The following is a 56256-nucleotide window of genomic DNA, read 5'->3' on the forward strand; positions in this document are numbered from 1 at the left end:
ATCATGTCGATGTCCGAATAGCCGCCGCCCGTATCGCGATCGCCGGCGCTGAAGCACAGGAACGTGCAGCGTTCCGTGCTGCGATTGACGAGATGATGGCCATTGGCGACACCCGCTGCCCAGGCCACGCAATCGCCGGGCCGCAGCACCGTCTCGCCCTCGTCCTCGATCAGCACGGCTTCGCCATCGAGCATCACGAGAAACTCGTCTTCCCCTTCGTGCCAGTGCCGCTGCGAGGACCATGCACCGGGTTCCAGGACCACATGGCTGACGCCCAGCGCGGTGAGGCCGGCATGGCGGCCGAGCCGCCTGTGCCAGCGGCCCTGCACGGCCGCGTCGAACGGCGCGGGATAGCCGGTGCTGTTGGCCTGCGGCACGGTGTCGATGTCGATGCGGGGCATGGTGCGTCCTTCAAGCGTTTTGCGCATCCTGCCAGCGCCGGGGACGCCGGACAAGCGACCACGATTCCCCACTCCCCTCTTCTCCCGGCCCTCTCTTCCCATGCGAACCGGCTTTGGCTAACGCGGGGGCAATGACACCCGCTCTCACCGATCCCGCCGCGCTGGCCGAAAAGCTGATCGCCTGTCCGTCCGTCACACCCGCGACTGGCGCGGTGTTCGACTGCCTCGAGGCAATGCTGCGGCCGCTGGGCTTCACGGTCGAGCGCTTCGTCGATGGCGACGAGGCGGAAGGCGGGCCGGTCGAGAATCTGCTGGCCCTGCGCCGATCCGGTGACGGGCCGCATTTCGCCTTCGCCGGTCATCTCGACGTGGTGCCGCCCGGCGAGGGCTGGACAAGCGACGCCTTCCTGCCCGAGCGGCGTGGCGAGCTGCTCTACGGGCGCGGCGCGGTGGACATGAAAGGCGCCATCGCCGCTTTCGTCGCCGCCGTGGCGCGCACGCCGGACGCTGGCGGCACGATCAGCCTGCTCATCACCGGCGACGAGGAAGGCGACGCCGTCCATGGCACCCGCGCACTCATGCGCCACATGGCCGCGCGGGCCGTGGTGCCGGAACTTTGTCTCGTCGGGGAGCCGACCAGCGTCCAGCGGCTGGGCGATACGATCAAGATCGGACGGCGCGGATCGGTCAACATGTGGATCACCGTGCCCGGCGTGCAGGGCCATGTCGCTTATCCGCATCTGGCCGACAATCCGATCCCGCGCCTGATCCGCGTCCTGTCGGCGATCGAGGCGATCGAGCTGGACGGGGGCACGGACTGGTTCCAGCCCAGCAACATCGAGATTACCGATCTGCATGTCGGCAATCCCGCCACGAATGTCATCCCCGCCCGGGCGGCTGCGCGCCTCTCCATCCGCTTCAATGATCTGCATCGCGGCGAGGCACTGGTGTCGCGGATCGCGGCGCTGGTCGAGGCAGAGGGCGGCACATTGCAGGCGAAGATCAGCGGCGAGGCATTCCTGACCCCGCCCGGCGCGCTCTCCACGCTGGTGAGCGACGCCATCACGGCCGAAACCGGCCTTGTCCCGGAGCTGTCCACCAGTGGCGGCACGTCCGACGCCCGCTTTCTCTCTGCACTGTGCCCGGTCGTCGAGTTCGGCCTCCTCAACGCGACGATGCACAAGCTGGACGAAGCGGTGGCCCTGCCGGACCTTGAAGGCCTCACCCGCATCTACATGCGCGTGCTCGCTGCCGCGCTCAGCCCGGCCGCCGCAGGATGACGTAAAGCGCGCCATCTCCGCCATGGCGGGGATGAGCCGCGCGGACGCTGGCGATGCGGTGCGCATGGGGACTGCGCGCCAGCCAGTCCCCGATTTCCGCCCGGATGGCGCCCCGGCGCCGCGTCTCGCCCGGTTCCGGTGCCGGGCGCGGCTTGCCCGTCACCACCAGCAGGACGCGCCAGCCCTGGCTCACCGCATCGCCCAATGCCCGGTCGAGGCGGACATGGGCCGCCGCCAGATTGTGCCCGTGCAGATCGATGCTGTGATCAGGCACGAGCCTTCCCGATCGGATGCGCCGCTCCCAGCTCGTGTCGAGCACGGGCACCGGCGCGGGGCGCGGCGGCGCCTTGGGCGGCTTTGCTGGTGTCGCCGGCGGCACGACGCTGGCCTTGGCAGCGGGGCCTTCGGCGGGAACGGGCGACATGGCTGCGGCATCATGCGCCCGGGCCGGGCTCCGGCGCAGCGGTGTCACCGTGCGGGCGAGCTTCTGCCAGAGCGCTCGTTCCTCAGGGGATAGGCGGCGGCGTGACATCTTGTCGGCTGCGCAGGCGCTGGTAAGTGCCGACGGGCAACAGCAGCAGCGCGCTGCCCCGTGCCGACATGCCGCCCGCGACGGCGCGCGCCCGCTCGCCCGCGCCCCAGAAGGTGTCGAAGCGATTGGCGCCCTTGATCGCGCCGCCGGTATCCTGAGCGATCCACAGGCCGCTGGCTTCCGCACGGTCCAGCGAGAGCAGCACCGGCGCCCCGAGCGGCACGAAGGTCGGGTCAGCCGCGACGCTCGCTCCCGGCGTCACCGGCAGGCCGAGCGCGCCGAGCGGCCCCGGCCCGGTCAGCTCGCGGAAGAAGATATAGCTCTTGTTCTCGTTCATGATCGCGCGCCCCTCGACGGGGTTGGCGCGCAGCCAGGCCATGATGTCCTGCATCGAGCCGGCCTGGATTAGCCCGCGATCCTTCATCAGCTTGCCGATGCCGGTATAGTCGCGGCCATTCTGCCCGTCATAGCCGACCCGCATCACGCCGCCGTCGGGCAGGCGCAGGCGGCCGCTGCCCTGGATCTCCAGAAAGAACAGCTCGATCGGATCATTGGCATAGGCGATTTCGAGGCCGCGTCCCGCCAGTGCGCCGCCGGTGATCGCTGCCCGGTCGTCATAGGGGACGAAGTTGGTGCCATCGACCTTGCCCCGGATGCGCCGGCCTTTCAGAGTGTCGCTGAACAGGCCCAGATCCACATCGATGAGGTCCTGGGGCCGCCGGTAGAGCGGCGTGTCGCAGCCCGCCATCCGCTGGCGGCAGCCGGTGATCTCGGGCTCGTAATAGCCGGTGGCGAAGGCCTTGCCGTCGCCGATCTGCACGGCTTCGAAATAGCGGCGGAAGAATTCGCGCGCATTGGCCTCGCTGAAGCTGGCGACTGCCGCGCAGGCCTGCTGCCAGTCGGAGGCGGATGTCAGGCCGCTCTGGTCCCGCCGTCTGGTGAGCGAGGGGCAGGAAATGCGAAAGGCGCGGAAGGCGAGGCGCAGGCGCTCCGTATCGGGCGGCAGCAGCGTCTCGATGTCCGGCGCCAGGGTCATCCCGGCAGCGACCGCCGGGCCGATCGCGGTCTCGCCCGGGGTCGGCAAAGGCGTCGGCGCGGGAGGGAGCGTGGGGCGTGGCTGGGCAGGCTGGGGCCGGACGCCCGGTTCAGGCGTAGCCCCCGGCGTCCCGGGCGGGATCATCCGCCCGCAGGCGGCGAGCGCAAGGCAGGCGGCCAGCAGCGCGAGCCACCGGCCAGGCCGGGCCGGGCGGGATTGAACGGAAGCAGGCATGAGGCAGCGCCGCATCCCTGGCCGTCAACCTTCGTCCGTCTCCGTCAATTGCCAGTTGGGGTCGCGGCTGCGCAGATCGCGGCTGAAGGTCCAGGTCTCGATCGTGGAAACGGCGTCGTCCAGCGAGCCGGCGACGACGGCGCCGCTGCTGTCGCGCGTCACGGCAGACAGGTCAGCCTCGAAATGAACCGCAACATGGGCGACGCCATCGTCCACGCGCGCGTCGACGATATTGGCCGTATCGATGCGCACCAGCTTGTTGTCCAGCGTCAGGCCGGCCGATTCGCGCTCGGTGATCGCGGCATCGAAGGCGGCATAGACGTCGGCATCGCACAAGCTCTTGAGCGTCTCGCGATCGCCTTTCCAGAATGCCTCGAGGATCATGCCATAGGCCGCGCGCGCGCCGGAGAGGAACTGCGCGACATCGAAGCTGCGATCGGCGGCGATCAGGGCGCGCAGTCCCGCCTGCGCCGGCACGGCGACGGCGCTTTCGGCAGCGCGCTGGGCGGGCGTGCGCCCGTCCTGCTGCTCACCGGCGGGCATGCGGGCGCCTGCCGGCCGATCATCCGCAGGCGCGGGGATCTGTTGCTGTTCATGGCCTGTCCGCCGCCCAAGCACGGAAAACAGCCGCAAGGCCAGCAGCGCAAAGATCATGGCCAGGACGACAATGACGGTCACGAGAACGAAACCCTTCCAAACAATCCGGAACCCACCAGACATAGGCGTCTTTGCGGCAAATTCAAACCTGCAACGTCCCGGGTAGCGTTCAGGTTACCCAGAGGCGGCAAAAAAAGCATCAACAATCTGGACTGGGCTCCGCGCCCGGCGGGCCGGGCCGCAGTGTCATGCGGGGACGTGGCCGGCGCGTGCGGGAGATTGCCCTGCCCCGGCCCGCCTGCTAAGCGGCCCGCCGACTGGGACGGCCGGGCGAGGACAAAGCCGGAACGCCACCCCCGCGACTTTTCAGCTATGGGTAGCGGCATGGTGGCCGGTGGCCCGGCAACAGCCTGAAGGACAGGAACGACATGACCGACGAAACCACTGCAAACGGCGCGGACAATCAGCCGCAGATCGGCCTCATCGCACAATATGTGAAGGATCTTTCCTTCGAGAATCCGAATTCGCCGGCGGTTTATCAGTGGCAGGAGCAGCCGCAGATCGACGTGAATTTCAACATCAGCAACAACAAGGTTGCCGATGACGTGTTCGAGGTCGCGCTCAAGGTGTCGGCCACCGCCGCGGGCGAAGCCGGCACGGCCTTTGCCGTTGAGCTGGTCTTCGCCGGCCTGTTCGGCATGCGCAACGTGCCGGACGAGCAGATGCGCCCCTTCCTCTATGCCGAGGCGCCGCGCCTGCTGTTCCCCTTCGCGCGCCGCATCCTCGCCGATGCCGTGCAGGATGGCGGCTTCCCGCCGCTGCTGCTCGATCCCATCGATTTCGGGGCGCTTTACATGCAGCAGCAGGCGCAGATGGCTGCCGGCGGCGAAGGCATGCCGATCGGCAACGCCTGACCACCTGCTGCTGAAGCAACGGGCGCCATGACCCGATGAGCCTGCTCCGCGCGACGGGAACCATCGGCGCCCTGACGCTCGTCAGCCGCGTGCTCGGCATGGTGCGCGACATGCTGATGGCGCGCTATGTCGGCGCGGGCTTCGCGTCCGACGCCTTTCTGATCGCCTGGCGCCTGCCCAACCTGTTCCGCGCCCTGTTTGCCGAGGGCGCCTTTTCCGCCGCCTTCGTGCCGATGTTCAATCGCATCATCGCGCAGGAAGGCGGGGAAGAGAGCGAGGCCGGGCGCCGGGCCGCGATCGCCTTTGCGGGGCAAGTGCTTTCCGTCCTGTTTCCCATGCTGGTCGTGCTCACCATCATCATGATGCTGGCGGCCGGCCCGGTTGTATGGGCGATGACCGGTGGATTTCCGGACGGCGGGCCGGAGAAGTTCGCGCTGGCCCGGCATCTCACCATCATCACATTCCCCTATCTGGGCCTCGTGTCGCTCGCCTCGCTGCTCGGCGGGATCCTCAACAGCTTTGATCGCTTCTGGGTGAACGCGGCCGCCCCCGCGCTGCTCAACATCTGCATGATCGTGGCGATCCTGTTCTTTCGTGGCGATACGGAAGTCGAGACGGCCATGACCCAGGCCATTGCGGTCACCGTCTCCGGAGCACTGCAACTGCTCTGGCTGATCTGGTCGTGCCGCAGGATCGGCGTCGTGCTGCGGCTCACTTTGCCGCGCCTGTCGCCACGGGTGAAGGCGCTGCTCGCCATCATCGGCCCCGCCGCCATCGGCCAGGGCGCCATCCAGTTCAATCTGCTCGTGTCCACGTCGCTTGCCGCGCGTTTCCTGCCGCAGGGCTCGGTGAGCTGGATCTATTATGCGGACCGGCTGAACCAGCTTCCACTGGGCCTTATCGGCATCGGCGTCGGCACGGCCATTCTTCCGATGCTCTCGCGCCAGATCGGCTCGGGCGACGGCAAGGCCGCGAACGACACGCAGAACCGCGCGCTGGAGCTGGCCCTGTTCCTGGCGCTGCCCGCTGCCGTCGCTTTGCTCGTCTCTGCCGTGCCGCTCATTCGCGGCGTGTTCCAGCATGGCGCGTTCACGGCGGAGGATACGCTGGGTTGCGCTGCGGTGCTCGCCGCCTTCGCCCCCGGTGTGCCGGCCTATGTGCTCATCAAGGTGCTTACCCCGGGTTTCTATGCGCGGGGCAACACCCGCACGCCGGTGCGCATCGCCTTCATGGCCATGCTCGTGAATCTCGTCGGCAATCTTGCGCTTATCTGGCCGCTGGGCGCCACCGGCATCGCGCTGTCGACGGCGGTCTCCGCCTGGGTGAACGTTGCCCTGCTCTACGCAGCGCTGCGGCGCGAGGACCATCTGACTCTCGACGCGCGTTTCCGGGCCAAGGCCCTGCGCATTCTCGCCGCAGGCCTGCTGATGGGCGGTGCCTTGCTGGCCGGCAATCGCGTACTCGATGCGTCCATGGCCGGCCCCTTCTGGGAGCGGATCGCGGCGCTGGCGCTGCTCTGCGGCGGGGGGGCGATCGTCTACGGGCTGGCGTCCATCGGCCTTGGCGCCTATCGCATTGCCGAACTCAAGGCGCAGTTGCGCCGCTCACCGAGACTTTGAGACCAATAGCAGAAAGCGGATCGATCCATGCGCGTGCTCTCCGGCATCCAGCCGACCGGCAATCTCCACCTCGGCAATTATCTCGGCGCGATCCGCAACTGGGTCGCCATGCAGGACAGCATGAGCGGTGATTCGCGCTGCTTTTTCTTCCTCGCGGACATGCACTCCATCACCGTGCACGAGACGCGCGAGCAGCGCCTCGCCAATGTGCGGGACATGACGGCCGCGCTGGTGGCTTGCGGCATCGATCCCGATCGCTCCGTGCTGTTCAATCAGGCCCGCGTGCCGGCCCATGCCGAGCTGTGCTGGCTGCTGTGCGGCACGGCGCGGATCGGCTGGCTCAACCGCATGACCCAGTTCAAGGACAAGGCAGGCAAGAACCGCGAAGGCGCGAGCGTGGGCCTGTATGTCTATCCGGTGCTGCAGGCGGCCGACGTGCTGCTCTACCAGGCGACGCATGTGCCTGTCGGGGAGGACCAGAAGCAGCATCTCGAGCTGACCCGCGACGTGGCGACCAAGTTCAATACCGATTTCGGCGTGGAGCTGTTCACGCTGCCCGATCCGATCATCCCGAAGGAAACTGCGCGCATCATGAGCTTGCGGGACGGCTCGGCGAAGATGTCCAAGTCCGATCCCAGCGACATGAGCCGGATCAATCTCACCGACGACAATGACATGATCGCCCAGAAAGTGCGCAAGGCGAAGACCGATCCGGAGCCGCTCCCCTCGGAAGTCGCCGGGCTGGCCGGCCGGCCGGAAGCGCTCAATCTCGTGGGAATCTACGCCACCATGATCGGCGCGACGCCCGACGCGGTCTGCGCGCAGTTTGCCGGGCAGGGCTTCGGCGCGTTCAAGCCTGCGCTGGCGGACCTGCTGATCGAGAAGCTGGCGCCGATCCGGCAGCGTTATACCGCGCTCAGGGCGGATCATGACGCGCTCGACGCCATTCTGGCCAGCGGTGCGGAGAAGGCATCGGCCGCGGCGGAGCCCACGCTGCGCGGCGCTTATGAAGCCATGGGCCTGATGCGCTGACCATCCGATCGAAAGTATTTTCGGGCCCGGGCCGGAACGCCGGCCGGATTGTCCGCCTGATCGCGCGCCGGGGCCTGCGGGTATCGGGGGCGGCGTTTCCAACGGCCCTCCGCTGCAACCGGAAAATCATTCGCGCATTCAAGTGGAGTTCATTTGCACCAAGGCAATCTGCTCCCTACTTCGTCTACAGGGCATCGGACGCCCGAGAAACGGACAAGATCATGACTTTCAAGCGCACTCTCCTGATCGCCGCGGCCTCTGCGCTGGCGCTGGGCGGCCTTTCGGCCTGCTCGACATCCTTCAAGGCAGACGTGGCGCGATTCCAGCAGCTTCCGCCTGCACAGGGCCAGAGCTTCACTGTCCAGCCGGCCGACCAGCGGCTCGCCGGCAGCCTGGAGTTCCAGCATTATGCCGATCTCGTCGCGCAGAGACTGACCGACCAGGGCTATACGCGCGCCACGGATCCCGCCGCGGCGCAGCTCGTGGTCCAGCTCGATTATGATGTCGACCGGGGCACCCAGCGCATCCGTTCGACCGGCTTCGGGCGCGATCCCTTCTTCTATGACCCGTTCTTCTATCCGGGCTATTATCGCGGCTGGCGCGGGCGCTACATGATGGGCTGGAATGATCCCTTCCTCTGGGGCCCCGGCTACAACGACATCGAGAGCTATCTTGTCTACCAGAGCCGGCTCAACATGCGGATCAACCGCGCGGCCGATGGCGAGCCGCTTTTCGAAGGCACGGCGCGCGCGCAATCGGTGAGCAACAAGCTCACTTATCTCGTGCCCAATCTGATCGACGCGCTGTTCACCGGCTTCCCCGGCCGGAACGGCGAGGAAATCAAGGTAACCGTGGCTCCCGAACCCCGCAAATAAGGACGGCGCGGGCTCGCCCGGCCGTCCACTTCGCCAGTCCGACGATGCGGCAACGCTGTCCGCGCCGGACGATCCGGCGCCGGGGGAATGCGCCGGTCAGGCGTTCGCCGGTCCCTGCAATCCCTTCTTGCGGAACAAGGTGCGATCAGGATCCTTGAAGGCGAGCCGCCAGACCAGCAGGCTGTAGACGCCCAGCATTGCCGGAATACCGATCACCAGTTCGACCCACTCGAAGCGCGCGGGCAGCAAAGTGAGGCTCATGCCGGCAATGGCGACGACGAGCCCGCAGATCACGAGACTGGCGCGCCAGATGCGGACCCGCTCATGCAGCAGGCGCCCCAGCAGCCAGGATTTGGCAAGCGCGCCGCAGGCCAGCGCCAGGGCCAGCGCCAGCGCCGGCATCGCGGCGATGTAGAGGTCCGGCAGGGCAAGGCGTCTTGCGGCCAGGATCAGGAGGACGGTCAGTCCGGCCTGCAAGGCGATGGCGAGCACCGAGATGGTGAGGTTGCGCATGCGGGCGAGATAGACCAGCGCCGCTTCGCTCACGACTGCGGGTGCGGCCAGCACCTCGGCCGCCAGCAGGCAGGCGAGCGCAATGGCGCCGCCCACGAAAGTCGGGCCCACCAGCCCCATCACTGCTTCGCCGGGAATGCCCAGGGCCAGTGCCACGCCCAGCTGCGCCGCGACGATCCAGAATCCCACCTGACTGACCTGCCGGGCAATCGCCGCATGATTACCGAGCCGGATGTTGCGCGTGATCACCGGGCCCAGAATCGGCTCGAAGCTCGTCTTGAGCTTCTGCGGCAGCGACGCGACCTGCTGCGCCACATAATAGATGCCCACGACATAGGGCGTCGCGAAAAGGCCGAGAATCGCCAGATCGAGCCTGCGGCTCCCCCATTCTATGGCATCGGCCGCGGCCAGCGGCAGGTTGCGGATCGCGATATGCCAGAGCCGTCCCGGGTGCGGCCGCCACTCGCGCGGCAGACCATAATGGCGCAGCAGTGGCCAGAGCGATGTCGCGAAGGCCGCGAGCATCGCGAGGACATAGGCAAGGATCAGTCCGTCCCGGGCCGAGTAGAAATAGAAGCCCAGCGCCGCGATGCTGATCGTCCAGGGCTCCACGATGGACCGGGCCCGGACGGATGCCGCGATGTTGAACTGATAGGCGCAGCCCGCCAGCGCGATGTCGGTCATCGCGATGGCGATCACGATGAGCGGCAGCAGCCGGTCCAGCCCGTTCAGGCCGCTGTTGGGGAACATCGCTTCCGGAAAGATCAGGAGCAGCCCCGCCGTCGCGCAGCTGCCGATGAAGCACAGCAGGAGCGCGTCCGCGACCACATGCGACTGGGGCCGCGCATCCTTCGCCAGTTGCTCGGCAAGCCCGCGCTTGAGGCCAAAGGTCGCAAGCTGCGCGGCGAACTCGATGACGAGCACGGCATAAGCGAAGCGGCCCAGCACGGAGGCGCCGTAGAGCCGGCCGGCAATGAACAGGAACGGCACGCGCGCCGCGAGGCGCAGCACGAAGCCGAACACATTGGCCCGCCCGCCCTTGGCGAGCGCTGCGATGTCGTCCCCCTCGGTCCGTTCGACCGGATCCCCCGCCTTCTGGCTCATGAAGGGCGCTCCCCGGCGCCATCCGCAGACGCGCGCATGGCCTTCATAGGGGGAACTGGACGCTGACGCAAAGTCTCCGCCCCCCTTATTCGGCGCGCAGGGGACGGGAGAGAAGCGTGCGGATGGCATCGTCCACGTCGAGCGTGCCGGCGATCAGGGCGCAAACCGCTGCCGTGATTGGCATGTCGATGCCGCGAAGCCGGGCGGCCTCGAGCAGCACGGGTGCCGTGAACGCCCCTTCTGCCACCGTGCGACGATCCACCAGCAGGTCACTGGCCTTGCGTCCCTCGCCCAGTTCCTTGCCGAGCGTATAGTTCCGCGAGCTCGTCGAGGAGCAGGTGAGCACGAGATCGCCCAGGCCGGAAAGCCCCGCAAGCGTCTCCAGTCGCGCGCCACAGGCGAGCCCGAAGCGCGTCATTTCCGCAAAACCACGGGCAATCAGCGCGGCGCGGGCATTCTGTCCGAGCGCCGCTCCCTCCACCACGCCACAGGCGATGGCGAGCACATTCTTGACCGCGCCGCCGATCTCGGCCCCCGCTACATCGTCCGTCACATAGGGGCGGAACGCCGGCTGGGCGATCCACTCCGCCAGCGTCCGGGCCAGCGCTTCGTCTTCCGCGGCGAGCGTGACGGCCGTCGGCAGGCCCGCCGCAACCTCATGCGCGAAGGTCGGGCCGGACAGCACGGCTACGGGGGAGCCGGGCATGGCCTCGCGCGCGACCTCGTGCATGAACTTGCGCGAATGCGCCTCGATACCCTTGGCGCACAGGAGGAGCGGCTGCCCCTGCGGTGCGAAGCCGGAGAGGATCATGCGCATATGCTGGGCGGGCGTCACCACCAGCAGCGCCGCCGCACCGTGCAGCGCGGCAGGATCGTCCGTCGCCCGGACGAGCGCCGACAGGGGACGGCCCGGCAGATAGACCGGATTTTCATGCAACGCGTTGATCGACTCCACGACCGAGCGGTTGCGTGCCCAGAGCGTGACCGGACGGCCGCCCGCCGCCAGCACCTGCGCGAGCGCCGTGCCCCAGGCCCCGCCGCCGATCACCCCGATGGGTGCTTCCATGCTCATGCTTTCACTCCGGCCCCGCGCACGGCTTCCGCCGCCGGATCCAGCGGCCAGCGGGGGCGGGCGGGGAAAGACAACGGATCGTTCGCACCCTGGGCGAACCGTTCGGCGCCCGCCCATGCGATCATCGCGGCATTGTCGGTACAGAGCCAGAGGGGCGGCGCCACGAAGGGCAGGCCATGGGCTTGCGCCAGCTGCTCCAGGCCGCTGCGCACGGCCCGGTTCGCCGCCACGCCGCCGGCCACGACCAGCGCGGTGGGCGCATCCGCGACGGCCAGCGCGCGCCGGGTCCGGTCCACGAGGCAGTCGACGACAGCCTTCTGGAAACTCGCGGCAATGTCCGCATCGCGCCATTGCCCGCTCTGCACTGCGCGCATCACGGCGCTCTTGAGCCCGGCGAAGGAGAAATGCGGCTCGGCCGTGCCCACCAGCGGGCGCGGGAGCGGGACGGCCGCGGCATCGCCCTCCGCAGCGAGCGCTTCCACTTTCGGCCCCCCCGGCATGCCGAGCCCGAGCAGCTTGGCGGTCTTGTCGAAAGCTTCTCCCGCGGCATCGTCGATGGTCGTCGCGCGCCGGCGATAATCGCCCGCGCCGCGCACTTCGAGAAGCTGGCAATGCCCACCCGAAACGAGAAGGAGGAGATAGGGAAAGCGCAAGGCGGGGTCGGCAAGGCGGGGGGAAAGAGCATGGCCTTCCAGATGATTGACCGCGATCAGGGGCTTGCCGGCGGCGTGGGCAAGCGCCTTTCCGGTCACCAGCCCCACCATGACGCCGCCGATGAGGCCGGGTCCGGCCGTGGCCGCGATGGCGTCGACATCGGCGAGGCTCATCCTGGCATCAGCCAGCGCCGCCTCGACAAGCGGGATCAGTGCCTCGACATGCGCGCGCGCCGCGATTTCCGGCACCACGCCGCCATAAGGACGGTGCGCGGCTTCCTGCCCCGCAAGGCGGTGGGCGATGATCGTCCTGTCGTCGGCCACCAGCGCCGCCGCCGTCTCGTCGCAGCTCGATTCCAGGCCAAGGATGATGGGCATGTATTTTCCTGTAGAGCCCCGAACGGCGAGAGCAACCCACACGGTCTGAATTGAACGGTTGCGTGTCCCGGAACCAACATGGGTGCTGGGTGCGCGCATGTCCATCGGGCGGACGGCGGGGCCATCACGCACGGCATCGAAAAGCGGTTCCCCCCGTTCCGGCGAATGGTCTAGGGCTGATCGACGTTCAGATGATGGTGTAGCGAAAATGGTGGTTTTTCGGGACCCGGCGCGCAGCGTACTTCAGGTACGTGAGCACCGGAAGCCCGGGAAAGCGCCATTTGCAGGCCGCTAGCGCTGAATGGCGATTAGCCCTAGAGGGTCGCAGCTATGACCAGCCTCTTCCCCGATCCCGACCGGCCCTTCCGCCTTGGCACGCGCGGCTCGCCCCTTGCGCTCGCCCAGGCGGAGCTGACCATCGCGGCCCTGATCGCCGCGCATGGCTGGCCGCGCGAGGCGATCCGCATCGTGCCTGTCTCCACCAGCGGCGACCGCATTCAGGACAGGCCGCTCGCCGAGCTTGGCGGCAAGGCGCTGTGGACGAAGGAGCTCGATCGCGCCTTGCTGGCAGGCGAGATCGATTGCGCCGTGCACTCGATGAAGGATGTGGAGACGATCCGGCCGGAGACCATTGCCATCGCCGCCATGCTGCCGCGGGCAGCCACGCAGGATCGCCTCATCGGCGCCTCGTCCATCGCGGCGATTCCTGAGGGCGCGGTGATCGGCACGAGCTCGCCACGCCGGGCGGCGCAGATGAAGGCGCTGCGGCCGGATCTCCGCACGAGCCTGCTGCGCGGCAATGTGGCGACGCGCCTTGCCCGGGTGGACAGTGGCGACATCGATGCCACGCTGCTTGCCGCGGCGGGGCTGGACCGGCTCGGCCTTGGCGACGTGGGCACGACGATTCCGCCGGAAACGCTCCTGCCGGCTGTGGCGCAAGGCGCGGTCGGCATTGAATGCCGCGCGGACGATGCCGTGGCCCGCGCCCTCCTTCAGGCGATCGGCGATGCGGCCACCGAGGCCTGCGTGCGTGCCGAGCGGGCGCTGCTGCTGGCGCTCGGCGGAAGCTGCCACAGCCCCATCGCGGCACTCGCGCAACTCGAGGGCGGAGGGATCCGCCTGCGTGCGCAGATCCTGAGCGAGGATGGATCCGAACAGGTGAGCCGCGAGGCAATGCTGCCGCCCGACGCTCCGGAAGCCGGTGCCATGGCGCTGGGCAAAGAACTGCTCGACGAAGCCAGCCCCGCGCTGCGGGCGCTCTTCCATCCATGAAGCGCCCGCTCGTGCTGTTGCGCCCGCAGCCGGGCAACGATGCCTCGGCCGAACGCGCGCGGGCGCTTGGCATGGACGTCATACAGATCCCTCTGTTCGAGATTGTGCCCACGCCCGCCACCGCGTTGCCGGACGGGCCTTTCGATGCGCTGCTGGTCACGAGCATCAATGGCGCGCGTCACGGGGACGCCGTGCTGCGCCAGTTCCCGCACCTGCCCGTCTTCACCGTCGGTGACGCAAGCGCGCAGGCCGTGCGGGATGCGGGCGGGCAGATCGTCATCACCGGCCAGGGCGATGCCGCCTCGACAATCCCTCTCATCCGGGAGGCGGGGCATGGCCGGGTTCTGCATCTGTGCGGGGAGCATGTCCGGCCGTTCGATGCCATGGGCATCGATGTCGTTCGCCATGTCGTCTATTGCAGCGAGGCGCGCGACATGCGCCCCTTCGCGAAGCTGCTCGCGACGCTGCCGCCCAGCGTGATGGCTGTGCATTCGCCGCGCGCGGGGCGGCGGCTCAATGCCCTGATGCCGCCGTCCTGTCGCAACCATCTTCTGCTCGCCATCAGCGAGGCGGCGGCGAAGGACAGCGGGGCGGGCTGGCGACGGGTCCATGTCAGCCCGGCTCCGGACGATACGGCCTTGCTGCGCCTCGCAACCTCGCTATGTATGGGCGCTTCTTGAGCGATCTGGCAGGACGCATGGCAAGCAATCCACCGGACGGCAGCGACAACATCCCGAGCGCAGAGCCGCCGAAACCTGGCCGGACCCGGCTGGTCATCGCGCTGACGCTGCTGGCGTTCGTCGGCGGACTGGCGGCCATGGCCTGGGTGATGGTGCATTGGGGTGGCGGTCTCGGCTTCGGTGACGAGGCGAGCGGACCGCCCGCTGCTGCCGCGCCGGGCGCCGCGCAGACCGGCGTTGCACCCAGCGACCCGGCGATCGACATCACGGCCGCCATGCGCGCCATCCGGTCCCCGCGCGAAGTGCTCACGGCGGATCAGCAAAGCGCGCGCGTCCTGGATCTGGAGCAGCGGCTGGCACGAATCACGATCGCGGCTCAGGCTGCCTCCGGTTATGCAAATCGGGCCGAAGCAATGATGGTCGCCTTTGCGGCCCGACGCGCGCTCGATGCGGGCAAGCCTTTGGGCTATGTGGAGGGCCAGTTGCGGCTGCTCTTCGGGGATGCCCAGCCCCGAGCTGTGGCGACGATCGTCAATGCCGCCGAGGAGCCGGTCACGCTGCCGGCATTGCGGGCCGGCCTCGAGGCGATCGGGGGCGCTGTCGAACGCGGCAGTCCCGGCGAGAGCTGGTGGGCGGTCACGATGCGTGAGCTCCGCGGGCTCGCCGTCATCCGTCATGCGGAAGACCCGTCCCCGCAGCCCCGTCAGCGGATCGAGAGGGCCCGCCTCAATGTCGAATCCGGTCAGATGGAAGCCGCGATCATGGAAATCGAGGCGCTGCCCCCTCAGCCGGAAATGGCGCGATGGCTGGAACAGGCGCGCCGCTACAATGAGGCGCATCGCGCCCTCGATGTGATCGAGGCCGCTGCCATTCTCGAGCCACGCGCTGCACCCATGGTCGCGCCGACCTCGCAACCGCCGGCCCAGACGCCCGCGCCTTCCGCCACACCGGCGCCGACGCAGTCCCCGGGCTGATCGGGCAGCAAAGAGTCAGGCCAGGAAGATCTCGGCGAGATCGGCCGGCACGCGCATCAGCCGGCCGGACGCCAGATCGATCATCGCCCAGGTCGTGCGGGCCGTCACGCGAAGCTTCCCGTCCGTGCCGAAGAACTCCGTCACCCGGTCAAAACGCGCGCCGCGGGGCGGGCCGTCGATTTGCGTGACGGCTTCGACCGTTTCGCCCTGCCGCACATTGCCGCGATAATCGATCTCGTGCCGGGTCACGACCCAGGCGACGCGCTGCTGCACGTCCATCGGGGCGAGGGCTTCCCAGTGGTGCGTCGCGACGATCTCCATCCACCGGACCCAGACGGCATTGTTGACGTGCCCCATCACATCGATGTCTTCGGGCTGCGCAACGAACGTCATTCTGAAAGCCGTGCTCATGGACTGTTCCTAAAGCTTCGCGGCCGACAGACATACACAAAAGGCCACTGCATGGCTGCGTGACTGTCGCTGGCGCTGCCCGGCTCCGGCGCGTAAGGAAGCGCTCATGCCCGAACTGCCTGAAGTCGAGACAACGGTTGCCGGCCTGCGGGCCGTGCTCCAGGACGCGGAACTCATCGAGGTCGAAACGCGCCGGGCGGACATGCGGTTTCCCTTCCCGGAGGACCTGCGCCAGCGGCTCACCGGCGCCCGGGTGACCGCGCTCGGCCGCCGCGCTAAATATGGGCTGATCGACACCGATCGGGGTGACACGATGATCTTTCACCTCGGCATGTCCGGCCGCTGGCGGATCGATCCGCCGGAGATCGGCAAGCATGATCATCTCCTCCTCGGGACCGCCCGGCACCGGCTGGCCCTGCACGATCCGCGCCGGTTCGGCTTCGTCCAGCTCACGGAGCGCTCGGCCCTGGCAACCTTCCCGGCCTTCGTCGCGCTCGGGCCGGAACCCCTCGGCGAGGCCTTCGACGCCGATTATCTGGCGGCGGCCTTGATGGGCCGCGCCGCGCCGATCAAGGCGATGCTGCTCGATCAGCGGATCGTTGCGGGACTCGGCAACATCTATGTGTGCGAGGCGCTCAACATGGCGGGCATCGCGCCGACCCGGGCGGCCGGGCGCATCGGCAAGGCGCGGCTGGCACGATTGGTCGACGCCATTCGCGACGTGCTCCAGGCAGCCATCGCCGCCGGCGGCTCCACCCTGCGCGATTATGCGCGACCGGATGGCGAGCTGGGCTATTTCGCTAAGGACTGGCGCGTCTACGGGCGAGAGGGCCTTGCCTGCGTCTGTGGCGGCATCGTGAGACGACGACTCGATTCCGGCCGGTCGACCTTCTATTGTGCGGCTTGCCAGCGATAGGCCGGCTACGGCAGATCGACAAAATGGTTATGGGGCAGGGAGAGGGAACAGCCATGATGAGATGGCCTGCAACAGCGCGGCTGGCTGCAATGCTGGTGGCACTCGTCGCCCTGTCCGGCCTGTGGATACAGTTCACCGTCTCGCTCGCGAAGACGGGGTCGCCGCAGGCGGCTTTGTGGACCATGGCGGGCTTCTTCACGATCATCGGAAACAGCATCGCGGCTCTGCTCTTCCTGGCCGTAGCGCTGCTGGGCGCCAGCGCGGCGCGGCCCGGCGCGCTTGGCGGCATCACGCTGATCACTGGCCTGATCGGCGTCGTCTACACCCTGATGCTGCGCCGCACGGAGCATCTGGTCGGTGCGGGGCAGTTGGCGAATGCGCTCCTGCATTATGTGATGCCGCTGCTTGTCGCGGCTTACTGGCTGGCCTTTGCGCCCAAGGGAGAGCTCAACCGGATGCATCCGCTGGTCTGGATGATCATCCCTCTGGCTTATTTTCCTTATGCGCTCGTCCGGGCGACAAGCGATGGTCGCTATGCCTATCCGTTCATCGACGTGACCAGTCTCGGCTGGCCGCATGTCATCGTGAACGCGCTCGTCATCGCGGTCGCCTATCTGCTGGCCGGCCTCCTGCTCGTCTGGCTGGACCGGATGATGGCCCCCCGGCCGCCATCCGCCTGACGGTCTCTCGCGGGTTTTTGCGCGGCCGGGCATTCCCGGCGACCGATCACAGCGGCGCGCACGCCCTTTCCAGCCAGGCCTTCGCCTCTCCTTCGAGCTGCGGACCGATGATCGCGAGCGTGCGGGCGTGATAATCGTCGACCCATTGCCGTTCCGCGGGTGTCAGCATCTCGGTGACGATGAGGCTGCGGTCGATCGGCGTGTGGCTCAGCGTTTCAAAGCCGTAGAAGGGCTTTTCCGCGCCGGGGATGTCCGCATCCACCACCAGCACGAGATTCTCGATGCGGATGCCGTAGGCGCCGGTGACATAATAGCCGGGCTCGTTGGAGAAGATCATGCCGGGAAGGATCGGCTCGTCGGTGCCTGCGCCGAACGTGCCGATGCGCTGGGGGCCTTCGTGGACTGAAAGGAAGCTGCCCACGCCATGGCCGGTGCCGTGCGCATAATCGAGCCCTTCCGCCCACAGGAACTGGCGGGCCAGCACGTCGAGCTGGTTGCCGCGCGTGCCAGCCGGGAACTTGACGCTCGCCAGCGCGATGTGCCCCTTGAGCACCAGCGTGAAGTTGTGCCGCATCTCCTCGGTGGGCGTGCCGATGGCCATGGTGCGGGTGATGTCCGTCGTGCCTTCGCGATACTGGCCGCCGGAATCGACGAGAAAGAGCGTGCCCGGTTCGACCGGACGATTGGTCGCCTCGCTGGCCTTGTAATGGACGATCGCGCCATTGGGGCCGGAGCCCGAGATGGTGTCGAAGCTGAGGTCGACCGCGCCCATCTCCTCGCGATAGCGCTGGAGCTGGTCGGACGCGCTGATCTCCGTCTGCCGCCCGGTCGGCCCCTCGATCGAGAGCCAGTGCAGGAACTTCGCCATCGCCGCGCCGTCCAGCGCCTGCGCTTTCTTCTGCCCGGCGATCTCGACCTCGTTCTTGATCGCTTTCGGCAGGATCGAGGGGTCCCGCACGGCACGGACGCTGGCACCCGCCTTGTCCAGCGTTTCGAAGATGGCGGCCACGGCCCGGTCGGGGTCCACCGCGACGGTCCTGCCGCCCAGGGCCATCAGCGCCTGCGTGAATTCGCTCCTGTCGCGCAGCGTGACCGCGTTGCCGAGATGCGCCTGCACATCGGCATCGATCTTCTCCGGCGCCACGAACAGTTCTGCCCGTCCGTCCGCATGCACCAGGGCATAAGCGAGCGCGACCGGTGTCCGCGCGACATCGGTGCCACGGATATTGAAGGTCCATGCAATGGAATCGAGCGCGGTGAGCACCGTCGCGTCGACATCCTCGTCCTTCATCCAGTCGATCATCTCGGCACGCTTCGCGGCGCTGCTCTTGCCGGTATAGGCATCTGCCTGCGCGATCAGGCGCGCCTTGCTCGGCTCCGGCTGGTCATCCCAGACAGCGTCCACGGGGTTGGCGGAGACCGGCACCAGCGTGGCGCCCCTCTTCGCCAGCGCCTTCCCGGCGTCCTGCACCCAGCGGCGCGTATGGAGCCAGGGATCATAACCGATGCGTGCGCCAGCCGGCGCATGTTCGGAAAGCCAGGCGGCGATGCTGGTCTGCGGCACGCTCTGATATTGCCATTGCCGTCCATCGACCTGGTCGCGCACTTGCAGCGTATAACGGCCATCGACGAAGATGGCGGCATCCTCGGGCAGCACGACGGCGCTGCCCGCGGAACCCAGGAAGCCGGTCAGCCAGGCCAGTCGCTGCGCATAGGCGCCGACATATTCCGAGAGATACTCGTCCGTGAGCGGCACGACGAAGCCATCGAGCGACTGTCGCGCGAGCTGATCCCGCAGGGCTTTCAACCGGTCTTCATGAGTGGACATCGCAGCTATCCTGTCTTCAATTCGGTCCCCGAAAAAGGGCCATTCGACGCGGTTTCTTGTCGAGACTCGGGGGTCGGGCGGGCGCCCTATCAGGCAACGAGCCCTAACCGCTTGTTAAGCTGCTGATCAATAGGCTAGGGCTGATCGACCTTCAGATGATGGCGTGACGAAAATGCTGGTTTTCCGGGACCCGGCGCGCGGCGTACTCAGGTACGTGAGCACCGCAAGCCCGGGAAAGCGCCATTTGCAGCCCGCCCGCGCTGAACGTCGATTAGCCCTAGGCCAGCATCGAATGACCGCAGTCAGTTCTCCGCCCCATCCGCTCACGCATAGCTGGCCTCTCTTCGAGGCACCGCGTCGCCTGCCGCCCTGCGCTCTGGGCGCGCCGGTTCGGTCCGGGCGGCACCGGCAGCGGGAGGAAACCGTGGGCCTGTGGAGTTGCCGGCTGAGCGACGACAGTCTGTGCTGGTCGCCCGCCGTTCACGATCTCTTCGGTCTGCCTCGGGACGAGATCATCCCCCGGCCGCTCGCGGTCTCGCTGTATCTGCCCGACTCGCGCCGCGCGATGGAAGGGCTGCGGCGTCATGCGATTGACCATCAGCGGGGCTTCACGGCCGATTGCCGCATCCGCCGCCCGAATGGCGATGTTCGCTGGATGCGCCTCACCGCCATCCCTGTCCTTTGCCAGGGCCGGGTGGTGCGCCTCGCCGGGACGAAACAGGATGTGACGGTCGATTATGACGGGCCAGGTTGAACGGCAGATGCCTCATCGAAACAGCGGGACGGAACGGCCATGACTCCTGATGCCCTGTTCGCCGTCCTGGAGCCCTACAAGCCGTGGATCGGCATCGTCATCCTTGTCGGGCTGTTCGCTGCCTTCATTCGTGAACGTTATCCTCCCACGGTGATCGTGGTGCTGGGCGTCTGCGCCTTCCTCGCCACCGGCCTTCTGGACAGCGCTTCACTGCTGCAGTCCTTCGCCAATCCCGCTCCGATCACCATCGCATCGATGTTCGTGCTGTCGGCGGCCCTGATGCGCACCGGCACGCTCGATCTCATCGGCAACTGGATCGTCGCGCGCGCGCGGCAGCATCCCATCAGGGCGATCGTGGAGCTGATTCTGGGCCTGTTTGCCGCAGCGGCCTTCATGAACAACACGCCCGTCGTGGTCATCATGATCCCGATCGTGCTGCGCCTTGCCGCCGCCATCGATGTCTCGGCCAAGAAGCTGCTCATTCCCCTCTCCTATCTCGCTATGCTGAGCGGCACGCTCACCCTTGTCGGAACATCGACCAATCTTCTGGTCGACGGCGTGGCGCGTGATCTCGGGATGGCGCCCTTCGGGATATTCGAGATCACGCCGGTGGGCATCGTGGTCGCGCTGGTCGGCACGCTCGCCTTGTTCGTGCTGGGGCAGTTCCTGCTCCCCGGCGGGGACGTGGCGCCCTATCACAGCGATGGCGACCGGATGTTTCTGAGCGAAGTGCGCATCCCGCGCGACAGTCCGCTGATCGGGAAGGCCGCAGGGCAGATCGGCGCCCTCAAGCGCGCGCGGGTGATCGCGATCCATCGGGGCGGGCAGCGCGAGGAAGATCCCGATCGGCCCCTGATGGCGGGTGATCGCATCACCATCCGCGCCAAGCTGGCCGACCTGATGACCTTGCGGAGCGAGAAGGACATCGAGTTGGGCTTCTCGATCGTCGGCGGCGCGCAGGCCGATGCGCCGGTGGTGGTCGAGGCCATCATCGCGCCGGGGCATCCGAGCATCGGCGCCCTGATGCGGGATATTCCGTTTCTCAGCGCACAGCCTGTCCGCTTGCTTGGAATCACGCGGCATCGCCACGATCCGGGGCCAAGCCTGACGGAAAGCCGCATTCGCGCCGCCGACACCGTGCTCGTCACCGGCTCAGCGGAAGCCATGAACGCCCTGCGCGAGAACCCCAATCTCATCGGGGTCGAGGAAACGGAAGGGGTCGCTTTCCGGCCCACCAAGGCGCCTGTCGCCATCGGCGCGCTCGCTGCCGCCGTCGTGCTATCCGCGCTCGGGCTGGTGCCCATCATGATCGCGGGATTAATGGCTGTCGGCGTCGTTCTTGCCGCGCGCTGCATCGATGGCGACGAGGCCTGGGCTTCGATCAACGGCGACGTCCTCGTCCTGATCTACGGCATGTTGTGCGTGGGCACTGCGCTCGAGCGGGCCGGGAGCATCCGTCTGCTGGTGGACCAGCTGACGCCTTTCCTGAAGGATCTCAGCCCCGTCATGCTGCTGTTCGTCATCTATACCTGCACGAGCCTGTTGACCGAGGCGATCAGCAACAATGCCGTCGCCGTCATCATGACGCCACTCGTCATAGGGCTCGGGACCGGGCTGGGGGTGGATCCGAGACCTCTTGTCGTCGCGGTGATGTTCGCGGCGTCGGCCAGCTTCGCGACGCCGATCAGCTACCAGACCAACACGATGGTCTATGCCGCGGGCGGCTATCGCTTCGCCGATTTCATCAGGATCGGCCTGCCCATGAATTTTGTGGTTGGCCTGACCACCTGCCTGGCGCTGACATTCTTCTATTGAACGGCGGCGGCCATGTGTCCCGCCGGACCGATCCCCGCCCAAGGGGCCCCGGCAAACACCATTGAGCCCGCGGGACGGGACGCCTATCTGCGTTTCATGAACGACATCCCCCGGCCGCCGATCGCGGCGCAACACCCCCATCAGACCATCCATCATGGCCGCACCCTTGAGGACCCCTGGGCATGGCTGCGCGATCCCGGCTATCCGGACGTCACCGACCCGGCGGTGCTCGACTATCTCAAGGCCGAGAACGCCTATTTCGAGAGCCATATGGCCGCGAAGAAGCCGATGGTCGACGCGCTGTTCGCGGAGATGAAGGCGCGCATCAAGGAAGAGGATCGCTCGGTCCCGCAGAAGGATGGCGCCTATGTCTACTGGAGCAGTTTCGAGACTGGCGAGCAGTATCGCCGGCACTGGCGCCGCCGGGTGGGCGCGCCCGAGGATGGTTCAGCCGACGAACTGATCGTGGATGAGCCCGCGATGGCCGCCGGCAAGGATTATTTTCGGCTGGGCGGCGTGGCGATTTCCAACGATGACCGGCTCCTGGCTTATGCCGTCGATGACAGCGGCGCGGAACGCTACACCGTGCGCATCAAGGATCTTGCGACCGGCGAGATCCTGCCGGACGTCATTCCGGACGTGCTGTCCGCGCTGGTCTGGACGCAGGATGATAGTGGCCTCGTCTATGCCCCGGCCAATGCCCAGTGGCGCACGGATCGCGCGATGCTCCATCGCCTCGGCACGGGCGCGCAGGAGGATGTGCTTCTCTATCACGAAAAGGACGAGGGCTTCCGGGTCTCGGTCGGCCTTTCGGCTGCGGAGGACTGGATCATCATCGCCACCGGCGATCATGTGACCAGCGAAGTGCGGCTCCTGCCCGCAGCGGACCCGCAGGCGGCACCCGTCCTCGTCTCGGCGCGGGTGCCGGAGCGGGAATATGATGTCGATGTGCACGGGGAGTGGCTCTACATCCGCACCAATGACACGCATCCCAACTTCCGGCTGGTACGCGCGCCTCTCGCTGCGCCGGATCGCTGGGAAGAAGTGCTGCCGCCTTCCGACCATTTCTATCTGACGGACGTCAGCCTCTTTCGTGACTTCTACGTGACGGAAGGCCGGAAGAACGGCCTCGACCAGATCGAGATCCGCGATTACGCGACGCATGCCGCGCGCCGCATCGACTTTCCCGAGGCGAGCTATGTCGCCGGGCTCGATGACAATCCGGAATATCATGTCACCAAGCTGCGCATCAGCTATGAGTCCATGGTCACGCCGGACACGGTCCTCGATTACAGCCTGGCGGACGGACATCGCGAGATCCTGAAGGTCCAGGAGATTCCCTCGGGCTTCGATCCCGCGCTTTATACGACGGACCGCCTGCTCATCCCGGCCCGCGATGGAACGTCGATCCCCGTCTCCATCCTCCATCGCCGGGATTTCCCGATGGATGGCTCGCGCCCCCTCTATCTCTACGGATATGGCGCTTATGGCATCGCCATCGAGCCGGGGTTCGGAACCACGCGCCTGAGCCTTGTCGATCGCGGCTTCGCCTTTGCGATCGCGCATATTCGCGGCGGCGATGACCTCGGCCAGCAATGGTACAAGGACGGCAAGCTCGAGAAGCGCACCAACACGTTCAACGATTTCGTTGATGTGGCAAAGGGCCTCATCGCACAGGGCTACACGTCAGCCGGGCGCATCGCGACGTCGGGCGGGTCGGCGGGCGGTGAGCTCATGGGCGCGATCGTGAACAGCGATCCCGAGCTGTGGGGCGCCGTCGTCGCGCATGTGCCCTTCGTGGACGTGCTCAACACCATGCTGGACGAAACGCTGCCGTTGACGCCGGGCGAATGGCCCGAATGGGGCAATCCCATCGAGGACGCCGCTGCTTATGACCTGATCGCCAGCTATTCGCCCTATGACAATGTGAAACCGCAGGCCTATCCGCCGATGCTGGTGACGGCCGGCCTGAACGATCCGCGCGTAACTTATTGGGAGCCCGCGAAATGGGTGGCGAGGCTGCGCGCGACCAAGACGGACGACCATCTGCTGCTGCTCAAGACCAACATGGAAGCCGGCCATGGCGGCAAGTCCGGCCGGTGGGAATCGCTGCGCGAGACCGCGGAGGAGTTTGCCTTCATTCTCTGGCAGTTGGGTGTGGACGCCTGAGTCCCGCGACGCGCCCTCTCAGAGCCAGGAGGGCCAGGGGAGAAGGAGCGGCGTCGCCAGGATCAGTGCGAGCGCGAGCAGAAAGCGTCGCTTGCCGGGGATGTCCAGAATGCCCGCGAGGAGGCCGTTCTGCGGTGCCCACAGAAAGGGGCAGGCGAGAACGGCGAGAGCGGCAAGGCCCGGCGCCAGCACCTCTGCCCCCGCGAGGCGCTTGTCGGCGCCCAGCGCAAGGCTGGAAAGCGTGAAGATGATCGTCAGCAGCCATGACAGCTGGCGCATAGGAATTCCCCGGGTCTGCTCAGGCGAAGAACGGATACGCGGGGGCGAGCTTTAGGCAGATCAGGCTGGAACCGGGATGCATAGGGCATGGCCTCGCAGCCCGAATCGGGCTAGGCGCAGGCCATGTCCCTCACCGATGACCTCGCTCTCGCCCAGGCCCTGGCTGACGCCGCCGGTGCCGCCATCCGCCCCTTCTTCCGCGCGCCATACGAAATCGAGGCGAAAACGGATGCCTCGCCCGTCACCGAGGCGGATCGGGCCGCGGAACAGGCGATGCGGCGGCTGATCGAGGCGGAACGCCCGCGCGACGGCATCATCGGGGAGGAGTTCGGCGCCGTCCGTGAAGCCGCCAGCCGGCAATGGGTGCTTGATCCGATCGACGGCACGCGCAGCTTCATCGCGGGCCGGCCGATCTTCGGCACGCTCATCGCGCTCATGCAGGACGGCTGGCCCGTGCTTGGCATCATCGACCAGCCGATCAGCGGCGAACGCTGGGTTGGCGCCGTCGGGCATGGCACACGCCTCAATGGCGAGCCGGTCACCACGCGCTCATGCCGCGCGCTCGACCAGGCAATTCTCGCCACCACCGGCCCGCAATATTTCCCGGGACACAGCGCCGAGCATTTCTCTGTTCTCGGCGGCCAGTGCCGGGACACCATCTGGGGCGGCGATTGCTATAATTACGCGCTTCTTGCCACCGGCCATGTGGACATCGTGGTTGAGGCGGGGCTGAAGCTCCATGATATCGCCGCGCTCATTCCCGTGGTGGAAGGGGCTGGCGGACAGATGTGCGACTGGCGCGGGGAACCCCTCACCCAGGATTGCGAAGGCGACGTGATCGCTCTCGGCGACCCGGCGCGCCTCGATGATGTCATCGAGGCGCTTTCGCACCACCCATCCCACTGATCGCCCCACCAGCCCGGGGAGTCGTCGACCGGGCCAACCAATGGCGGTTCAGTGCAAGCAGCAGTGCCCGGGCCGCTGGCGCACAGCGCCGTGCCTTGTTGCGGAGCGACCGATCCTGTCATGCTCGGGCAGGAACCGGTGATTCGCCCGCGTAATCCATCCGGCATCATTGCCCAAAGCCCGCAGGTTGGGCGAGTCCATTCGGATATGGAAGGTCCAGGAACAGGACGGCAAGATCTCAAGGCTTCATCCGTGAATCGTCTCGCCTTGAGTCATCAATCGTCGATGACGGTGCCTACGACGGCGCCCGCCGCGCCGCCGACAGCAGCGCCCTTGCCGACATTATTGCCGGTCACGGCAGCGGTACCCGCGCCGGCCGCCGCACCGATGCCCGCGCCCCGCAGGGTCGAGCAACCGCTCACGACGAGTGCGCCAGCCATGGTCAGCAGGATGCAGACCTGTTTCATCACGTCCTCCATCAGATAAACTGTTGATTGGAGAACGCATTGTCCCTGTTCACGTTCCCGCATGGGGGCGTCGGGGAGGCTGGCCTCAGCGTTCGTCCAACGCCTTGAGCGTCGCTGTGGCCGGCGGGTCATTCGCCATGGAGGCGGCCACTTTCTCGGCCTGCGCCATCACGCGGAGCATGTTGCCCCCGACGAGCTTCGCGATGTTCTCGTCGCTCCATCCGCGCTTCATCAATTCCAGCAGCAGGGGCGGGTAGCTTTCCACGCCATCCATGCCCTCCGGCAGCGCGGGCAAGCCGTCATAGTCGCCCCCGAGGCCGACATGATCGTGGCCGGCCACCTTGGCGATATGATCGATATGGTCGGCGACCATCTGGACGGTCACCTTGGGTTCCGGATTGGCCCTGAGCCAGTCATCCATGGCCGCCTTGGCCCGATCCGGCTGGCCGATATAGAGGCCCCCGAAGGGCGGCTGGTTGTAGAGCGCCTGTTGGGCCCCCTGTTCCGCACCCCACACGCGGCGCGGCTCGGAAATATAGTTGGGCGCGAAGGCCACCATCACGATGCCGCCGTTTTCCGCCACTTTCCTGAGCACGGTGTCGGAGACGTTGCGCGGATGGTCGCAAAGGGCTCGCGCGCTCGAATGGGAGAAGATGACCGGCGCCTTGCTGGCCGCGATCGCGTCCAGCATGGTCGCCTCGCTCACATGGGAGAGGTCCACCAGCATGTTCAGCCTGTTCATCTCGCGGACCAGCGCGATGCCGAATGGTGTCAGTCCGTCATGCTGCGGGTTGTCGGTCGCGCTGTCGGCCCAGCTGATGGTCCGGCTATGCGTCAGCGTGAGATAGCCCACGCCCAGTTCTGCATAAGCGCGCAGCACGGAGAAGCTCTCGTCGATCTGGCCGCCGCCTTCCGCGCCCATCAGCGAAGCGACCTTGCCCGCCTTGTGGGCCGCGCGCACCTCCGCCGCCGTCCGCGCAAGCGCGAAGTCCTGCGGGTAGCGGCGCACGATCGCTTTCACCAGGTCGATCTGCTCGAGCGTCTTCTTGACCTGTTCCAGCGGCGGAAGATTGGCCGAGACATAGACCGACCAGAACTGGCCGCCGACCATCCCCTGCCGCAGCCTGCCGATGTCGGTATCGTAGGCGACCGGATCGAGCTGCCGGAGATCTAGCGTCCAGCGCTTGTCTCCCGCCTCGCTCACCAGCGTCCCGGGCCAGTCATTATGGCCGTCGATCAGCGGCGTTGCCTTCAATATCTTCTGCAGGCGGGGCCAGTTGGGATCGCTCGGGTCGGCCGGCGCCGCCATCGCGGCAGAAGAGGCGACGAGCGCACCGGCGGTGGCCAGCAGGGCGGCGGCGAGGGAAAGAGGGTTCCTGAACATGGCGGCATTAGAGCAGGACCGCCGAAAGCTGGAAAGCCAAAAGCGCGGCAGGCGGAGAATGGCTTTCGTCCCGATAACCATTGCCGGCAGCATTTCGTTCGCCAGCATCGGGCGAGAGATGTCACCCGATGGGAAACTCAATCTGATGCACCAGATCGCAAGCCTGATCGAAGACCATGACCTCATGGAGGCGCTGGCCGACCGGCTGATCGCCATGGCGCGCCCCGGTCAGGGCGAGGCGGCGCTGTGCCATGCCTTGCTGACCGATCTGGCCCAACGGCATGCCTCCCACCAGGCGGTGGAGATGGAATTCCTCCGGGTCGACCGCTGCCGCCCGGCCTCCCCCTTCGACCGGGAAGTCGCCTTGTTCGAAGCCCAGTTCAGCACGCTGGACGAAAGCTGGAGCGATTATCTTAAGCGCTGGAGTGTGAAGGCGATCGGGTCGGATCGACTGGCGTTCTGCAGCGAGACCATGGACATGATGACGGCTCTCAAGCTGCGCTTTGCCTGCGAGAACGAGCTGCTCTATCCGCTTGCGCTGGAGGCCGGTCGCATTGCCTGCACGCCGGCGCCGCTACATTCGTCACTGCCGCGCCGCCTGGAACTCTGAAGGCCCAGGGCTCTTTCCGTTCAGCGCCAGGCGTGCCGCCCAAGGATGGAATGGAAGCGGACGGATGATTGCTCGCAGGCGAGGTCCAGCGGAACGGGCGCCTTGTCCTGTTCCCCGTCCACCAGCAGATCGAGATGCTCGCTCGATGAGACCAGCTTCAGTGCGGGCGCGACGTCGACGATCTCGGCGGGGCCATCGCGAAAGTCGCCCTTGAGCCAGGCGAGGCCGTGGCGAAGCAAGTCGCCGGCATCCCCGACCATGACGCCATAGGCATGGAGGCCATCGCCCCACGGCTCCACATAGATGGCGGGATAGCGTTCTTCCCGCCCGTCCACATTGACGCCCGGTGCCTCGAATGTCGCGTTAAGCGCGCGTGGCACCGTCTCGCTGAGCGAAGCGAGATCGCGATTGCGCAGATCCTCGCGGACTTCCCCCCAGAGCGCGGTCGGGCCGGCAATGATGCCGCAATAAGCGGTGAGGGTGCCGGCGCGGATCATGGGCACGGTCATCGCCTTGCCTTTGCCGGCGAGCCAGGCCTCGACGATCTCCCGGGGCGTATGATGCCCGTGCAGCGCATGGGCGAGGAGATTCATCGTCCCGCCGGGCAGGATGAGCAACGTGCCTTCCCAGCCCGCGAGCCTGTCCGCCGCCGTGCTGACGGTCCCGTCACCGGTGAGCATGACGATGAGGTCGAGCGCCTGCGCCGTCGCTTCCGCCGCGTCGGGCAGGTCCTCTTTCCCCAGCAGGACTGTCCGGTCGATCGGCTTTCCGGCCTTCTCGAACAAGGCCAGCAATTCGGTCACCAGCGCGGGGTTGAAGCTGCCGCTGCGCTCGTTGGCGACGAAGAGGCTGCGAATCATGACGTCGGATACCACATGCAGGCATGAGGTGGCCCGCGCGAAACCACAAATCAATGGCTTCTGCGGCGCAACGCCTTCCTCGGCCCTTGAGCCCCGCGGACCGACGCGCTAGGACGCGCCCACGTCCGCGCCGCGGCCCGCCGCGCGCCCTGCCAGGGATTCATCGAGCAATGGCCGAATTCTCACTTCCCGCCAACAGCGTCGTGCGCAAGAGCGGTAAGGTTCACAAGGCACCGGAAGGCGCTTCGAACGTCAAGACTTTCAAGGTCTATCGCTACGATCCGGACAGCGGCGAGAATCCCCGTTACGATCGCTTCGAGATCGATCTGGACGATTGCGGCCCGATGGTGCTGGACGCGCTCATCAAGATGAAGGGCGAGCAGGACAGCTCCCTCACCTTCCGCCGCTCCTGCCGGGAAGGCATTTGCGGGTCCTGTTCGATGAACATCAACGGCCGGAACGGCCTCGCCTGCACGACCGCGATCGAGGACTGCAAGGGCGAGGTGCAGATCACGCCCCTTCCGCACATGGACGTCATCAAGGACCTCGTCCCGGATTTCACGCACTTCTACGCGCAATATGCCTCGATCCAGCCCTGGCTGAAGACGGTGACGCCGCCGCCGAGCGGCAAGGAGCGGCTGCAGAGCCCCGAGGATCGCGAGAAGCTGGACGGGCTTTACGAATGCATCCTGTGTGCATGCTGTTCCACGAGCTGCCCCAGCTACTGGTGGAATTCCGACCGGTTCCTGGGGCCCGCCATCCTGCTGCAGGCCTATCGCTGGCTTGCGGACAGCCGGGACGAATATACCGGTGAGCGCCTGGACGATCTGGAAGATCCCTTCCGGCTCTATCGGTGCCATACCATCATGAATTGCGCGAATGTGTGTCCCAAGGGGCTCAACCCGGCGCGCGCCATCGCCGAGACCAAGAAGATGCTCGTCGAGCGCGCTGTCTGACGTCGCATTCCTTCGCGGCTGGCTCTGCCGGTCGTGTATTTGGGGCCCTTGGGCGCGGAATGGGGCTCTAAGCTGCTGTAAAAATATGCATATGGGGGCGGGTCGCACCTGCCCCCGTTTACAATCTGGTTAACCCACGTTAACCATCCGCCCCGGGTCGCCGACGGGGAAAAAACCCCGCACTTCCAACCATTCTGAACATCAGAATTTCGAAGGGAATCGACCATGTGGGATTCGAAAATTCTATTCATTGCGCCTGTGGCCTTGGCTGCGGCGCTGGCGACGCCGGCGTCGGCCTCCAGTATGGGAAACTGGGGTACGCTCGGAGCGAACGGCGTTGTCACGGCGTCGCCGGACGGCGGCACCTATGGCTATGTGTCGACCGATGGTGGCATTGAGGGCGCGGGCGCGCTGCCGGGCGTGGGTGGGACCACGGGCTCGGTCTACGAGAGCAGCAGCTTCTTCGCCAACGCCGGGTCCATGCTGCAATATTATTTCAATTACGTCACGTCCGACGGCGCCGGCTATGCCGACTATGCCTGGGCTGCGCTGCGTCCGGAAACGGGTGACGACATCATCCTCTTCACCGCCCGCACCACGACGTCCGGCGACACCGTGCCCGGCTTCGACCTGCCCGGGCTCGCGCCCGGTGTCGTCCTCGATCCGGGTAGCACGCCGATCATCGGCGGTGCGCCGACATGGAGCGCGCTGGGTGGTTCGTCGGGTAGCTGCTGGTCGGCTGGCTGCGGCTATACCGGCTGGATCCAGGCCAATTACAGCATCGTGGACGAAGGCAATTATACGCTGGTGTTCGGCGTCACCAACTGGAGCGATTCCGGCTATCAGTCCGGCCTCGCCTTCGACGGGCTGACGATCGACGATGAGCCCATTGACCCGACCCCGCCGGTTCCCGAGCCCGCGACCTGGGCGATGATGATCGGTGGCTTCGCGCTGGTCGGCTCGACCATGCGTCGTCGCAAGCTCCGGGTGGCCTTCGCCTGAAGGCAGTTGCCTTCGACGGCCAGATGATTCGGCGGCGCGGCAGGAAACTCTGCCGCGCCGCTTTTCCTTATGCGCCGCCTGCGCTAGGCGCGCGGGATGACTCGGCTGATCGATCGCTATGACATTCTCGTCGCCGCCGGCGAGCTGAGGCCCGATCCCGATCAGCGCGCCGCCGCGGTGCGGCTCACCCGCCTGCAGGCCGAACTCGAGGCCGCGCCCAAACGGGGGTCGGTCCTGTGGCGGATGCTGCGCAAGGCGCCGGAGCCGGTGCGCGGGGTCTATCTCTGGGGCGGGGTGGGGCGCGGCAAGTCGATGCTGATGGACCTGCTGCGCGACTGCCTGGACGGTCCGGCCAAGCGTCGTATCCATTTCCACGAATTCATGCTCGATGTGCACGCCCGGTTGCGCGCGGCAAGGGAAAGCGAGACCGGCGACCCCATCCCGCCGGTCGCGGCCGCGCTGGCCAGCGAAGTGCGCGTGCTGCTGTTCGACGAGATGGTGGTGAACAACATGGCCGACGCGGCGATCATGTCGCGGCTGTTCACGGCGTTGCTCGACGCCGGCGTCACGCTCGTCGCGACATCCAATCGCCGGCCGGACGACCTCTACAAGGATGGCCTCAATCGCGAGCTTTTCCTTCCCTTCATCGACTTGCTGAAGGACCGGCTGGACGTGCTGCCGCTCAATGGCCCGACCGACTATCGGCTGGACCGGCTGGGCGGGATGAACACCTGGCATGTCCCCAATGGCGACGAGACGACGGCCCGGCTGCGCGAGATCTTCTTTCGCCTGACCGATTATCCGCCCGAGGACAGCGCGCATGTGCCGAGCGAGGAACTGGCGATCGATGGCGGGCGCAGCCTTCATGTGCCCAAGTCCCTGAAGGGCGTCGCGGTCTTTTCTTTCAAGCGCCTCTGCGGCGAGGCACGCGGCGCGAGCGACTATCTCGCCGTCGCGCGGCGTTTCCATACGGTCATCATCGTCGGGATTCCCCTGCTCGGGCCGGAGAACCGGAACGAAGCGGCGCGCTTCGTGACGCTGATCGACGCGCTCTACGAGCACAAGGTCAAGCTGATCGCGGGCGCCGCCGCGGAACCGGCGGCGCTTTACCCGCACGGCGACGGCAGCTTCGAGTTCGAGCGCACGGTGTCGAGGCTGATGGAAATGCAGTCCGACGCCTATCTCGCGCTCGGTCACGGCGCCCACGCGGCATGAACGGGCCGCAGGGCATCGGCGCACCGACCGCCCTGCTTCCTGCCGCGCTCGCCATCATCGTGCCGACCTTCAACGAGGCGGCGAATGTGCGCCTGCTGATCACGCTGGTCGACAGGGCGCTTGCGGGGATCGCCTGGGAACTCGTGTTCGTCGACGACAATTCCCCGGACGGAACCGCCAGCGCCGTCCGCGAGATCGCGCGTGCCGATCCGCGCGTGCGCATTCTCCATCGCTTCGGCCGGCGCGGCCTGTCGAGCGCCTGCGTGGAAGGCATTCTCGCGACCGCCGCGCCAATCGTGGCGATCATGGACGGTGACCTGCAGCATGACGAGAGCGCCTTGCGGCCGATGTTTGATCGGATCGGCAAGGGCGATGTCGACCTGGTGGTGGGGAGCCGCCATGTAGCGGGCGGGAGCGACGCGGACTGGAACGAGAAGCGCCGCAGGATGAGCCGGTTCGCGACTCGCCTCGCGCTTCGGCTCACGCGCGTGCCGATATCCGATCCGATGAGCGGTTTCCTGATGATCCGGCGCGAGGCCTTCATGCGCTCGCTCCCCCGGCTCTCCAATGTCGGCTTCAAGATCCTGCTCGACATCCTGGCGAGTGCGCCCGTGCCCCTGCGGGTCGCGGAAATCCCCTATGTCTTCCGTGACCGTCAGCACGGCGAAAGCAAGCTCGATACGCTGGTGCTGTGGGAATATGCCCAGCTTCTTCTCGACAAGGCATTCGGGCAGGTCGTTCCCGTCCGGTTCGTCAGCTTTGCCATGGTGGGCGGGCTGGGCGTGCTCGTCCACTTTGCCGTGTTGACGGCAGCCTTCAAGGGCTTCGGCCTGCCTTTCGCGCTGGCGCAGGCGGTCGCGACGGCGGTGGCCATTTCGAGCAATTTCCTGCTCAACAACATCTTCACTTATCATGACCAGCGCCTGCGCGGCTGGGGCCTCCTGCGCGGCTGGATCAGCTTCAATCTGGTCTGCGCATTCGGCGCGGCCGCCAATGTCGGCGTGGCCGACTGGCTGTTCACGCACCGAAGCTGGTGGGCGCTCTCCGCTCTTGCCGGCATCATGGTGAGCGTGGTCTGGAATTATGTGATGTCGGCCTTCTTCACCTGGCGACGGCGAGACTGAAGCCGCATCGCGAGTCTCGCAAAGTTCCGGAAGTGATTGCGCCGCGCCGGACGGCCCGGCGCTCGACCAATATGATGCACTCGTCATCGCGCCATCCGTCCTCATGGCTGGCGCTGTCTTCATCCTCGGCGCAAATCACGTCGGTCGACTTGCCAGTCGTCGGTTCATCCGAGCTGGAGGAGCGGGCTGGGGCGGTCCGAAAATGCCGGCCGACCAGGTGATTGCGCCTCAGATCGCGACAGCCAAAGTGAAACGATCGACCATTAATGATATTGCGAACCAATTGCAAAGAAAGTCGGATTTCTGGGCCGATCTTCATTGAACGGTTAGGAAAATGGGCCTAAGGCCCGGCCATTCCTTCCACTGCGCAAAGGAGACAGAGGCGCATGGCTCGCAAGAAGATCGCTCTCATCGGCGCCGGCAACATTGGCGGCACGCTCGCTCATCTCGCAGCCCTGAAGGGTCTGGGCGACATCGTTCTCTTCGACGTGGTGGAAGGCGTGCCGCAGGGCAAGGCACTCGATCTCTCCCAGTGCGGCCCGGTGGAAGGCTTCGACGCGAAGATCACCGGCTCCAACGACTATGCCGACATTGCGGGTGCGGACGTCATCATCGTCACGGCCGGCGTCGCCCGCAAGCCGGGCATGAGCCGCGACGATCTGCTCGGCATCAACCTCAAGGTCATGAAGGCCGTGGGTGAGGGCATCAAGGCCAATGCGCCGGACGCCTTCGTCATCTGCATCACCAATCCGCTGGACGCCATGGTCTGGGCGCTGCGCGAATTCTCCGGCCTGCCGCACAACAAGGTGGTCGGCATGGCGGGCGTGCTCGACTCGGCGCGCTTCGCCACTTTCCTCGCCTGGGAGTTCGGCGTGTCGGTGAAGGATGTGAATGCCTTCGTGCTCGGCGGCCATGGCGATACCATGGTGCCCGTCACCAGCTACACCACTGTCTCGGGCATTCCGGTCGACGACCTCGTGAAGATGGGCAAGTCCAGCAAGGAAAAGATCGACGCCATCGTGGCGCGCACCCGCAGCGGCGGCGGCGAGATCGTCGGCCTTCTGAAGACCGGCTCGGCTTACTACGCGCCGGCCACCAGCGCCATCGCGATGGCCGAGGCCTATCTTGGCGACCAGAAGCGCATCCTGCCCGCTGCAGTGCATGTCGACGGCAAATACGGGCTCGATGGCCTCTATGTCGGCGTACCGGTGATGATCGGCGCGGGCGGTGCCGAGGAAGTGATCGAGATCGCTCTCGATGACGAAGCGAAGCAGAATTTCCAGGTCAGCGTCGATGCGGTCAAGGAACTGCTGGTGGCGTGCCGGGGCATCGACCCGAGCCTCGCCTGAGCGCATTCACCTGAACAGTTGCCGGGCGCCGCGTATCGGAGCCCGCAAAGGGGAAGAGAGACGGTATGAGCATCCTCGTCGACAAGAACACCAAGGTCATCACGCAGGGTATGACCGGTGCCACCGGCACCTTCCACACCGAGCAGGCGCTGGCCTATGGCACGCAGATGGTCGGCGGCGTCACGCCGGGCAAGGGCGGCACGACCCATATCGGCCTGCCCGTCTTCGACACGGTCGAGGAAGCGGTGAAGAAGACCGGTGCGACAGCCAGCGTCATCTATGTGCCGCCGCCATTCGCTGCCGATTCGATCCTGGAAGCGATCGATGCCGAGGTTCCGCTGATCGTCACCATCACCGAGGGCATTCCCGTGCTCGACATGGTGCGCGTCAAGCGGGCGCTCTCGGGCAGCAAGTCGCGCCTCATCGGCCCCAACTGCCCCGGCGTGCTGACGCCCGGCGAGTGCAAGATCGGCATCATGCCCGGCTCCATCTTCAAGAAGGGCAGCGTGGGCGTTGTTTCCCGGTCCGGCACCCTTACCTATGAAGCCGTGTTCCAGACTTCGAATGCGGGCCTCGGCCAGACCACGGCCGTCGGCATCGGCGGCGACCCGGTGAACGGCACCAATTTCATCGACGTGCTGGAGCTGTTCCTGGCGGACGACGCGACCGAATCGATCATCATGATCGGCGAGATCGGCGGCAATGCCGAGGAGCAGGCCGCGCAGTTCCTGATCGACGAGGCAAAGCGCGGGCGCAAGAAGCCGATGGCCGGCTTCATCGCGGGCCGCACGGCGCCTCCGGGCCGTCGCATGGGCCATGCCGGGGCGATCGTCTCGGGTGGCCAGGGCGGCGCGGAAGACAAGATCGCGGCGATGGAAGCCGCCGGCATCAAGGTCGCGGCGAGCCCGTCCGAACTGGGCACGACGCTTCTCGAGGTCTTGAAGGGCTGAGGTGACAGGGCCGGCTCTGCCGTTCGGGCAGCGCTGGCGGTAGAGCGAACGAGCCGCGTCATGCGGTGGATGACGTGGCGAAACGAGGATTCCGGCCATGGGTTTTGAGAATCAGGATTTCACTGGCCAGAGCGAGGTCGAGCAGGGTCCGAGCTGGGCCCGGAAGGGCTGGCCGCTCGATACGACGGACGATCTGACCGCCGCGCTCGATCCCACGCAGATGCAGCTCGCCGTCAAGGCTGCGAGCGCAAAGAGCGGCACCGCGCTGTCCGAAGCGGACATCGCGAAGGCGGCGGGCGATTCCATCCGTGCGATGATGCTCATCCGCACCTATCGCGTCCGCGGGCATCTGGCGGCCAATCTCGATCCGCTCGGCCTCGTCCAGCGCGACCTGCCGGCGGACCTGACGCCGGAATATCACGGCTTCTCGGGCGCGGATCTCGACCGGAAGGTCTATATCGGCGGTTCGCTTGGTCTTGAATGGGCCACGATCCGCGAGATCGTGGACATTCTGCGCGCCAATTACTGCGGCAATGTCGGCCTCGAATATATGCACATCGCTGATGTGGAGGAGCGCCGCTTCCTGCAGGAGCGCATGGAAGGCAAGGACAAGGAAATCATCTTCACCGAGAACGGGAAGAAGGCGATCCTGGCCAAGGTCATCCAGGCCGAACAATATGAGAAGTTCCTGGGCCGCAAATATGTCGGCACCAAGCGCTTCGGCCTCGACGGCGGCGAATCGATGATTCCCGCGCTGGAAGCGGTCATCAAATATGGCGGCCAGCTCGGCGTGCGCGAGATCGTCTACGGCATGGCGCATCGCGGGCCGGCTCAATGTGCTTGCCAATGTGATGGCCAAGGGCTTTCGTGTCATTTTCCACGAGTTCTCGGGTGGCACTGCCAATCCCGAGGATGTCGGCGGCTCGGGCGACGTCAAATATCATCTCGGCACCTCGACGGACCGCGAGTTCGACGGGATCAATGTCCACATGTCGCTGGTGCCCAATCCCTCGCACCTCGAGACGGTCGACCCCATCGTGCTCGGCAAGGTGCGCGCGCAGCAGGTTTTCCGGGACGATATCGGCCCCGGTCAGCACAAGCAGGTCCTGCCCGTGCTCATCCATGGCGACGCGGCTTTCGCGGGTCAGGGCATCGTGTGGGAATGCTTCGGCTTTTCGGGCGTGCGCGGTTACAATACCGGCGGCTGCATCCACTTCGTGGTCAACAACCAGATCGGCTTTACGACGAGCCCGCAATTCGCGCGCTCCTCGCCCTATCCGAGCGATGTCGCCAAGGGCGTGCAGGCCCCGATCCTGCATGTGAATGGCGACGACCCCGAAGCTGTGACCTTCGCCTGCAAGCTGGCCATCGAGTATCGCCAGACCTTCCACCGCGACATCGTGATCGACATGTGGTGCTATCGCCGCTTCGGCCATAATGAAGGCGACGAGCCCAGTTTCACGCAGCCGCAGATGTACGCGCAGATCAAGCAGCACCCGCCGGTGAGCGAAGTCTATGCCGCGCGCCTGCGCGAGGAAGGTGTGGTCGACGACGCGTTCATCCAGGCCACGGCCGACGGTTTCGTCGCGCTGCTGGAGGAGGAGTTCGAAGCCGCCAAGACCTACAAGTCCAACCATGCCGACTGGTTCGCCGGGCGCTGGTCGGGCCTGCATCAGCCGGCGGACATCGAGACGGCCCGCAAGAATGTCGAAAGCGCCATCTCGCCCAAGCTCTTCGAGAGCCTGGGACGCACGCTGACGACCGTGCCGCAGGACCTCAACGTTCACCGCACACTGCGCCGTATCCTCGACGCGAAGGCGGAGATGTTCCGTACCGGCGAGGGTTTCGACTGGGCCACCGGCGAGGCACTGGCATTCGGGTCGCTCCTGTCGGAAGGCTATGGTGTGCGCTTGTCCGGACAGGATTCCGGGCGCGGCACTTTCAGCCAGCGGCACGCGGTGTGGCTCGATCAGGAGACGGAGCGGAAATATATCCCGCTCTCCACCGTGCCCCATGGCCATTTCGAGGTCTATGACAGCCCGCTCAGCGAATATGGCGTGCTGGGCTTCGAATATGGCTACGCGATGGCCGACCCCAAGAGCCTGGTGCTCTGGGAAGCGCAGTTCGGCGATTTCGCCAACGGCGCGCAGATCATCGTCGATCAGTATATCGCCGCGGCCGAAGCCAAGTGGCTGCGGGCCAACGGGCTTGTGCTGCTGCTGCCGCACGGCTATGAGGGGCAGGGCCCCGAGCACAGCTCGGCACGCCTGGAGCGCTATCTCCAGCTCTGCGCGGAAGGCAATATCCAGGTCGCCAACTGTACGACGCCGGCCAATTATTTCCACATCCTGCGCCGGCAGATGCTGCGGCCGTTCCGCAAGCCGCTCATCCTCATGACGCCCAAGTCCCTGCTGCGCCACAAGCTGGCGGTCAGCAAGGCCGAGGACTTCATGGGCGACCGGCATTTCCAGCGTATTCTCTCCGATCCCAATGGTTCGGCGGATGCACAGACCCGCAAGCTGGTGCTCTGCACTGGCAAGGTCGCTTATGATCTGCTGGAAGCGCGCGATGCGGCCGGAGACAAGCACACGCAGATCGTGCGCGTCGAGCAGCTCTACCCCTTCCCCACGGAAGCGCTCTCGGTGCGCCTCAAGCGCCTGCCCGCGCTGGAGGAAGTCGTCTGGTGTCAGGAAGAGCCGCGCAACAACGGCGCCTGGTTCTTCGTCGAACCCTTCATCGAGCAGGCCCTGAGCGATGCCGGAAAGGGCCCGATGCGGGCGCGCTACGCCGGCCGCAAGCCTGCCGCCTCGCCTGCCACCGGCCTCGCGCGTAGACATGCCGCCGAGCAAGGCGCGCTGGTCGCCGATGCACTTGGTCATAGCGTGCGGACGGAAATCCGCCGCCAGAAGAAAGCTTAAGTCCCGCGAGTCGCGCGGAACCAGGAGGAATGACATGGCCACCGAAGTGAAAGTGCCCACGCTGGGCGAATCGGTCACCGAGGCGACCGTCGGCCAGTGGCTGAAGAAGCCCGGCGAAGCCGTGAAGGCCGACGAACCGATCGCGAGCCTGGAAACGGACAAGGTCGCCATCGAGGTGCCCTCGCCCGTGAGCGGCGTGCTAGGTGAACTGCTCGTCAAGGAAGGCGATACCGTGAATGTCGGCGCGGTCATCGCGACGATCGAGGATGGCGGGGCCCCGGCGGCCAAGGCGGCCAGCGCAGCGCCGGCCCCGGCAAAGGCTGAAGCAGCGCCTGCGCCCGCAGCCACGCCCGCGCCCGCCGCACCGGCCCCCGCTGCCGCCCCCGCGGCGGAATCCGAGAGCGCCTCCGGGCCGATCACGCTGTCGCCCGCCGTGCGCCGTCTGGTCCTCGAGCATGGCCTCGACCCCAGCCGGATCACCGGCACCGGCAAGGATGGCCGGCTGACCAAGGATGACGTGCTCGCGGCCATCGCCGCCGGCACCGCCGTCGCGGCTGCCCCCGCGGGCGCCAGCCCGGCCGCGTCCGCCGCGCCGGCCTCCGGCCCTTCCCGCGAGCAGGAGCGCGTGAAGATGACGCGCCTGCGCCAGACCGTCGCCCGGCGGCTGAAGGAAGCGCAGAACAACGCCGCCATTCTCACGACCTTCAACGATGTCGACATGACCGCCGTCATCGAGGCGCGCGCGAAGTACAAGGATCTGTTCGAGAAGAAGCACGGCATCCGCCTCGGCTTCATGGGCTTCTTCGTGAAGGCCGCGTGCATGGCGCTCAAGGACATTCCGGGCGTCAACGCGCAGATCGAGGGCGACGAGATCGTCTACAATAATTTCTGCGATATCTCGGTCGCGGTTTCCGCGCCCAATGGCCTCATGGTGCCGGTGATCCGCAATGCCGAGAGCATGAGCATCGCGGAGATCGAGAAGACGATCGCCGATTTCGGCAAGCGCGCCAAGGAAGGCTCGCTTTCCATGGCGGACATGGCCGGCGGCACTTTCACCATTTCCAATGGCGGCGTGTTCGGCAGCCTGCTGTCCACGCCCATCATCAATCCGCCCCAGTCCGGCGTGCTTGGCCTGCACCGCATCGAGGAGCGCCCGGTCGTCAGGAACGGCCAGATCGTGGCGCGGCCGATGATGTATCTGGCGCTGAGCTACGACCATCGCCTGATTGACGGGCGCGAGGCCGTGACCTTCCTTGTCGCGATGAAGAATGCGATCGAGGATCCCACCCGGCTGCTGATCGACTTGTAATCGATGCAGCAGGGGGCCGGGCTTGCAGGGCCCGGCCCATTGTTCAGGTAGCGCAGCCCTTCGACAGGCGGGGGCGAACGGAGCAGGAAGATGGCAGACCAGTTCGATTATGATGTCCTCGTGATCGGCGCCGGCCCGGGCGGTTATGTCGCGGCGATCCGTGCCGCGCAGCTTGGCCTGAAGACCGCCTGCGCGGAAAGCCGGGAAACGCTTGGCGGCACCTGCCTCAATGTCGGGTGCATTCCCTCCAAGGCGCTGCTGCATGCGTCCGAATATTTCGAGGCGGCGGCGGGCGGCAAGATGGCCGCCATGGGCATCAAGGTGAAGCCGGAACTGGACCTTGCGACCATGCAGGGCCAGCGCGTCGACGCCGTGAAAGGCCTCACCGGCGGCGTTGAGTTCCTCTTCCGCAAGAACAAGGTCGACTGGCTCAAGGGCCTCGCCACCTTCAAGGATGCGCACAGCGTCGAGGTGGCCGGCAAGACCGTGACGGCGAAGAACATCGTCATCGCGACCGGCAGCTCGGTGACGCCGCTGCCCGGCGTCGCGGTCGACAATGCCAAGGGTGTCATCGTCGATTCGACCGGCGCGCTGGAGCTGGACAAGGTGCCGGGCCACCTCGTCGTCATCGGCGGCGGCGTGATCGGCCTGGAGCTGGGCAGCGTCTGGCGCCGCCTGGGCGCCAAGGTCACTGTCGTCGAGTATCTCGACCAGATCCTGCCCGGCATGGACAGCGACGTGCGCAAGGAAGCGAACAAGATCTTCCGCAAGCAGGGCATCGAGTTCAGGCTGGAAACCAAGGTGACCGGCGCAACCGTGAAGGGCAAGAAGGCCACGCTGACCCTTGAGCCCGCCGCTGGCGGCGAGGCCGAGAAGCTGGAAGCCGATGTCGTGCTCGTCGCCATCGGCCGCCGCGCCAATACCGAAGGGCTGGGGCTGGACAAGATCGGCCTCGCACTCAACCAGCGCGGACAGATCGAGACCGATCACGACTTCGCCACGAAGGTGCCGGGCGTCTGGGCGATCGGCGATGTGATCCCCGGTCCCATGCTGGCGCACAAGGCCGAGGACGAGGGTATCGCCGTCGCCGAGAACATCGCTGGCCTTACCGGCATCGTGAATCATGACGTGATCCCGAGCGTCGTCTACACGCAGCCCGAGATCGCCGGTGTCGGCCTCACCGAAGAGGCGGCAAAGGCAAAGGGGTCTGTGAAGGTCGGCAAGTTCCCGATGCTGGCGAACAGCCGGGCCAAGACCAATCATGAGCCGGACGGGTTCGTGAAGGTCATTGCCGATGCGGAGACGGACCGGGTGCTGGGCGTCTGGATCGTCGCGTCGGTCGCCGGCACCATGATCGCGCAGGCCGCGCAGGCCATGGAGTTCGGCGCCACGTCCGAGGATATCGCCTATACCTGCCACGCACATCCCACGCACAGCGAGGCTGTGAAGGAAGCCGCCATGGCGGTGCTGGGCAAGCCGATCCACGTCTGACGGTCCCCGGGGGTGACGCAGCGCCTCCGCCGCCGGTTGAATCGCTTCCACGTCTGGCTGGGCTGGCTGGTGGCGGTTCCGCTGCTGCTATGGACGGTCAGTGGTCTCTTCATGGCGAGTTTCCCCATCGAGCAGATACGCGGCGCGCATCTGCGCCGTGAGATGCCGCCGCTCGACCGGGCCGTGCTTGTGCCACCGCAGCCGGGCAACCGGCCGATTTCATCCCTGACCGCCGAGCAGCAGGCGTCGGGGCCGCGTTGGGTCATCGCCTATGCCGACGGCAGTTTCGCGCGAGCCGACGGACGCACGGGCAAGCGCGTGGCCGCCGTGGATCGGCGGGAAGCCCTGGCCATCGCTCGCGCCGCCTATGCCGGGGCACAGGCCGTGCAGAGCGTGACCTTCTTTGCGGCGGATGCCAATCCGCTCGACCTGCGGCGCGCCCGGCCCGCCTGGCAGGTCCGCCATGCCGACGGAACGAATTTCTACATCGATAGCGAATCCGGACGTCTCCTCGCCGTCCGCAGTTCGCTCTGGCGCGTCTATGATCTGATGTGGGGGCTGCACATCCTCGATCTCCAGGATCGGGAAGACACGCATCATCCCCTTCTTTACGGCCTTGCCGCCATTGCGGCCGCGGCAGTGCTGCTCGGCACCATCCTCCTGCCCCTGACGCTCCGGCGCAGGCGCAGGATGAAAAGCTGACGCCCTTCAGGCAGTCGCGCGCTTCGCCGCTCCGGCGGACGCCCACCATTCCAGTTCGTCGGCGAAGGCGGGGAAGGCCTTTTCCAGCGCCGCGCCGCCCTCGCCGGTCGGTTGGCCGGCTTCATCGAGGCTCGCGGTGATGCCGCCCACCGCGACCGTCGCCGGCACCACCGCGATGCCGAGCGAGGCAAGCGTGGGATGCCAGGCCGAGCCGGACCGCGCACCGGCCATGCGCCCGGCGGAATAGGTCACGATCCCGGCGGGGCGCCGGCGCCACTCCTCGACATAGTGATCGACGAGATTCTTGAGGCCGGGCTGGATGCCCCAATTATATTCCCCCGCCACGAACAGGAAGCCGTCCGCCGCGCTGATTCGCCGCGCCAGCGCCGCCATGGTCTCTGGCGCCTCGCCCGGCCCATGGTCCATGTAGCGCTTGTCCAGCATGGGCAGCCCGATTGCCCTGGCGTCGACCAGTTCGACGGCATGGCCACGTTCGGCAAGGCGCTCCACGCAATAAGTGGCCAGCCGGATTCCGGCGCGGTTCTCCCGGTAGGATCCGTAGAAGACGAGAAGCGACAGGGACATGAGGCGGCTTCCTTTTCCATTGTGCCCGGTGGCGGGCGAGAAGGGCTCGAAGGCGAGGTTAGAGCGTCGCTGCGGATATCGCCAGCCAGCCAAGCAGGTGCTCGACAGGCTCCGGCCCCGGCAATAAAGCCAAGTCATGCCTCCGTCCGAGTTCAGTGTTCCAGTTGGCCCGATCCTGCAACTGCTGAGCTATGTCGGCACGTTCGTCTTTGCCGCGTCCGGGGCTCTTGCGGCGGCCCGGGCGCAGCAGACGCTCGTCACCTTCGCGTTCTTCGCGCTCATTACCGGCGTCGGCGGGGGGACGGTGCGCGATCTGCTGATCGATGCGCCCGTCTTCTGGATCCACGATGCCTGGATGGCGATCATCTGCATTTCCGCCGCCTTCGTCGTCTATCTGACGCCCGAGCGCTGGTGGCCCGCGCGTGCGCTCGACTGGATGGATGCGGTCGGGCTCGCGGCATTCGCCGTGTTCGGCACGGCCAAGGCCATGAGCTTCGGCGTCCATCCCTTCGTGGCGGCGCTGATGGGCGTGATCACGGGGTGCGTGGGCGGCATCATCCGCGATCTGCTGGCAGGGGAGCCATCGATCCTGTTGCGCCCGGAAATCTACGTGACGGCGGCGGCGCTCGCGGCGGGCCTCTACGCGCTGTTCCTCAGCCTCGGTCTTCCTTCCGCGCCGGCGAGCGCCCTTGCCGCGACTGCCGGGTTTGCCTTGCGGGCCATCGCGATCGCGCGCGGGCTGGCTCTGCCGTCCTATGGCGCGCCGGCCGAGCCACCCGGTCAGGCCGGCGGGCCCTCGGCATAGCAGGGTACGTCATCGGGCAGCGGCACCCATGGCTGCCGGGCGGATACCCAGATATGCGCGGACGGCGCAAATCGATCGGGTTCGTCCAGGCTTCCCATGGTGAGGCCGATGCTGTTCGTCGCGGCCCGCTCCGAGAATAATGTCGTGCCGCATTGCGTGCAGAAGCCGCGCCGCAGCTCAGCGGAACTGTCGGTGATCGTCACGGCGTCGAGCGGCACCATCACGCGCGCATAGAAGGGCGCGCCGGTGGCCTTCTGGCAGAGCCGGCAATGGCACGCCCGGACATTGATCGGTTCGGCATCGGTGGTGTAGCCGCACGCGCCGCAGAGGCAGTCGCCCGAGATCATGGGCATGTCACGAGCCCATCTGCTGCCGGAACAGGGCGGTCAACCACCCGCTGTTCGTGGCGGGGGCGGGCGCGCGGCCCGGCACGAACGCGCGGCACTCCAGGCAATCGGCCCGGATCGCCGCGCCGTCCATCAGCCCCTGAAGGTCAGCGACGATCCGCTGCGCGACCTGCTGCTGTCGCCGGGCAGCAAGGCTCAGCCAGTCACGCGGCGCAGCGCGGGCGGAAACCTCGTCCGCGCCGAAAATCGCTGCCAGCACTTGGGTGAACCGATCCGGCTCAGGGTCGAAATAACGCCCGCGGGCCGCACTGCCGCTCAGCTTGGCACGCCGCGCCGCTTCCGCGATGGCATCCTCGATGCCGCCGAACCTGTCGACGAGCTTGAGCTGATGAGCCGTGCCGCCATCCCACACGCGCCCCTGGCCGATCTCGTCCACGCGCTGCGGCGTGAGCTTGCGGGAGGCCGCGACGAGGCCGATGAACTTGCCGTAGATATCCTCCACGCTGGCTTGCGCCAGGGCGTCGAACGCCGGGCTGATGCCGCCCACCACGTCGGGCTCGCCGGAGAGCGCGGTCGCCTTGACGCCGTCGCTCGTGATGCCGATTTTCGCCAGAGTCTTTTCGAAGCTCGGCAGGATGCCAAACACGCCGATCGACCCGGTGATGGTGGCCGGCTCCGCGAACACCACGTCACCGGCGGTGCTGGCCCAATAGCCGCCGCTGGCAGCCACATTCCCCATCGATACGACCACCGGCAGACCCTGCGATCTGGCCGCGACAAGCGCGGACCGGATCTCTTCGGAGGCCGCCGCCGATCCGCCGGGCGAATCGACGCGCAGCACCAGAGCCTTGATCCGGGCGTCGCTCAGGGCATCGCGAATGAGGTTTGCCACCGTGGTGCCGCCCGCGAATCCCGGGGGCGCTTCGCCATCGACGATCTCGCCGGCGACGGTGATGATACCCACCTGCCCGTCCTGGCCCGAGGCGTGCCGGCGGGCATAAGGCGAGAAGGGAATGGCCTTGAAATCGCCGGGGCCGCCATCGTCCGCCGTCCCGGCCAGCTCGGCCACACGCTTGCCGAAGGCGATCTCGTCGCCGAGCTTGTCCACGAGCCCGGCAGCCTGCGCCGCCTTTGCCGTATCGCCGCCCTGGCCGCGCAGCAGCGCGAGCGGATCGGCGAGATAAACCTCCACCTTCGCCCTGGGACGCGCCTTGGCGACATTCTCGAGCCAGCTGCCCCAGACCGCCTTGACCAGCGCCTCGCTGGCTGCCCTGGCTTCCGGCGACTGGTCCGTCCGGATGAACGGTTCCACCGCGCTCTTGTATGTGCCGACGCGATAGACATGTGTCTTCGCGCCGAGCTTGTCGATGAGGCCCTTGTAATAGAGATTGCTGCCACCCGGGCCGGTCACGCCCACCATGCCCATCGGCGAGAGCCACACTTCGCTGGCATGGGCGGCCAGCAGATAGCCATCATCGTCATAATAGGTGGCGTGTGCGAGCACCGGCTTGCCGGCCGCGCGCACCTTGTCCAGCGCTTCGCCGACGCGCTCCATGGCGACCTGTCCGCCCCCGCCGAAGCCATCGAGATCGAGCACGACAGCCTTGACCGCGCTGTCGCTCGCTGCCCCCTCGATGGCGCCGACCACGTCGCGCAGGCGATATTCGGTCGGGCCGGCCGATCCGGTCAGCCGCGAGAAACCGTCCGCGCTGTGCGGCTGTTCCACGATCGGGCCATCCAGCGCGATGTGGAGTGCGCCGCTGGCCGGAAAACTGGTATCCACCCGCGCCATCTTCAGCCCGGCATAGAGCAGCGCAAAAAACAGGATGAGGAACAGGAGAACCAGTCCGTCCTTGATGGCCACCAGCAGTTTCCAGGCGCCTCTCACGATGCTGAGCACGATCAATCTCCTTCGCGAAGCGCATCGCCTAGCGCATCTTCGGCCGCGATGCACCCGGCCTTGTGCGGCCGGGGCGGGCGGGAGTGCGCTCCGTTGAAGGCCGGCGCAGGCCGAGCCTCATCCGGGACGGCCGTGGAGAGTCGTGGCGGCTTCACGGCGAGAGATAACTTTTCGCTGCTCTCCCCTTGACCAACTCCGGCGGTCGCCCATATGGCGCCTGCTAGCACTCACCCAGGAACAGTGCTAACAACCTGATTCACGAGCGGGGAACGAACCGAATCTGGTGATCACCGATGCCATCGGCAAGGCTCGATGCCATCAATACTGATACCGCCAGCCGGAACGGGCCACGCCCATTAGGAAAGGACAGTAGAGAATGGCATTTCGTCCGCTGCACGATCGCGTGCTCGTTCGCCGCATCGAAGCCGATGAGAAGACCGCCGGCGGCATCATCATTCCGGACTCCGCCAAGGAAAAGCCGCAGGAAGGCGAGATCGTCGCCGTCGGCACCGGTTCCAAGGCCGAAGATGGCAAGGTGACTCCGCTCGACGTCAAGACCGGCGACCGCGTCCTGTTCGGCAAGTGGTCCGGCACCGAGGTCAAGGTCGATGGTGAAGACCTGCTCATCATGAAGGAAAGCGACATTCTCGGCGTGATCGCCTGATCGCGATCCATCGCCGGCAAGTCCATCCAGAACCCAGAAAGTAGAGGAAAGCAATCATGGCAGCCAAGGACGTCAAATTTTCCCGCGACGCCCGCGAGCGCATCCTGCGCGGCGTCGACATCCTCGCCGATGCCGTCAAGGTGACGCTCGGCCCCAAGGGCCGCAACGTCGTCATCGACAAGAGCTTCGGCGCGCCCCGGATCACCAAGGACGGCGTCTCCGTCGCCAAGGAGATCGAGCTCAAGGACAAGTTCGAGAATATGGGCGCACAGATGGTGCGCGAAGTCGCCAGCAAGACCAATGACGTCGCTGGTGACGGCACCACGACCGCGACGGTCCTGGCCCAGTCGATCGTTCGCGAAGGCATGAAGTCGGTCGCGGCCGGCATGAACCCGATGGACCTCAAGCGCGGCATCGATCTCGCCGTCGTCAAGGTCGTCGATGATCTCAAGGCTCGTTCCAAGCCGGTGTCCGGCTCGTCGGAAATCGCGCAGGTCGGCATCATTTCGGCCAATGGCGATGTCGAAGTCGGCGAGAAGATCGCCGAAGCGATGGAGAAGGTCGGCAAGGAAGGCGTCATCACCGTTGAAGAGGCCAAGGGTCTCGACTTCGAGCTCGACGTCGTCGAGGGCATGCAGTTCGACCGCGGCTACCTCTCGCCCTACTTCATCACCAACCCCGAGAAGATGCAGGTCGAGCTCGCCGATCCCTACATCCTCATCCACGAGAAGAAGCTGTCCTCGCTCCAGTCGATGCTGCCGATTCTCGAGGCCGTGGTGCAGTCGGGCCGTCCGCTGCTCATCATCGCCGAGGACATTGAGGGTGAGGCTCTTGCCACGCTCGTCGTCAACAAGCTGCGTGGCGGCCTGAAGATCGCCGCCGTCAAGGCGCCGGGCTTCGGTGATCGTCGCAAGGCGATGCTCGAAGACATCGCGATCCTGACCAACGGCCAGATGATCAGCGAGGATCTCGGCATCAAGCTCGAGAATGTCACGCTGGGCATGCTGGGCCAGGCCAAGCGCGTCACGATCGACAAGGACAACACGACCCTCGTCGATGGTGCCGGCGATGCGGAAGCCATCAAGGGCCGCGTCGAGCAGATCCGCGCTCAGATCGAGACCACGACGTCCGATTATGACCGCGAGAAGCTGCAGGAGCGTCTTGCCAAGCTGGCCGGCGGCGTTGCCGTCATCAAGGTCGGCGGCGCGACCGAGGTCGAGGTGAAGGAGCGCAAGGACCGCGTCGACGACGCGCTGCACGCCACGCGCGCGGCCGTGGAAGAAGGCATCGTCCCCGGTGGCGGTACGGCTCTCCTCTACGCCACCAAGGCGCTGGAAGGCCTCAAGGGCGCCAATGACGACCAGACTCGCGGCATCGACATCATCCGTCGCGCCCTGCAGTCTCCGGTGCGTCAGATCGCCGAGAACGCCGGTGCCGACGGTGCCGTCGTTGCAGGCAAGCTGCTCGATGGCGGCGACGTGACGCTCGGCTTCAATGCCGCGACGGACGTTTACGAGAACCTGGTCGCCGCTGGCGTCATCGACCCCACCAAGGTCGTGCGCGCTGCCCTGCAGGACGCTGCCTCGGTTGCCGGCCTGCTCATCACCACCGAGGCGACGATCGCCGAGCTGCCGGACGACAAGCCGGCCGCTCCGGCCATGCCCGGCGGCATGGGTGGCATGGACTTCTAAGTCCTACGCCAGATCAATCGATTGGGAGGGCCGCCGGGCAACCGGCGGCCTTCTTGTTTTCCGTCGCTCTCTCTGTGCAGGGACCAGTGCCGTGCCTGGCTGCTGGCTGGATGCGCGGTTTGGTTCGGGCGTCGAATCACATCTGGCAGGACAGCGCGAATCGGCGGGCGTCGGAGCATCGACCCTCGATCCGGCCGCGCCGCGACATATAACAAGGCCGAGCTACAGGGCATTTTGGCCCGGCTTAGAGATAACAGAACGAAGAGCGCCGCCGCCGTTAACCAATAAAAATCTTTCTGCGCAAATCATACCTCCCGGGCTCGTGCAATTATGGGAATATTAAGGTTAATTTCCATAAATACATTTTGCGACAAATCTGTGCCTGAAGTTATGGCTGCTCACCTAATCAAGTGGGAGAACTTCAGTGCGTTCAGTAAAGACACTCGCCATCATCGGCGCCCTGATCGGCGCCACACCGGCTCTGGCCGTGGACTTCACCTTCACGGGCCCGACCGCCATTCCGGGCAACGGCACCTTCGGTCCGGCTGCTGACTTTCCGATCGAGTTCTCTGTCTCTGGCCTCGGCACCGTGACGGACGTGAACGTGACGCTCACCGGCCTGACGCATAGCTATTCGGACGATCTCCAGATGATCCTGGTCTCGGCCGCCGGTACGCGCGTCCTGCTCATGAACGAGGCTGGTGGCCCCGCGAACTGGAACAACGACACGGTCACCTTCGACCAGTCGGCGGCCGCTGCCATGCCGAACAGCTTCGGCGGCACGAACTTCAACATCCCGAGCGGCTCCTACAAGCCGTCGGCCTATTCTGTCGGCCCGGTGCTTTCGCTCCTGATTGATGGCGACAATCTCGACCTGTTCAACGGCGAGGATGCCAATGGCACCTGGAAGCTGTTCATCAGCGACGTCAGTCTCTTCGATGCCGGTTCGGTCCAGGGCGTCACGCTTTCGATCGACGCGCTGACCCCGCCGCCCGCCGTGCCTGAGCCGGCCACCTGGGCGATGCTGATCGGCGGTTTCGCCCTGACGGGTCTCGCGATGCGCCGCAGCGCCACGCGCGTTTCGTTCGCCTGACGGCGGCATCAACGACAAATCTGGACGGGTCGGGCGCATGTCGCCCGGCCCGTTTCCTTTTCCGCTCGTGAGAAGGGGGGAGGGCGGGGCGCCCGGAGCAGGCGAAGGACTTCCGCCATGCGCCTCACGCAAAATCAAATGGGGGCCGACATCGCTGCCGACCCCCACTGCACCATCGCCTTCCAGTCCGTTTCCGGACATCCGGCGACTGGCATGGCGCCTTCCCGCCGCAAGGGCAGGCGCGCCGGGCTTCCCGAAAGACGCGAGGTCCGTGAGAAGCCGCGATCCTGTCGGGCTGGGTAGCCATCGAGGATCAGGCTGGCCAGGCCGCCCGCAGGCAGCACAGGCCTCACCTTGCCGGATCATGTCGCTTGTCTAGACGACAGGCTTCATGATCCATCCCATCATCTCGCTGTCCACCCCGCAAGGCAGCCAGCATATCCGATGGGGCGGGATGATGCAGGAAGCGCGTGACCGCGCACACCACATAACCCTCGAAAATGCCGATAAGCTTCTGATTTCTCTTAGGCTTTTTGGCACTCCGTAAGAAGAATGCTCTCATGGGCGGCGAGTCGTGCCAAGTGGAATCTGGCTTCGCCAGCGCCATCGCCCCAGCAAATCTGTGGATTAAGGTGGATAAGTCCGGGGATAAGCCGTGCGGGTGGCCGGAAAGCGCGGTCTCGCGAGGCGCGTCATCCTCATCCACCGCGCTTTTCCCTGTCCTACGGCCCCTCAGCCATGGCAGGCCTGCCGGACGCCTGCTTCTGTCGGCGATAGCGCAGGCAAGGCAGGGCTCTTTCTCATGCTCGGGGTGCCATCGCCCGCTCAGGCCACACAGGCTTGGCGGGACAGGTTCTGGCGTCCGCCGCATTCAAAGGTCATGGAAGCGGAAGATGACGCGGACGTATCGTCATCTTTGTAAACTTCCAGACCGCAGCGCCCTGTTGGAGCGGCATCGTCGGGCCATTGGGCGGCGTTTCAGGGCGCTGAGCGACTTCCATGCCAGGTGCTCAGGTCCGCCTGAGCACGGCGCAGTGCCGGGAAGGAAAGGGCTCAGCTCGCAGCCCCGGCCATGCGCAGGATGCAGTCATATTCAGCGTCGGTGACCGGCGAGACGGACAGGCGCGACTGCCGGATCATCGCCATGCCGGCAAGAGCGGGCTCTGCCTTGATGGCCTTGAGAGTCACCGGTCGCGGTAATTTCTCCACCGGCGCCACTTCCACGGCGATCCATTTGCCGGTGGGATCGGTACTGTCCTGCTCGGCCGTGCGGACGATTTCCATGATGCCGACCGCTTCGAGGCCGATATTGCTGTGGTAGAACAGCGCGCGGTCGCCGAGAGCCATGGTCTTCATGTTGAGCTGGGCGGCGTGATTGCGCACTCCATCCCACTCGGCGCGCCCTTTCTCGACCAGATCGTCCCAGGAGAACACGTCGGGTTCCGATTTCATCAGCCAGTAGCGCATGTCTGTTCCTGTCGCGGATGGATGGCGGCCCGCCTTTCCACGACGATCCCGCCCGCGCAATCCCCTGCAGGTGACAGGCTGCCCGAGAAGGCCTAGTCAGGCGCCCATCGGATCCCTTCGTCAACGAGTCTCACGCATGTCCCAGACTATCCTGCCTGAGCAGGTTCCCGTCCTCTCGCTTGCCGGCCTCAGCGCCGACGACTTCGCCGACGCGCTCGGCCGCAGTTTCCGCGAATATGGCTTTGCCGTGGTGTCCGATCACGGCATGGATCCCGACCTCATTGCCCGGGGCTGGGCCCTGGCAAAGGCTTTCTTCGCGCTGCCGGACGAGGCGAAGCGCGCCTATCTCGTGCCCGGTGGCGCGGGGCAGCGGGGCTATACGGCCTTCGGGACCGAGATCGCCAAGGGCGCGAGCGAGAACGACCTCAAGGAGTTCTGGCACGTCGGTCGTGAACTGCCGGCCGGCCATCCGCTCGCCGCGGACATGCCGCCCAATCTCTGGCCGAGCGAGATCGAGGGCTTCCAGGAAGTGTTCTCGTCCCTGTTCGCGGCATTCGATGTCGCCGGGGCGAAGATCCTCTCCGGCGTGGCGCGCCATCTCGGACTGCCGGCGGACTGGTTCGACGCGAAGATCGACGAGGGCAATTCCATCCTGCGCCTGCTGCATTACCCGCCGGTCTCGGCGGATGCCCCGGGCATTCGCGCCGGCGCGCATGAAGACATCAATCTCATCACCCTCCTGCTCGGTGCGGAGGAAGGCGGCCTGCAGCTCCTCACCAAGAGCGGCAACTGGATCGCCGCGACGCCGCCGCCCGGCGCGCTGGTCATCAATGTGGGTGATATGCTCCAGCGTCTCACCAACCATGTGTTGCCCTCGACGAGCCATCGCGTGGTCAATCCGCCAGTCGAGCGGCGTCACATCCCGCGTTACTCCATGCCCTTCTTCCTGCATCTCGAGCCGGACGTGCTGATCGAGGCGCTGCCGCAATGCGTGACCGCGGACAACCCGCTGCGCGAGCCGCCGATCACCGCGCATGACTATCTGCACCAGCGGCTGCGCGAGATCGGCCTCAAGATGTAGGCGGGGGCGCCGGCGGTCATGGCCGCCGGCGACGGCCGGTCATTTGCGCCAGCGTGACAGCGTGATCCCGATCTTCTCGCCACGCTCGGAAAGCGCGAGCTTCACGATCTTGACCGTGACGTGCAGCGCTTTCCTGTCCTGCAGGAAGATCGTGTCGATGATGTGGTCGGCGACGGCCTCGATCAGCGTGAAATGCTGGCCACGCGTGATCGCGGTCGTCGCGGCGTGCTTGAGGTCCATGTAGTTCTTGGAGAGGCCGAGCGGCGAATCGGGCTCATAATGCCCGGCATGCGCCAGCAGCGCGCGCACGCTGATGCGCAGCGGCTGGGGCAGGTGCGTTTCCTCGGAATAGATGCCGGTGAGCACATCGACCTCCAGATCGTCGATCTCCAGCACCAGCATGTCGTCCATCGACATGGACTGCATTTGCGGCTGCACCATGACTAACCTCGAATTGCCCTTTTCATTTGGGCGCGAACCGCTAAAGGCCGCCGCCTCGGGCGCTATTGCCCGGTTGGAGGTCCAACGGCAAGCGGTGACACGGATCAGGGAACTCGCAGGCGCAGGCGATGCGGCAATCACCCGGTTGCTGGATGAGGCATTCGGTCCGAATCGTCACGGCCGCACGGCCTATCGCATCCGTCTGGGGATGGCCTGGTTCACCGACCTGAGCTTCGCCGCTTATGATTCGGACGATCGGCTCATCGGCACATTGCAATCCTGGCCCGTGGCCCTGCATGGGCCGCAGGGCGGGCCGGCACCGCTCGTCATGGTCGGCCCGGTCGCCGTGGTGCCCGACCAGCAGCGCCACGGAATCGGGCGCGCGCTCATGGACCGGCTGATCGAGACGGTTGATGCACATGGTGCCGATCCGCTGGTGATGATCGGGGATCCGGAATATTATGGCCGCTTCTGGGGCTTCTCCGCCGATGCGACGGGGCAGTGGGATGTGCCCGGTCCGGTCGAACGGCACCGGCTCCTCGTCCGGGCACCTGCCGACGCCGTGCTGCCGGCCATAGGCATGCTTGGTCCCCGCACGGCATTGCCGCAGCCATCCCTGCAGGCGACCGTCACGCCCTGAGCGCGCAAGCCGGAGGCTGTCCCTCCCGCTCGCGCGCGCCCTTTGCCAAGTCGCCTCCGCATGCCTATCTGCTGATCCATGACTGCTGCTCCCACCGGATCACCCCAGGAACCGACAATCGCCGGCGTGCCGGAAGAGCCGGCCGGGGACCGGCGTTACCCGGTCGAGCAGTGGCATCCCCCCCATTGCGGGCACAGTGCCATGCGGATCGATGCCGAGGGCAACTGGCATCATGAAGGTCGCCCCATTGTCCGCCCCGAGCTGACGCGCCTGTTCGCGCGGCTGCTGCGGCGCGAGCCCGATGGTCGCCATGTCCTGGTGACCCCTGTCGAGATGCTCGACATCGATGTGGAAGACGCGCCCCTGATGGCCGTGGACATGGCCTGCGAGGGCAGCGGCGAAGCGCGGCGGCTCCGCTTCCGGATTGGTGCGACCGGAGAGTGGGTGGAGGCGGATGCCGCGCATGCCATTCTCGTGGAATCCGGCGAGACGGGGCCGCGCCCCTATCTCCTGCTCGATGCCGGCCTGCGCGCCCGGATCACGCGTCCGGTCTATTATGCCCTTGCCGAAATCGCGCTGGAGGCGGGGAGCGAGGCGCCGGGTCTCTGGGCTGGCGGCGCCTTCCATCGTCTCGAGCCTCTGGCATGATGTTGCGTAGCCGCCTCGCCGCCGCGCTGGCGCCCGCGCTCGATCAGGCGCAGACGCAGGATGTCTTCCTGTACCGGGATCGTCCGACACCCGACGGTCCGTTCACGCCGGCCGCCGTGCTCATCGCCATTACCGACCGGCGGGATCCGGGGCTCATTCTCACGCTTCGTCATGGTGGCTTGCGCGCGCATGCCGGGCAGGTGGCGTTTCCCGGAGGACGCCTTGACCCTGAGGATGCCGATGCCGTTGCCGCCGCGTTGCGCGAGGCGGAAGAGGAAATCGCGATGCCGCGCGATGTGGTGGACGTGGTGGGGCGCTCCGACCAGTTCCGCACGGGCACGGGCTTCTCGATCGAGCCGATCGTGGGGATCGTCCCGCCGGATCTGGCCTTGCGTCCCTCGGAAGCGGAAGTGGACGCCATTTTCGAAGTGCCGCTCGATTTCCTGCTCGATCCCGCGAACCGGGCCCTGCGGACGGTCGAATGGCAGGGGGGCGAGCGCACTTATTATGAATATCTCTGGCAGGACCGGCGGATCTGGGGCGTGACCGCCGCCATGCTCGTCAATCTCGCCCGCCGCATCGAAGCGGCCGATTCGAATCTGGCGGGGACGCTTTCGTGACACTCTTGCCGGAGCGATTGCCCCCTGCCGACTGGCGCGCGCGCGCCGGACTCGCCGCCCTGTGCGACGCACTCGGCGCTGGCGAAGGCGCAGCGCGCTTCGTGGGCGGCGCGGTGCGCGATTCGCTGCTGGGCATCCCGGTCAAGGATGTCGACATCGCGACGGTCCTTCTTCCCGAGGAGGTGATGCGCCGCGTGAAGGCGGCAGGTTTCAAGGCAGTCCCGACCGGCATTGCCCATGGCACGATCACGGCCGTGCTCAATCACTGGCCCGTGGAAATCACCACCTTGCGCCGCGACGTCACGACGGACGGGCGGCGCGCGACCGTGGCGTTCGGCACGGACTGGCGCGAGGATGCCGCCCGACGCGACTTCACGATGAATGCCCTTTATGCCGATCCGCCGGACGGCACGCTGCACGACTATTTCGGCGGACGCGCGGATCTGGCGGCGCGGCGAGTGCGCTTCATCGGCGATCCCCATGCGCGGATCGCGGAAGATCATCTGCGTATCCTGCGTTATTTCCGTTTCACGGCCCGGTTCGGCACGATGGATCCGGACAGTGCCGATTATCGCGCCTGCGTCGCCCGGGCCGCCAGCCTGATGTCCCTGTCACGCGAGCGCATCGCCGACGAGTTGCTGCGCTTGCTGGGCGTGGCGGATCCGGGCGAGGTGGTCGCGGCGATGATCGCGGACGACGTTCTGAGGCCCGTGCTCCCGGAGATAGATGCGCAGGGCGTAGCGCGGCTGCGCACGCTGATCGCCCGGGAAGCCGAGGCGGACGTCGCTCCCGATCCGCTGCGGCGCCTTGCGGCCCTGCTGCCGCCGGACGAGGCGCTGGCCGATCAGATCGGTGCGCGCCTGCGCCTCTCCAACAAGGCCCGCGCGCGGTTGCGCAATGCGCTCGCGCCGATCGAGGCGGAAACGCCGGAAGCACTTGCCTACAGGATCGGCACGACCGGTGCGATCGACCGGATGCTGCTCGGCAATGCCTTTCAAGTGACGGATATCGCGACAGTGAAGGACTGGCAGGTACCCAGACTTCCGCTTTCCGGCGGTGACCTCATCGCCATGGGACTGGAAGCGGGGCCAAGGGTCGCGCGGGCGCTGCAGGCGCTGGAGCGGGCCTGGATTGCCGCCGGCTTCCCCGCCGAGGCGGAAACCCGGGCTCTGGCGACTCAGATCATCGTGCTCGAGCTGCGATCGACCCAGTAGCGATAGGCCTCCACGGGCGGCAGGGGACGGGCAAAGAAATAGCCCTGGCCATAGTGGCAGCCGAGCGCCGCGAGCGCATCGGCCATTTCGCGCTTCTCAATGCCTTCGGCCGTCGTCTGCATGCCCAGGGCGCCAGCCAGGGAGACAATGGCGCGGATGATGGCGACCTTGTCCTCGTCGCCGATCATGTCGGTGACGAAGCTGCGGTCGATCTTGAGCAGGTCGATCGGCAGCGATTGCAGGCTGGCGAGGTTGGAAAAGCCGGTGCCGAAATCGTCCATCGCCACAGTGACGTTCATGGCCTGCAGCGCGGCGAGGAGCTGCCTTGTCTTGTCGGGATCACTGATCAGCGCGCTCTCGGTCAGCTCGATCGTGAGACGGCTGCCATCGATCCCGGCATAGCGCAGCGCCTCTTCGACGGCGCGGGGGACATTGTCGCGCACCATCTGCACGGGCGAGAGATTGACGTTCATCGTCAGCGGGAGCGGCTCCCCAAAGCGCCGGTCCCAGTCCGCGAGCGTCTGGGCACATTCGCACAGCGCCCAGCGCCCGAGCGGAACGATGAGGCCCGATTCCTCGGCGACCGGAATGAACTCGGCAGGCGAGACCTGGCCCAGCACCGGATCGTTCCAGCGCGCCAGCGCCTCGAAGCCTTTGACCGCCCCTGTCTGGAGATTGATGAGCGGCTGGAACACCATGGTGAGCTGTCCGCAATCGATGGCTTCGCGCAGGCGATTCTCAAGCGTGAACCGCTTCAGTGCCTCGCGCAGCACATGCGCGCGATAGACTTCCAGCGTCCCTGACTTCTTGGCGCGCTTGACGGCCGCCTGCGCCTGGCGGAGCAGGTTTTCGGCCTCCTCGTCTTCCTCCGGCGCAAGGGCGCAGCCGAGCGCCACCTCGACATTGATGAGATAGGTCGAGAGCCGGATCGGTGAGTCGAACGCCTTGCGGACGCGCTCCGCGATCTGCAGCACTTCCGACAGGCCATGCCCCACATGCGCGAAGATCGCGAACTCGTTGCCGCCAATGCGCGCGAGCACGTCACCGGCGCGCAGGACGGATTTCACGCGCCGCGCGACGGTGATGATGAGTTCGTCGCCGGCCATGGCGCCCAGCGATTCGTTGATGCGGCTGAAGCGTATGAGATCGAGCGCGATGATCGCGTAGCCCGGCTTCCCGGGCACCGCCGCCTTGTCCTCGACGAGACATTCGATCTGCTCGACGAAGCCGATTCGATTGGGCAGCGAGGTGAGGCTGTCGGTTAGCAGTTCCTTGCGCAGGGTGCTCTCGGCCTTGCGCTCGCTGGTCCGGTCGGTGGCCGTGAAGAGCAGCATCTGGTGGTCGGCACCGGCCTCGTCGGTCGAGGCTCCGCTCACCCAGGTCAGCGTGCAGCTGAACACGCGAACCCCCAGTCGGCCCTGGAATTCGAGTTCGAAACGGTCGGAGGCGCGCCGGGTGTCGAACATCGCGAGCGCTCGCCGGCGCCAGTCGAAATCCCGGCCGGACCTGCGATCGGGTGAGGGAATGCTGGAACTCAGCTCCTCGTCGAATCGGGAGAATTCATCGTTGCCCGCGCAATAATTCAGGTCTTCGCCCTCGCGCGAGACCAGCGCCGCAGGGTAAGGCAGCGCCCGCAGCAACGCTTCGAATCCCGTAGGCGAGGCGCCCATTTGAGCGGCAAGACGCGAGACGCAATTCGAGGTCGTCCGCACCCGGGGAGCGGCCGTCGTGGAAGGCGCATCGCGTTTCGCGCGGACAGTCATGAGGGCGAGGCATAAGGGGCACTATGTAAAACAAGG

At 66.4% G+C, this 56256-nt stretch carries 53 protein-coding genes and 1 pseudogene; 35 read left to right on the forward strand and 19 right to left on the reverse strand.

What is annotated here, in order from left to right:
- Window positions 1-401 (reverse strand): cupin domain-containing protein (locus HNP60_RS00005; protein WP_184156769.1); only part of this gene is annotated, 401 nt, incomplete at its 3' end.
- A gap of 131 nt (window positions 402-532) precedes the next feature.
- On the opposite strand from HNP60_RS00005, the gene dapE reads away from it, so the two are divergent.
- Window positions 533-1681 carry a succinyl-diaminopimelate desuccinylase gene (gene dapE, locus HNP60_RS00010; RefSeq protein WP_184148636.1) on the forward strand — a complete coding sequence of 383 codons (1149 nt, stop codon included), beginning with the start codon at window positions 533-535 and terminating at the stop codon, window positions 1679-1681.
- Here the strand turns inward: dapE and HNP60_RS00015 are convergent.
- The 3 genes from HNP60_RS00015 to HNP60_RS00025 are packed head-to-tail and all read right to left on the reverse strand — an operon-like array spanning window position 1659 to window position 4161.
- Entirely contained in the window at window positions 1659-2213 is a 555-nt protein-coding gene (locus HNP60_RS00015) for a Smr/MutS family protein (RefSeq protein ID WP_184148639.1), read from the reverse strand. The genes dapE and HNP60_RS00015 overlap by 23 nt on opposite strands.
- On the reverse strand, window positions 2188-3483 hold the full coding sequence (gene mltA, locus HNP60_RS00020) for a murein transglycosylase A (protein WP_184148642.1): 1296 nt from the start codon (window positions 3481-3483) through the stop codon (window positions 2188-2190). The genes HNP60_RS00015 and mltA overlap by 26 nt, the downstream gene beginning before the upstream one ends.
- 24 nt (window positions 3484-3507) lie before the next feature.
- Window positions 3508-4161 carry a Tim44/TimA family putative adaptor protein gene (locus tag HNP60_RS00025; protein WP_338056675.1) on the reverse strand — a complete coding sequence of 218 codons (654 nt, stop codon included), beginning with the start codon at window positions 4159-4161 and terminating at the stop codon, window positions 3508-3510.
- A gap of 347 nt (window positions 4162-4508) precedes the next feature.
- Between HNP60_RS00025 and secB the strand changes: the two genes are divergently transcribed.
- The 4 genes from secB to HNP60_RS00045 all read left to right on the forward strand — a co-directional run bounded on the left by secB (window position 4509) and on the right by HNP60_RS00045 (window position 8520).
- On the forward strand, window positions 4509-4994 hold the full coding sequence (gene secB, locus HNP60_RS00030) for a protein-export chaperone SecB (protein ID WP_184148648.1): 486 nt from the start codon (window positions 4509-4511) through the stop codon (window positions 4992-4994).
- A 35-nt stretch (window positions 4995-5029) separates the two neighbouring features.
- Window positions 5030-6613, forward strand: coding sequence for a murein biosynthesis integral membrane protein MurJ (gene murJ / locus HNP60_RS00035; RefSeq protein WP_184148651.1), 1584 nt, complete (start codon window positions 5030-5032; stop codon window positions 6611-6613).
- A 27-nt stretch (window positions 6614-6640) separates the two neighbouring features.
- On the forward strand, window positions 6641-7645 hold the full coding sequence (trpS, locus tag HNP60_RS00040) for a tryptophan--tRNA ligase (protein ID WP_184148654.1): 1005 nt from the start codon (window positions 6641-6643) through the stop codon (window positions 7643-7645).
- A 221-nt stretch (window positions 7646-7866) separates the two neighbouring features.
- Window positions 7867-8520 (forward strand): DUF4136 domain-containing protein, encoded by a 654-nt coding sequence (locus HNP60_RS00045; RefSeq protein ID WP_184051866.1) that lies wholly within the window; start codon window positions 7867-7869, stop codon window positions 8518-8520.
- Window positions 8521-8616: 96 nt separating this feature from the next.
- Here the strand turns inward: HNP60_RS00045 and HNP60_RS00050 are convergent, their stop codons facing one another.
- From HNP60_RS00050 to tsaD, 3 genes are all read right to left on the reverse strand, one after another.
- Entirely contained in the window at window positions 8617-10137 is a 1521-nt protein-coding gene (locus HNP60_RS00050; RefSeq protein WP_184148657.1) for a lipopolysaccharide biosynthesis protein, read from the reverse strand.
- 85 nt (window positions 10138-10222) lie between these two features.
- Window positions 10223-11209, reverse strand: coding sequence for an NAD(P)H-dependent glycerol-3-phosphate dehydrogenase (locus HNP60_RS00055; RefSeq protein WP_184148660.1), 987 nt, complete (start codon window positions 11207-11209; stop codon window positions 10223-10225).
- Window positions 11206-12240: a tRNA (adenosine(37)-N6)-threonylcarbamoyltransferase complex transferase subunit TsaD gene (gene tsaD / locus HNP60_RS00060; protein ID WP_184148663.1), complete on the reverse strand. Its 1035-nt coding sequence runs from the start codon at window positions 12238-12240 to the stop codon at window positions 11206-11208. The genes HNP60_RS00055 and tsaD overlap by 4 nt, the downstream gene beginning before the upstream one ends.
- Window positions 12241-12570: 330 nt before the next feature.
- Here tsaD and hemC point away from each other — a divergent pair, with 330 nt between their 5' ends.
- Genes hemC through HNP60_RS00075 form a run of 3 tightly spaced genes read left to right on the forward strand, consistent with a single transcriptional unit; the run spans window position 12571 to window position 15166 of the window.
- Window positions 12571-13512, forward strand: a complete 942-nt coding sequence (hemC, locus tag HNP60_RS00065; protein ID WP_184148666.1) for a hydroxymethylbilane synthase — start codon at window positions 12571-12573, stop codon at window positions 13510-13512.
- Complete coding sequence (locus tag HNP60_RS00070) at window positions 13509-14192, forward strand: uroporphyrinogen-III synthase (RefSeq protein WP_184148669.1); 684 nt, start codon at window positions 13509-13511, stop codon at window positions 14190-14192. Before hemC ends, HNP60_RS00070 begins: the two co-directional genes overlap by 4 nt.
- Before the next feature lie 17 nt (window positions 14193-14209).
- Window positions 14210-15166: a hypothetical protein gene (locus HNP60_RS00075; protein ID WP_184148672.1), complete on the forward strand. Its 957-nt coding sequence runs from the start codon at window positions 14210-14212 to the stop codon at window positions 15164-15166.
- Window positions 15167-15181: 15 nt separating this feature from the next.
- Here the strand turns inward: HNP60_RS00075 and HNP60_RS00080 are convergent, their stop codons facing one another.
- The gene (locus tag HNP60_RS00080; protein WP_184148675.1) at window positions 15182-15577 is read right to left on the reverse strand and encodes an acyl-CoA thioesterase; all 396 of its coding nucleotides are present in this window, start codon (window positions 15575-15577) and stop codon (window positions 15182-15184) included.
- A 106-nt stretch (window positions 15578-15683) separates the two neighbouring features.
- On the opposite strand from HNP60_RS00080, the gene mutM reads away from it, so the two are divergent.
- Complete coding sequence (gene mutM, locus HNP60_RS00085) at window positions 15684-16493, forward strand: bifunctional DNA-formamidopyrimidine glycosylase/DNA-(apurinic or apyrimidinic site) lyase (RefSeq protein ID WP_184051850.1); 810 nt, start codon at window positions 15684-15686, stop codon at window positions 16491-16493.
- Window positions 16494-16546: 53 nt separating this feature from the next.
- Window positions 16547-17173: a Pr6Pr family membrane protein gene (locus HNP60_RS00090; protein WP_184051848.1), complete on the forward strand. Its 627-nt coding sequence runs from the start codon at window positions 16547-16549 to the stop codon at window positions 17171-17173.
- 46 nt (window positions 17174-17219) lie between these two features.
- Here HNP60_RS00090 and HNP60_RS00095 read toward each other — a convergent pair whose 3' ends face one another.
- Window positions 17220-19001, reverse strand: a complete 1782-nt coding sequence (locus tag HNP60_RS00095; protein WP_184148678.1) for an aminopeptidase P family protein — start codon at window positions 18999-19001, stop codon at window positions 17220-17222.
- A gap of 292 nt (window positions 19002-19293) precedes the next feature.
- On the opposite strand from HNP60_RS00095, the gene HNP60_RS00100 reads away from it, so the two are divergent.
- From HNP60_RS00100 to HNP60_RS00110, 3 genes are all read left to right on the forward strand, one after another.
- Window positions 19294-19755 carry a PAS domain-containing protein gene (locus HNP60_RS00100; RefSeq protein ID WP_184148692.1) on the forward strand — a complete coding sequence of 154 codons (462 nt, stop codon included), beginning with the start codon at window positions 19294-19296 and terminating at the stop codon, window positions 19753-19755.
- A gap of 39 nt (window positions 19756-19794) precedes the next feature.
- A complete protein-coding gene (locus tag HNP60_RS00105; protein WP_184148695.1) occupies window positions 19795-21570 on the forward strand; it encodes an SLC13 family permease in 1776 nt (591 codons plus the stop codon).
- A gap of 96 nt (window positions 21571-21666) precedes the next feature.
- Window positions 21667-23739: a S9 family peptidase gene (locus HNP60_RS00110; protein WP_184148698.1), complete on the forward strand. Its 2073-nt coding sequence runs from the start codon at window positions 21667-21669 to the stop codon at window positions 23737-23739.
- Window positions 23740-23757: 18 nt separating this feature from the next.
- On the opposite strand, the gene HNP60_RS00115 is transcribed toward HNP60_RS00110, so the two are convergent.
- Window positions 23758-24018, reverse strand: a complete 261-nt coding sequence (locus tag HNP60_RS00115) for a hypothetical protein (RefSeq protein WP_184148701.1) — start codon at window positions 24016-24018, stop codon at window positions 23758-23760.
- A gap of 123 nt (window positions 24019-24141) precedes the next feature.
- Here HNP60_RS00115 and hisN point away from each other — a divergent pair, with 123 nt between their 5' ends.
- The gene (gene hisN / locus HNP60_RS00120; RefSeq protein ID WP_184148704.1) at window positions 24142-24924 is read left to right on the forward strand and encodes a histidinol-phosphatase; all 783 of its coding nucleotides are present in this window, start codon (window positions 24142-24144) and stop codon (window positions 24922-24924) included.
- A gap of 275 nt (window positions 24925-25199) precedes the next feature.
- Here the strand turns inward: hisN and HNP60_RS00125 are convergent, their stop codons facing one another.
- Together HNP60_RS00125 and HNP60_RS00130 are read right to left on the reverse strand one after the other, a co-directional pair.
- Window positions 25200-25391 carry a YMGG-like glycine zipper-containing protein gene (locus HNP60_RS00125; RefSeq protein ID WP_051003821.1) on the reverse strand — a complete coding sequence of 64 codons (192 nt, stop codon included), beginning with the start codon at window positions 25389-25391 and terminating at the stop codon, window positions 25200-25202.
- A gap of 85 nt (window positions 25392-25476) precedes the next feature.
- A complete protein-coding gene (locus HNP60_RS00130) occupies window positions 25477-26775 on the reverse strand; it encodes a dipeptidase (RefSeq protein WP_184148707.1) in 1299 nt (432 codons plus the stop codon).
- Here HNP60_RS00130 and HNP60_RS00135 point away from each other — a divergent pair.
- Window positions 26774-27385, forward strand: coding sequence for a hypothetical protein (locus tag HNP60_RS00135; protein WP_184148710.1), 612 nt, complete (start codon window positions 26774-26776; stop codon window positions 27383-27385). The two genes, HNP60_RS00130 and HNP60_RS00135, sit on opposite strands and share 2 nt — an antisense overlap.
- Before the next feature lie 20 nt (window positions 27386-27405).
- On the opposite strand, the gene HNP60_RS00140 is transcribed toward HNP60_RS00135, so the two are convergent.
- Window positions 27406-28245, reverse strand: a complete 840-nt coding sequence (locus tag HNP60_RS00140) for a diacylglycerol/lipid kinase family protein (protein ID WP_184148713.1) — start codon at window positions 28243-28245, stop codon at window positions 27406-27408.
- Window positions 28246-28415: 170 nt separating this feature from the next.
- Between HNP60_RS00140 and HNP60_RS00145 the strand changes: the two genes are divergently transcribed.
- The 11 genes and pseudogenes from HNP60_RS00145 (at window position 28416) to HNP60_RS00195 (ending at window position 41261) form a co-directional block, all read left to right on the forward strand.
- Window positions 28416-29201, forward strand: a complete 786-nt coding sequence (locus HNP60_RS00145) for a succinate dehydrogenase iron-sulfur subunit (RefSeq protein WP_184148716.1) — start codon at window positions 28416-28418, stop codon at window positions 29199-29201.
- Window positions 29202-29459: 258 nt separating this feature from the next.
- Window positions 29460-30203 carry an NF038132 family protein gene (locus HNP60_RS00150; RefSeq protein ID WP_338056676.1) on the forward strand — a complete coding sequence of 248 codons (744 nt, stop codon included), beginning with the start codon at window positions 29460-29462 and terminating at the stop codon, window positions 30201-30203.
- Between the two features lie 96 nt (window positions 30204-30299).
- Window positions 30300-31418 carry a cell division protein ZapE gene (zapE, locus tag HNP60_RS00155; protein WP_184148719.1) on the forward strand — a complete coding sequence of 373 codons (1119 nt, stop codon included), beginning with the start codon at window positions 30300-30302 and terminating at the stop codon, window positions 31416-31418.
- On the forward strand, window positions 31415-32542 hold the full coding sequence (locus HNP60_RS00160; protein ID WP_184148722.1) for a glycosyltransferase: 1128 nt from the start codon (window positions 31415-31417) through the stop codon (window positions 32540-32542). The genes zapE and HNP60_RS00160 overlap by 4 nt, the downstream gene beginning before the upstream one ends.
- A 103-nt stretch (window positions 32543-32645) precedes the next feature.
- A complete protein-coding gene (locus HNP60_RS00165; protein WP_184148725.1) occupies window positions 32646-32864 on the forward strand; it encodes a hypothetical protein in 219 nt (72 codons plus the stop codon).
- 64 nt (window positions 32865-32928) lie between these two features.
- The gene (gene mdh / locus HNP60_RS00170; RefSeq protein WP_014074398.1) at window positions 32929-33891 is read left to right on the forward strand and encodes a malate dehydrogenase; all 963 of its coding nucleotides are present in this window, start codon (window positions 32929-32931) and stop codon (window positions 33889-33891) included.
- Window positions 33892-33956: 65 nt separating this feature from the next.
- Complete coding sequence (gene sucD / locus HNP60_RS00175; protein WP_014074399.1) at window positions 33957-34841, forward strand: succinate--CoA ligase subunit alpha; 885 nt, start codon at window positions 33957-33959, stop codon at window positions 34839-34841.
- Window positions 34842-34938: 97 nt separating this feature from the next.
- Window positions 34939-37759, forward strand: a pseudogene (locus HNP60_RS00180) (2-oxoglutarate dehydrogenase E1 component).
- Between the two features lie 34 nt (window positions 37760-37793).
- The gene (gene odhB, locus HNP60_RS00185) at window positions 37794-39068 is read left to right on the forward strand and encodes a 2-oxoglutarate dehydrogenase complex dihydrolipoyllysine-residue succinyltransferase (protein WP_184148728.1); all 1275 of its coding nucleotides are present in this window, start codon (window positions 37794-37796) and stop codon (window positions 39066-39068) included.
- A gap of 90 nt (window positions 39069-39158) precedes the next feature.
- A complete protein-coding gene (lpdA, locus tag HNP60_RS00190) occupies window positions 39159-40559 on the forward strand; it encodes a dihydrolipoyl dehydrogenase (RefSeq protein WP_184148731.1) in 1401 nt (466 codons plus the stop codon).
- Between the two features lie 12 nt (window positions 40560-40571).
- Window positions 40572-41261 carry a hypothetical protein gene (locus tag HNP60_RS00195; protein ID WP_184148735.1) on the forward strand — a complete coding sequence of 230 codons (690 nt, stop codon included), beginning with the start codon at window positions 40572-40574 and terminating at the stop codon, window positions 41259-41261.
- A gap of 6 nt (window positions 41262-41267) precedes the next feature.
- Here the strand turns inward: HNP60_RS00195 and HNP60_RS00200 are convergent, their stop codons facing one another.
- On the reverse strand, window positions 41268-41846 hold the full coding sequence (locus HNP60_RS00200; protein WP_184148739.1) for an NADPH-dependent FMN reductase: 579 nt from the start codon (window positions 41844-41846) through the stop codon (window positions 41268-41270).
- Between the two features lie 136 nt (window positions 41847-41982).
- Here HNP60_RS00200 and HNP60_RS00205 point away from each other — a divergent pair, with 136 nt between their 5' ends.
- Window positions 41983-42651 (forward strand): trimeric intracellular cation channel family protein, encoded by a 669-nt coding sequence (locus tag HNP60_RS00205; RefSeq protein ID WP_184051811.1) that lies wholly within the window; start codon window positions 41983-41985, stop codon window positions 42649-42651.
- Here HNP60_RS00205 and HNP60_RS00210 read toward each other — a convergent pair.
- Window positions 42627-43004: a GFA family protein gene (locus tag HNP60_RS00210; RefSeq protein ID WP_260394575.1), complete on the reverse strand. Its 378-nt coding sequence runs from the start codon at window positions 43002-43004 to the stop codon at window positions 42627-42629. The two genes, HNP60_RS00205 and HNP60_RS00210, sit on opposite strands and share 25 nt — an antisense overlap.
- 1 nt (window position 43005) lies before the next feature.
- Window positions 43006-44898, reverse strand: a complete 1893-nt coding sequence (gene sppA, locus HNP60_RS00215; protein WP_184148742.1) for a signal peptide peptidase SppA — start codon at window positions 44896-44898, stop codon at window positions 43006-43008.
- Between the two features lie 376 nt (window positions 44899-45274).
- Here sppA and groES point away from each other — a divergent pair, with 376 nt between their 5' ends.
- The 3 genes from groES to HNP60_RS00230 all read left to right on the forward strand — a co-directional run bounded on the left by groES (window position 45275) and on the right by HNP60_RS00230 (window position 48346).
- Window positions 45275-45562, forward strand: a complete 288-nt coding sequence (gene groES / locus HNP60_RS00220; RefSeq protein ID WP_014074408.1) for a co-chaperone GroES — start codon at window positions 45275-45277, stop codon at window positions 45560-45562.
- A gap of 56 nt (window positions 45563-45618) precedes the next feature.
- Entirely contained in the window at window positions 45619-47253 is a 1635-nt protein-coding gene (gene groL, locus HNP60_RS00225) for a chaperonin GroEL (RefSeq protein WP_184051807.1), read from the forward strand.
- A gap of 424 nt (window positions 47254-47677) precedes the next feature.
- On the forward strand, window positions 47678-48346 hold the full coding sequence (locus tag HNP60_RS00230) for a PEPxxWA-CTERM sorting domain-containing protein (protein ID WP_184148745.1): 669 nt from the start codon (window positions 47678-47680) through the stop codon (window positions 48344-48346).
- A gap of 1053 nt (window positions 48347-49399) precedes the next feature.
- Here the strand turns inward: HNP60_RS00230 and HNP60_RS00235 are convergent.
- A complete protein-coding gene (locus HNP60_RS00235) occupies window positions 49400-49813 on the reverse strand; it encodes an EVE domain-containing protein (RefSeq protein WP_184148747.1) in 414 nt (137 codons plus the stop codon).
- A gap of 136 nt (window positions 49814-49949) precedes the next feature.
- Between HNP60_RS00235 and HNP60_RS00240 the strand changes: the two genes are divergently transcribed.
- On the forward strand, window positions 49950-50894 hold the full coding sequence (locus HNP60_RS00240) for an isopenicillin N synthase family dioxygenase (RefSeq protein ID WP_184148748.1): 945 nt from the start codon (window positions 49950-49952) through the stop codon (window positions 50892-50894).
- A gap of 39 nt (window positions 50895-50933) precedes the next feature.
- Here the strand turns inward: HNP60_RS00240 and HNP60_RS00245 are convergent, their stop codons facing one another.
- The gene (locus HNP60_RS00245; protein WP_420825235.1) at window positions 50934-51305 is read right to left on the reverse strand and encodes a dihydroneopterin aldolase; all 372 of its coding nucleotides are present in this window, start codon (window positions 51303-51305) and stop codon (window positions 50934-50936) included.
- Between the two features lie 124 nt (window positions 51306-51429).
- Here HNP60_RS00245 and HNP60_RS00250 point away from each other — a divergent pair, with 124 nt between their 5' ends.
- The 4 genes from HNP60_RS00250 (at window position 51430) to HNP60_RS00265 (ending at window position 54457) form a co-directional block, all read left to right on the forward strand.
- Window positions 51430-51975 carry a GNAT family N-acetyltransferase gene (locus HNP60_RS00250; RefSeq protein ID WP_184148752.1) on the forward strand — a complete coding sequence of 182 codons (546 nt, stop codon included), beginning with the start codon at window positions 51430-51432 and terminating at the stop codon, window positions 51973-51975.
- A gap of 78 nt (window positions 51976-52053) precedes the next feature.
- On the forward strand, window positions 52054-52623 hold the full coding sequence (locus HNP60_RS00255; RefSeq protein ID WP_184148755.1) for a DUF1285 domain-containing protein: 570 nt from the start codon (window positions 52054-52056) through the stop codon (window positions 52621-52623).
- Window positions 52620-53243 (forward strand): CoA pyrophosphatase, encoded by a 624-nt coding sequence (locus tag HNP60_RS00260; RefSeq protein WP_184051796.1) that lies wholly within the window; start codon window positions 52620-52622, stop codon window positions 53241-53243. The genes HNP60_RS00255 and HNP60_RS00260 overlap by 4 nt, the downstream gene beginning before the upstream one ends.
- A gap of 5 nt (window positions 53244-53248) precedes the next feature.
- Window positions 53249-54457 carry a CCA tRNA nucleotidyltransferase gene (locus tag HNP60_RS00265; RefSeq protein ID WP_221414788.1) on the forward strand — a complete coding sequence of 403 codons (1209 nt, stop codon included), beginning with the start codon at window positions 53249-53251 and terminating at the stop codon, window positions 54455-54457.
- Here the strand turns inward: HNP60_RS00265 and HNP60_RS00270 are convergent.
- The gene (locus HNP60_RS00270) at window positions 54421-56220 is read right to left on the reverse strand and encodes a putative bifunctional diguanylate cyclase/phosphodiesterase (RefSeq protein WP_184148760.1); all 1800 of its coding nucleotides are present in this window, start codon (window positions 56218-56220) and stop codon (window positions 54421-54423) included. The two genes, HNP60_RS00265 and HNP60_RS00270, sit on opposite strands and share 37 nt — an antisense overlap.
- Between the last annotated feature and the right edge of the window lie 36 nt (window positions 56221-56256).

Origin of the sequence: Sphingobium lignivorans (genome assembly GCF_014203955.1) — a bacterium.
Taxonomy (GTDB): Bacteria; Pseudomonadota; Alphaproteobacteria; order Sphingomonadales; family Sphingomonadaceae; genus Sphingobium; species Sphingobium lignivorans.

Excerpts from the sequence above, each read along its gene's own strand:
- dapE (WP_184148636.1), top strand. The coding sequence starts at position 533 with ATGACACCCGCTCTCACCGATCCCGCCGCGCTGGCCGAAAAGCTGATC.
- HNP60_RS00015 (WP_184148639.1), bottom strand. The coding sequence starts at position 2,213 with ATGTCACGCCGCCGCCTATCCCCTGAGGAACGAGCGCTCTGGCAGAAG.
- mltA (WP_184148642.1), bottom strand. The coding sequence starts at position 3,483 with ATGCCTGCTTCCGTTCAATCCCGCCCGGCCCGGCCTGGCCGGTGGCTC.
- secB (WP_184148648.1), top strand. The coding sequence starts at position 4,509 with ATGACCGACGAAACCACTGCAAACGGCGCGGACAATCAGCCGCAGATC.
- murJ (WP_184148651.1), top strand. The coding sequence starts at position 5,030 with ATGAGCCTGCTCCGCGCGACGGGAACCATCGGCGCCCTGACGCTCGTC.
- trpS (WP_184148654.1), top strand. The coding sequence starts at position 6,641 with ATGCGCGTGCTCTCCGGCATCCAGCCGACCGGCAATCTCCACCTCGGC.
- HNP60_RS00045 (WP_184051866.1), top strand. The coding sequence starts at position 7,867 with ATGACTTTCAAGCGCACTCTCCTGATCGCCGCGGCCTCTGCGCTGGCG.
- HNP60_RS00050 (WP_184148657.1), bottom strand. The coding sequence starts at position 10,137 with ATGAGCCAGAAGGCGGGGGATCCGGTCGAACGGACCGAGGGGGACGAC.
- HNP60_RS00055 (WP_184148660.1), bottom strand. The coding sequence starts at position 11,209 with ATGAGCATGGAAGCACCCATCGGGGTGATCGGCGGCGGGGCCTGGGGC.
- tsaD (WP_184148663.1), bottom strand. The coding sequence starts at position 12,240 with ATGCCCATCATCCTTGGCCTGGAATCGAGCTGCGACGAGACGGCGGCG.
- hemC (WP_184148666.1), top strand. The coding sequence starts at position 12,571 with ATGACCAGCCTCTTCCCCGATCCCGACCGGCCCTTCCGCCTTGGCACG.
- HNP60_RS00070 (WP_184148669.1), top strand. The coding sequence starts at position 13,509 with ATGAAGCGCCCGCTCGTGCTGTTGCGCCCGCAGCCGGGCAACGATGCC.
- HNP60_RS00075 (WP_184148672.1), top strand. The coding sequence starts at position 14,210 with ATGGCAAGCAATCCACCGGACGGCAGCGACAACATCCCGAGCGCAGAG.
- HNP60_RS00080 (WP_184148675.1), bottom strand. The coding sequence starts at position 15,577 with ATGAGCACGGCTTTCAGAATGACGTTCGTTGCGCAGCCCGAAGACATC.
- mutM (WP_184051850.1), top strand. The coding sequence starts at position 15,684 with ATGCCCGAACTGCCTGAAGTCGAGACAACGGTTGCCGGCCTGCGGGCC.
- HNP60_RS00090 (WP_184051848.1), top strand. The coding sequence starts at position 16,547 with ATGATGAGATGGCCTGCAACAGCGCGGCTGGCTGCAATGCTGGTGGCA.
- HNP60_RS00095 (WP_184148678.1), bottom strand. The coding sequence starts at position 19,001 with ATGTCCACTCATGAAGACCGGTTGAAAGCCCTGCGGGATCAGCTCGCG.
- HNP60_RS00100 (WP_184148692.1), top strand. The coding sequence starts at position 19,294 with ATGACCGCAGTCAGTTCTCCGCCCCATCCGCTCACGCATAGCTGGCCT.
- HNP60_RS00105 (WP_184148695.1), top strand. The coding sequence starts at position 19,795 with ATGACTCCTGATGCCCTGTTCGCCGTCCTGGAGCCCTACAAGCCGTGG.
- HNP60_RS00110 (WP_184148698.1), top strand. The coding sequence starts at position 21,667 with ATGAACGACATCCCCCGGCCGCCGATCGCGGCGCAACACCCCCATCAG.
- HNP60_RS00115 (WP_184148701.1), bottom strand. The coding sequence starts at position 24,018 with ATGCGCCAGCTGTCATGGCTGCTGACGATCATCTTCACGCTTTCCAGC.
- hisN (WP_184148704.1), top strand. The coding sequence starts at position 24,142 with ATGTCCCTCACCGATGACCTCGCTCTCGCCCAGGCCCTGGCTGACGCC.
- HNP60_RS00125 (WP_051003821.1), bottom strand. The coding sequence starts at position 25,391 with ATGAAACAGGTCTGCATCCTGCTGACCATGGCTGGCGCACTCGTCGTG.
- HNP60_RS00135 (WP_184148710.1), top strand. The coding sequence starts at position 26,774 with ATGGCGGCATTAGAGCAGGACCGCCGAAAGCTGGAAAGCCAAAAGCGC.
- HNP60_RS00130 (WP_184148707.1), bottom strand. The coding sequence starts at position 26,775 with ATGTTCAGGAACCCTCTTTCCCTCGCCGCCGCCCTGCTGGCCACCGCC.
- HNP60_RS00140 (WP_184148713.1), bottom strand. The coding sequence starts at position 28,245 with ATGATTCGCAGCCTCTTCGTCGCCAACGAGCGCAGCGGCAGCTTCAAC.
- HNP60_RS00145 (WP_184148716.1), top strand. The coding sequence starts at position 28,416 with ATGGCCGAATTCTCACTTCCCGCCAACAGCGTCGTGCGCAAGAGCGGT.
- zapE (WP_184148719.1), top strand. The coding sequence starts at position 30,300 with ATGACTCGGCTGATCGATCGCTATGACATTCTCGTCGCCGCCGGCGAG.
- HNP60_RS00160 (WP_184148722.1), top strand. The coding sequence starts at position 31,415 with ATGAACGGGCCGCAGGGCATCGGCGCACCGACCGCCCTGCTTCCTGCC.
- HNP60_RS00165 (WP_184148725.1), top strand. The coding sequence starts at position 32,646 with ATGGCTGGCGCTGTCTTCATCCTCGGCGCAAATCACGTCGGTCGACTT.
- mdh (WP_014074398.1), top strand. The coding sequence starts at position 32,929 with ATGGCTCGCAAGAAGATCGCTCTCATCGGCGCCGGCAACATTGGCGGC.
- sucD (WP_014074399.1), top strand. The coding sequence starts at position 33,957 with ATGAGCATCCTCGTCGACAAGAACACCAAGGTCATCACGCAGGGTATG.
- odhB (WP_184148728.1), top strand. The coding sequence starts at position 37,794 with ATGGCCACCGAAGTGAAAGTGCCCACGCTGGGCGAATCGGTCACCGAG.
- lpdA (WP_184148731.1), top strand. The coding sequence starts at position 39,159 with ATGGCAGACCAGTTCGATTATGATGTCCTCGTGATCGGCGCCGGCCCG.
- HNP60_RS00200 (WP_184148739.1), bottom strand. The coding sequence starts at position 41,846 with ATGTCCCTGTCGCTTCTCGTCTTCTACGGATCCTACCGGGAGAACCGC.
- HNP60_RS00205 (WP_184051811.1), top strand. The coding sequence starts at position 41,983 with ATGCCTCCGTCCGAGTTCAGTGTTCCAGTTGGCCCGATCCTGCAACTG.
- HNP60_RS00210 (WP_260394575.1), bottom strand. The coding sequence starts at position 43,004 with ATGCCCATGATCTCGGGCGACTGCCTCTGCGGCGCGTGCGGCTACACC.
- groES (WP_014074408.1), top strand. The coding sequence starts at position 45,275 with ATGGCATTTCGTCCGCTGCACGATCGCGTGCTCGTTCGCCGCATCGAA.
- groL (WP_184051807.1), top strand. The coding sequence starts at position 45,619 with ATGGCAGCCAAGGACGTCAAATTTTCCCGCGACGCCCGCGAGCGCATC.
- HNP60_RS00235 (WP_184148747.1), bottom strand. The coding sequence starts at position 49,813 with ATGCGCTACTGGCTGATGAAATCGGAACCCGACGTGTTCTCCTGGGAC.
- HNP60_RS00240 (WP_184148748.1), top strand. The coding sequence starts at position 49,950 with ATGTCCCAGACTATCCTGCCTGAGCAGGTTCCCGTCCTCTCGCTTGCC.
- HNP60_RS00245 (WP_420825235.1), bottom strand. The coding sequence starts at position 51,305 with ATGGACGACATGCTGGTGCTGGAGATCGACGATCTGGAGGTCGATGTG.
- HNP60_RS00255 (WP_184148755.1), top strand. The coding sequence starts at position 52,054 with ATGACTGCTGCTCCCACCGGATCACCCCAGGAACCGACAATCGCCGGC.
- HNP60_RS00260 (WP_184051796.1), top strand. The coding sequence starts at position 52,620 with ATGATGTTGCGTAGCCGCCTCGCCGCCGCGCTGGCGCCCGCGCTCGAT.
- HNP60_RS00270 (WP_184148760.1), bottom strand. The coding sequence starts at position 56,220 with ATGACTGTCCGCGCGAAACGCGATGCGCCTTCCACGACGGCCGCTCCC.